This window comes from Streptomyces sp. NPDC014656, assembly GCF_043084305.1.
Taxonomy (GTDB): Bacteria; Actinomycetota; Actinomycetes; order Streptomycetales; family Streptomycetaceae; genus Streptomyces.
In genome coordinates, this window is the sequence record NZ_JBIBZN010000010.1 from 281,032 (window position 1) to 326,821 (window position 45,790).

The window sequence follows — 45,790 nt, forward strand, 5'->3', positions numbered from 1 at the left end:
CCCGCCATCTCGACGACGGTCGTGCCGTCCTCGCCGCGGACGGCGCGGACCCAGATCCGGCGCCGCTGGATGAAGAGCGAACCGGTGAGTCCGGCGATCGCGGCGACCGCGCCGGTGAGGGCGAGGCCGTTGCCCGGCTGCTGCGAGACCTGGAAGCTCGCCCACTCCTTGATGTCCTTCTCGAAGGTGATCGAGCCGGCGCCGTCGGGCAGGGTCATGGTCTCGCCGGGCAGCATCCGCTTGGCGACCCCGGTGCCCTCGTCGAGCTTGAACTGGGTCATCTTGGAGAGGTCCAGCTGGTACACGTTCTGCGGCAGGCCGGAGTTGACGCGCAGGTCGCCGTGGTAGCCGGAGAGGGCCATGGCGGGGAAGTCGAGCGCGGGGAACTGGGAGAACATGTCGCCCTGACCGGCTCCGGCGAAGGTCGGCACGAAGAACGCGTTGAAGCCCAGCTGCTCCGGCTTGCCGTTCTTGTCGCGGTAGCCGTCCATCACCTTGATCGCGCCGCGGGAGGTGAGGTTGTTGTCGAGGGGCAGCAGCGGGACCGCGCCGCGGAAGACGACCTCCCCCCGGCCGTCCTTGACGGTGACGACCGGCGCGTAGCCGTGGGCGATCAGGTAGACCTTGGAGTCGCCGATCTCCAGCGGCTCGTTGACCCGGATGACCGCCTTCTTGTCCGTGCCGTCGCCCTGGGTGTAGGTGACGGCGGCCTCGAAGGTGCGGGGGGTGCCGCGCTGCGGGCCGCTCTTCTCGTAGGTGCCGGTGAAGCTGTCCAGGGTGAAGCTGAACGGTTCGAGCTCGTCGACGCCGAACTGGGAGCCGGACTTGAAGTCGTCGTACTGGGTGAGCGTGTTGGAGAAGCCGTCGCCCTCGACGACGAGCTTGCCGCCCTCGGACTTGAAGAGCTGGCCCCAGGCGAAGGCCACCAGCATCACGATGAGCGCGAGGTGGAAGAGCAGGTTGCCGGCCTCGCGGAGGTAGCCCTTCTCGGCGGCGACCGAGCCTCCCGTCGTACGGGCCCGGAAGCGGCGGCCCTTGAGGACGGCGAGGGCCGCCTCGTGGACCTCCTCGGGGGCGGCCTCGGTGCGCCAGGTCGTGTACGCGGGCAGGCGGGTGAGCCGCTTGGGGGCGCCCGGCGGCAGGCCGCGGAGCTGGCCGACGAACTGCAAGGTGCGCGGGACGATGCAGCCGATGAGGGAGACGAAGAGCAGGATGTAGATCGCGGAGAACCACACCGAGCTGTAGACGTCGAAGAGCTGGAGCTTCTCGTAGAGCGGGGTGAGGGTCTCGTGCGCCTTCTTGAAGTCGGCGACCTTCATCTCGTCCGCGCTGGTCTGCGGGATGAGGGAGCCGGGGACGGCGCCGAGGGAGAGCAGGAAGAGCAGGATCAGCGCCACCCGCATGGAGGTGAGCTGGCGCCAGAACCAGCGGATCCAGCCGACGACCCCGAGGGTGGGGCCGCCGGTGGTCTCGGTGCCGGTGTCCTCCCGGGGCGCGGTGGAGAGGTCCGCGCCGGCGGCCTCGTCACCGGGCGCGGGATTCGCGTCGGCCGCGTCGGTCGTGTCCGTCGTGTCGGTCTTGCTCATGGATCAGATTCCCACCGTGAAACCGCTGGACCAGCCCTGCATCGTGGAGACCATGCTGTCCCAGACGCCTGTGAGCAGGAGGACACCGGTGACGATCATCATGCCGCCGCCGATCCGCATGACCCACACGTAGTGCTTCTTCACCCAGCCGAACGCTCCGAGGGCCTTGCGGAACGCGATGGCGGCGAGGACGAAGGGGACGCCGAGGCCGAGGCAGTAGGCGAGGGCCAGTATGGCCCCGCGTCCGGCGCTGGCCTGTTCGAGGGCGAGCGCGTTGACCGAGGCGAGGGTCGGGCCGATGCACGGGGTCCAGCCGATGCCGAAGAGCGCGCCGAGGACGGGCGCGCCGAGGAGTCCGGCGACGGGCTTCCGGTGGAAGCGGAACTCGCGCTGGGTGAACCACGGCATCAGCCCGGCGAAGAAGAGCCCCATGAGGATCATGAAGACGCCGAGGATCGTGCTCAGCGTCCCGCTGTACTCCTGGAGCGTGGCGCCGAAGTAGCCGAAGAGGGCGCCGCCGGAGACGAAGACGGCGGTGAAGCCGGCGACGAAGAGGACGGCGCCGGCGGTCATCCGGCCGCGGCGGCTGTCGGCGAGGTCGGTGCCGGAGACGCCGGTGACGTACGACAGGTAGCCGGGGACGAGCGGGAGCACGCAGGGCGAGAAGAAGGAGACCAGGCCGGCCAGGAGGGCGACGGGGACGGCGAGCAGCAGGGCTCCGCTGGTGACGGTCTCGTTCACCGGCTCACTTCTCCTTGAGAAGCGGGTCGATCATGGAGCGGAGCTTGGTCTCGTCGACGGCCATGAGCGCGCGGGCGGCGATCTTGCCCTCCTTGTCGAGGACGACGGTGGAGGGGATGCCCTTGGGGCTGAGGGTGCCCTTGGGGAAGCCGAAGAGGATCAGCTTGCCGTCCCGGTCGTAGAGGCTCGGGTAGGGCACCTCGTAGTCGGCCTCGAAGGCGAGCGCCTGCTGCTTGTTGGCGTCGCGGGTGTTGAGGCCGACGAAGGCCACGTCCTGGCCCTTGAGGTCGTTGGCGGCCTTCACGAAGTGGGGGGCCTCGGCGCGGCAGGGGCCGCACCAGGAGCCCCAGACGTTGAGGACGACGACCTTGCCCTTGAGGTCGGCGACGTCGAGCTTCTCGCCCTCCAGCGTCTCGCCGGCGATCGTGTTGATGCCGGCGCGCTCGCCCTTGGGGACGGTGGAGATGCCGCCCTTGCTGGTGACGAAGTTGGTGTTGCCTCCGCCGGAGGTGCCGTTGTCGTCGCCGCCGCAGGCGGAGAGCACGAGGGCGGCGGACAGCACGCCGACGGCGGCGAGGGCGCGTCGGGGGGCAGGACGGAGGCCACGGCTAAGGCTCATGTGAAAAGTTTCGCATGGGCGTTTGGGGGATCTTGGGCACCCCCCTACGTGCCCGTAACGCCCCTTGTCAAGATCGTCTAAGCGGCTTTGAGATAGCCGGCCCAGCCGCCGGCCGGCTTCTGGCCCACGTCGAGGCCGCGCAGGCGGGCGAGGATCGCCGGGTCCTGGACGTCCATCCAGTCCGTGAACTGGCGGAACGAGACGAGCCGGACGTCCTTCTTCCCGGCCATCGCCTTGATCGCCTCCTCGACGGCGTCCATGTAGATGCCGCCGTTCCACTGCTCGAAGTGGTTGCCGACGAAGAAGGGGGCGCGGTTGGTCTCGTACGCGCGCGTGAAGCCGCCGATCAGCGCGTCGGTGGCCTGCTTGCGCCAGCCGGGATAGCGGGAGGGCATGCCCTTGGTGCTGTTCTTGGACTGGTTCGCCAGCATGTTGTAGTCCATGGACAGCACTTCGAAGGAGTGTCCGGGGAAGGGCACGGCCTGGAGCGGGAAGTCCCAGATCCCCTTGCGCTTGACGGGCCAGGTCTGGCGGCCGCCGGGGGAGCTGGCGTCGTAGCGCCAGCCGAGGCGCTTGGCGGTGGGCAGCAGGTTGTCCTGGCCGAGGAGGCAGGGGGTGCGGCCGCCGACGAGTTCCTTGGAGTAGTCGAAGGGCAGCGGGTCGAGGTCGGTCCAGCCGCTGTTGGTCTTCCACTCGGTGACGAACTTCACGGCCTGGTCGATCTCGCTCTGCCACTGGGCCGGGGTCCAGTTGCCGACCGAGCCGGAGCCGCCGCAGAAGTGCCCGTTGAAGTGGGTGCCGATCTCGTGCCCGTCGAGCCAGGCCTGGCGGACGTTCTTGAGGGTGTCCTTGATGTGCGCGTCGGTGAGGTAGCCGATGTCGGAGGCGCCGACGCGGTTGTTCGGCGGCCGGTAGAGGTCCTTCTTGGACTCGGGCAGCAGGTAGATGCCGGAGAGGAAGAAGGTCATGGCCGCGTCGTGGTTGCGGGCCAGTTCGAGGAAGCGGGGGAAGAGGCCGTTGCCGACCTCGCCGGCGCCGTCCCAGGAGAAGACCACGAACTGCGGAGGGGTCTGGCCCGGTTCGAGCGGGACGGGGGTGTCGGGCTGGTGCGGCTGCTTGCCGGTGTCGGCGGTGGAACCGTCGCCGATGAGGCGGACGTCGTCCTTGGTCGGGGCCGGGGTGGTGGGGTCGGTGCCGCCCGAGGGGGCGCCCCCCTTGTCCGGTCCGGAACTGCCCGTGCCGCCCTTGCCGTTGTCGCTGCACCCGGCGACGCCCAGGGCCGCGGCGGCCCCGACACCCGCTCCGAGAAGGCTCCTTCGACTGAACCCGCGCATGACATCCCCATTCACACTGAGACGCAAAACATCATCCAAACCGACAATGAGTGAGATGCAGGGAGGAACACGGAGGTTCCGGCAAATCGCACAAAAATTTCAGGGCGGTCGGAGAGTGACCACTCTCCGACCGCCCTGACGATGTCCCGTCAAGCGGCCCCTGTCCAGTGGGCGCCCCGCCGGACGCCGCCCGGCGGGCCCGGGACCTACGCCCCGAAGGCCTTCTGCCTGCCCTTCACCGGCTTGGCGCCGGCCCGCAGGTGCACCGGCACCAGGTCGATCGCCGGCTCGCTGTAACCGACCGAGACGATCTTGTCGCCCTTGTACGTGAACGAGGTCAGCGAGGCCAGCGTGCACTGCCGCCGCCGCGGGTCGTGCCACAGCCGGCGCCGCTCCACGAAGGACCGCACGATCCAGATCGGCAGCTGGTGGCTGACCAGCACCGCCTCGTGCCCGCGCGCCGCGTCCTTCGCCGCGTCCAGCGCCCCCATCATCCGCACGACCTGCTCGATGTACGGCTCGCCCCAGGACGGCTGGAACGGGTTGGTGAGGTGCCTCCAGTTCGCCGGGCGGCGCAGCGCCCCGTCGCCGACGCCGAAGGTCTTGCCCTCGAAGACGTTCGCCGCCTCGATCAGCCGCCTGTCGGTGGCCAGGTCCAGGCCGTGCGACTTGGCGATCGGGGTGGCCGTCTCCTGCGCCCGCTCCAGCGGGGAGGCGACGACGTACGTGACGTCCCGCTCGGCAAGCGACTCGGCCACCCGGTCGGCCATCCTCCGGCCCAGCTCGGAGAGGTGGTAGCCGGCCCGGCGCCCGTACAGCACGCCGTCCGGGTTGTGCACCTCGCCGTGGCGCATGAGGTGGACGACCGTGATGTCCTGCGGGTTCTTCACGTCGTCGCTCATGCGGTGGCCTCCGCTGCGGCACGGGCGGCGGCGGGCAGCGCGGCGGCGATCCGCTCGATCGCGCGCTCGTCGTGGGAGGCCGAGACGAACCACGACTCGAAGGCCGAGGGCGGCAGGTAGACGCCGTCCGCGAGCATCGAGTGGAAGAAGGCGTTGAAGCGGAAGGCCTCCTGCTTCTTCGCCTCGTCGTAGTTCCGCACCTCGTCGGCGGTGAAGAAGACCGAGAACATGTTGGACGCGGTCTGCAGCCGGTGCGCCACGCCCTCCTTGGCGAGCGCGCCGGTGACCAGGCCCTGGATCTCCTTCGAGACCGCGTTCACCTTCTCGTACGCGGCGTCGTCGAGCAGCCGCAGCTGCGCGAGCCCGGCGGCGGTGGCGATCGGGTTCCCGGAGAGGGTGCCCGCCTGGTAGACGGGGCCGGCCGGGGCGAGGTGGGCCATGACGTCGGCGCGGCCGCCGAAGGCCGCGGCCGGGAAGCCGCCGCCCATGACCTTGCCGAAGGTCAGCAGGTCGGCCTTGACGCCGTCCACGCCGTACCAGCCGGCGCGGCTGGTGCGGAAGCCGGTCATGACCTCGTCGGAGATGTACAGCGCGCCGTTCTCCCGGCACAGGTCCGCGAGCCCCTGGTTGAAGCCCGGCAGCGGCGGGACGACGCCCATGTTGCCCGGCGAGGCCTCGGTGATCACGCAGGCGATCTCGCCCGGGTGCGCGGCGAAGGCGGCCCGCACGGCCTCCAGGTCGTTGTACGGCAGCACGACCGTGTCGCCCGCCTGCGCGCCGGTCACGCCGGGCGTGTCCGGCAGCCCGAGGGTGGCGACGCCGGAGCCGGCGGCGGCCAGCAGCGCGTCCACGTGCCCGTGGTAGCAGCCGGCGAACTTGACGACCTTCGCGCGCCCGGTGAAACCGCGGGCGAGCCGGATCGCGGACATGGTCGCCTCGGTGCCGGAGGAGACCAGGCGCACCTGCTCGACCGGCTCCACGCGGGCCACGATCTCCTCGGCGAGCGCGACCTCGCCCTCACCGGGCGTGCCGAAGGAGGTGCCGCGGGCCACCGCGGCCTGCACGGCGGCGGTCACCTCGGGGTGGGCGTGGCCGAGAATCATCGGCCCCCAGGAGCAGACGAGGTCGACGTACTCGCGACCGTCCGCATCCGTGAGGTACGGACCGGTGCCGGACACCATGAACCGGGGCGTACCGCCCACGGCCCGGAAGGCCCGCACCGGTGAGTTCACGCCGCCGGGCGTCACAAGGGAAGCGCGGTCGAAAAGCGTCTGTGAGACTGGGGCTTCGTATGAATACGACACAGTGATCCTGACCTGCGAGTACGACGTCTGGTACGGAGGGACGGTGTGGGCACCCTGTGCATCACGCCGGGGCGGCCTGCCTCCGCGTCTGCGAAACTGTGGCGGCAGGGACCTCATGGGGTTGGCTCACGCGATCCATGGTGTCAGAGGCCGCGGCGTTTCTTGCGGACAGGTGTTTCACCGCAGGAACGCGGGGGAGGTCACTGACACGATGATCGGGTTGCGCGGCGGGGTCGTGTTGCCGAGAAAAAGCAGTCGGGTGGAGATATGCATCGCGGTGGCGGACCGGGCGAGGGGACGGACGACCTGGGTCCTGAGCCTGTCCGGCGGGGGAGGCACCGGCGGCGGCGGGCCGAGGACCCGACCGCGCCGGACAATCGCGCGTCCCCGGAACAGCCCCCGGCCGACCCGCCCCTCGGGAGCCGCAGCTTGGCGGTGACGTACAAGTACTTCGGCGCGCCCGACGGCGCCACGGCGGCCCGCGTCCCGATCTCGATGCGCCCGGAGGAGCTGGGCGGCGACGAGCTGGGCATGGGTGGCATGTTCTCCAAGATCAAGCCGGAGACGATAGCGGCGATGGTCCTCACCGGCATCCAGGGCCTGCCCCTCCACAAGGTCCCCCCGCTGGAACTGGTCGTCCTGCACCCCGACTACGCCGTGGTGAAGCTCCCCACGACGGTGGTCGACCCGCTGCGCGCGATCGGCGAGGAGTCGGTCGGCGCCGCCGCCTTCATCTGGTCCACCGTCCCCGACCGCGGCGGTCCGCGCGACGCCTTCGACGTCTACCAGCTGCTCCACGAGTGGCAGGACTTCTCCGTCCGCCTCCACGAGGCCGGCCACCATCCGTACTGCCTGGTCTGGCCCTGACGGCTGGCTCTCTCCGCGTTTCCGACCGTCATAGCGCATGAAATTAGGACGAATCGGATGTAATGCACGGAGGTTGGTTCACAGAAGCGCCGTCCGCCGCCGCACCGAGGAGGACCCTGTCGTGACCGGAGTACGAACGTCCGCGCCCCGCATGCCCGGAGCCCGCGCCGCCACCGGCGAGCCCATGCAGATCTCCGAGGTCGCCGCCCGCACCGAACTCCCCCTGCGCACCATCCGGCAGTACGAGGACTGCGGCCTCGTCGTCCCCTCGGCCGCCTCGCCGGGCGGCTTCCCCCTCTACACGGACGCCGACGTGTCCCGGCTGATGGTGATCCGCCGCATGCAGCCGCTCGGCTTCGGCCTCGACGAGACCCGCGAACTCCTCACCTCGGTCGACCGCCTCGCCGCCGACCTCCCCGGCACGGACGGCGAACTCGAACCGGCCGAACGCGAGCTCCTCCTCGCCCGCGTCCGCCGCTACGAGGAGGCCGCCGCCGCCCGCGTCACCGACCTCCGCCTCCAGCTCGCCCGAGCCGAGGAGTTCGCCACCTCCCTCCGCTCCCGCCTCACGATCTGACCGCTCCTTTTCGGAGGGGCCGGGAGGCGGGGGTCGGAAGGCGGGGGTCGGGATCCGGGAGCCGGGATACCGGAGCCGGGAGGCGGGAGCCCTGAGCCGGGAGCCGGAAGTCGGGATCCGGGATCCCAGAGGCGGGAGGCGAGATCCGGGAGCCTGGAGCCGCGATCCGGTAGCCGGTAGCCGGTTCAGCCGCCCACAGCCCCGACCGGAGCCTCGGGCAGGCCCTCGGTCACGGCATCGGCCAGGGCGTGGAAGAAGCGGGCGTAGGCGGCCGGGCTCGGCGGAATCTCGGGGTTCCACGGCACCAGCCGCGCCCCGGCCGGCAGCCGCTCCGGGCCCTCGGGCCGGCTCGCGTGGGCCCGGCTGTCGTAGAGGACCACCGCCGGGGCGAGGTCGAGGGCCCGCTCCCAGCCGGTGGTCAGCCAGCTCGCGCCGGGCCCCGGCCCGGGGTCGAGCAGCCGCACCCCCAGCTCGGCCAGTCGCGCCAGCTCCGGCCACGCCTCCGGCCGCGCCAGGTACACCTGCTCGGTACCGCCCCCGGAGAGCGCCAGCACCTCGCACCCGGCCCCGGCCGCCGCGGCCGCCGCCCTCACCGCCTCCTCCGCCTCCCCCGGCACCTCCGCGCCAGGCCCGGCGCCCGGCGCCCCGAGCGCCGCCCCCAGCTCCCCGAAGCGGCCGATGATCGCCCGCAGACTCAGCTCGTCGCCGACGGACAGCGCCACCAGCGGCACCCCGAGCCCCCCGACCAGCTCCTCGTCCACGGCGTACGGGCTCTTCCCGTCGTACGTGACGTCCACCACCAGCTCCGGCCGCAGCTCCCGCAGCCGCTCCTCGTCCAGCGCCCGCCCCGGCCCGAGGTACGGCACCCCGGCCGCCGCGAGGCCGCCGTCCTTCGCCGGGTCCGGCTCCGTCCCGTCGTGCCCGGAGCCGTACACCGCGACCGGCGTCACCCCCAGATCGAGCAGGGCCGCCCCGGCCCGCGCGTAGGCGACCACCCGCGCCGGCCTCTCCGGCGCCCCCGCCTCCACCCCCCTGTCGTCCGTGAAACCCCATCCGTGCGCACCCGTTCCGGACATGTGGCTGCTCCCTCCCCGGCCGGAATCTGCCTCCGCCGCCACCTTCGAACGGTTCCCCGCCCGGCACAAGAGGGCCTCCCCGGGACGCCCCGCCCTCCCCCGCGCGCCGCGCCCGCCTCCGTACCCGCCTCCCGCGCGTCCGGGACTTTGGTCCCGGCCCCCCTGCCGAAAGTCCCCCAGGGTGGTGTTAACTGAACAGGTCGGGAGGAAGCAGTAGGAATCGTCTGCGCCGCCGTGCCCGTACGCCCCCTGCCGGTGCGTGCGCCGCGCGCCGGCCCTTTCGCCCTGGAGTGAACGCCATGTCCGTGCCCGGCCAGTTCTCCGACCCCCGCGTCCTCACCCTCTTCGCCGTGCTCGCGGTCGCGACGGGCGTGTGGCTGGCGACGGGCCTGCGCGCCCGCGCCCGCCGGATCCGCTCGCTGACGCCGATGGACCGCGTCTGGCACCCGCAGGAGTCGGTGCCGCTGACCCCCGCGGAGGAGCTGGCCTTCGGCCAGGTCGTCTCCCGTCTCTCCCTCACCTCCACCGGCCGCCTGCGCTGACCGCCCGGCCCCGCCGGACCCCCCGAACGCCTCAGGCCTCGGGCCAGGCCCGTGGATCGCGGCCCGTCACCGCCAGCAGCCGCTCGAACTCCGTCGCGCCGTCCGGCAGGTCGACGCCGTCCCCGAACACGCCCATCTTCCGGGCCATCGGCGCCATCCGCTCCACCTCGCCCGCCAGCCCGGCCACCACCTCCGGTGCGGGCTCGAACCCCCGCCCGGTCGCCCGGGCCAGGTCCCACGCGTGCACGGTGAGGTCGAGCAGCACCATCGCCCCGACCGTCCGGGCCGGCAGCCCCATCGCCCCCGAGGTCCCCTCCTCGGCCCCCGGCGCCGCCCACGCCTCGACCAGCCTCCGCGTCTCCACCGCGAAGCCCTCCCGCCAACCGGGGCCCGCGGTCCGGTCCGGGATCTCGGAGAAGTCGGCCGACCCCTTCGCCGCCAGCGCCTGGAAATTCACGACGACCGCGTACAGGTGGTTCAGCAGGGCGCGGACGTCGTACTCCGCGCAGGGCGTGGGCATGCCGAGCGCGGCGTCCTCCGTGCCCTCGACCAGGGGCACGGCCCGCTCGGCGGCGGCGCGGAGCAGCTCGCTGACGCGGGATTCACTGTTCTCGAAGTCAAGGTGCGTCTCGTCGACGCGAGCATCGGTGGTGCCGTCGGTGCCGGGGTGCGTGTCGTCGTACGTCATGGCTCCGACGCTAGGAGAACTCCCCGCACCCGTCTTGAAAAAACGCGCCACGACCCCGGCCCGGCCCCTATCCGGACCCGTAGGGGCGGCGCGGGCCACAGCTCCCCGGGCCGGCCGCGGGACCCCGGGCCGGCCACAGCTCCCCGCGCCTACGATCGGGGCCATGGCCGACCCCGCCCCGCGCCGGGACGCCCGGGGCATCGTCGCCCCCGGTGGACTGTTCTCCCGCGTCCGCTTCCGCCGGCACCTCCCGGCGCCGGAGCTGCGTCCGTACCTGGAGCACTACTGGCTGATCGACTGGGCGCTGCCGGAGCCGTATACGAGTCACGTCGTCCCGCACCCGTCGGTGAACGTCGTCTTCCAGCGGTACGGCCCGCTCGGCGGTCCCGCCCGCGCCGCCCGCCCCGAGGCCGAGGTCTCCGGCATCGGGCTGGGCCTCTTCACCCGGCGCCTGGAAGGCGAGGGCCGGGTGTGCGGGGTGCAGTTCCGGCCCGGCGGCTTCCGCCCCTTCGCCCCCGCGTGGCCGGTCTCGGCCTGGACGGGCCGCAGGGTCCCGCTGCACGAGGCGTTCCCGGACGTGGAGGAGCGTCCCGGCGCGGGGGCCACCGGCGGGCCGGTCCTGTCGGCCGTCCTCGCCCCGGACGACGACCACGCGCGCGTGGCGGCGCTCGACGCCTTCCTCCTCGACCGCGGCCCCGTCCCGGACCCCGCCGCCGAACAGGCGATGGGGCTGGTGGAGCTGGTCCGCTCCGACCGCGCGGTCCGGCGGGTGGCCCGGCTCGCGCGGCTGTCCGGACTCTCGGCCCGCTCCCTCCAGCGGCTCTTCGCCTCGCACGTCGGCGTCGGCCCGAAGTGGGTCATCCTCCGCTACCGCCTGCACGAGGCCCTGGAGCGGGCCGAGGCGCACGCCGCACCGGACTGGGCGGAGTTGGCCGCCGAGCTCGGCTACAGCGACCAGGCCCACCTCGTCCGGGCCTTCACCGCCACCGTCGGCCTCTCCCCGACCGCGTACGCCCGGGCGCTGTCGGTGCCGTGACGTACGGTGCGCGCATGAGCGAGCACTCCGGCGAGACCGTCGCGACGTCCGTCCGCCTCGAAGCCTGGTCCGAGGCGGACGCCGGGCTGCTGCGCGCGCTGAACGCGCCGGAGCTGATGGAGCACCTGGGCGGTCCGGAGTCCGAGGAACAACTGGCCCGCCGCCACCGGCGGTACGTGGACCTGAGCGCCGACACCACGGGGGCGGGCCGGATGTTCCGGGTCGTGCTGCTCCCGGACGAGCGGGCCGCGGGCAGCATCGGCTTCTGGACGAGCACGTGGCGCGGCGAGCCGGTGTACGAGACGGGCTGGGCGGTCCTGCCGGGCTTCCAGGGCCGCGGCGTCGCGACCCTGGCCACGCGCGCGGTGGCGGAGCGGGCCCGGGCCGCCGGCCTCCACCGCCACCTGCACGCCTTCCCGTCGGTCGCGAACGCCGCGTCGAACGCGGTGTGCCGCAAGGCGGGCTTCGAACTGCTCGGCGAGGAGGACTTCGAGTACCCGCCGGGCCGCCCGATGCGCTGCAACGACTGGCGGCTCGACCTGCGGGCTACCGCGGGTCGGTGAGCGGCCGGACGAAGTGGAAGGCCGCGATGTCGAAGCGCTCGCGGAGGTAGAAGCGGTGGGCGCCGGTGCGATGGGTGCCGGAGTCGAGGTTGAGCTCGTGGCAGCCGGCCGCGCGGGCGTGGCCCTCCAGGTGGGCGATGAGCGCGTGGCCGACGCCGGTGGAGCGGACGGCGGAGGCGGTCACCAGGTCGTCGACGTACAGCTTGCTGAGCGAGCTGGTGTTGAAGACGAGCCGCCAGCCGGCCACACCGGTGCAGCGCCCGTCGTCGCCGTAGGCGGCCGTGAAACGCAGGCCCTGCGCGTGGCCGCGCGCGTACACGTCCCGGAAGAGGGCGGGGGTGAGGTGCGGGCGCAGTTCGACGAGGACCGGCAGGAGATCGCTCTCCAGACGGGGGTCGCCGGGCTCGAGGTCGATGATCTTCATGCGTGGACGGTAGCCCAGCCCCGCGCGTACGCCGCGGGCGGTCGGCGCGCACCGCGCCGGGGCGGGGAAATGCCTGGCCCGCCGTCGGGGGCCGGTGCGATCCTGTCCCCGTGAACGGACCGGAGATCCAGATCAGTTTCGCCCCCGGCCTCGCCGTCTTCGTCGCCGCCGGGCGCCGCTCGGGGCGCACGGCCGTGGCCACCGACGGCGTCTCCTCGCTGGGCCACGTCGTCGAGTCCCTCGGCGTGCCGCTCACCGAGGCCGGCCGGCTCCTGGTCGACGGCCGGCCGGTGGCTCCCGCGCACGTGCCGTCCGCCGGCGAGACCGTCGAGGTGGAGGACGTCGCCCGTCCGCAGCCCGTGCCCGGGGCGCCCCTCCGGTTCCTGCTCGACGTCCACCTGGGCACCCTGGCCCGGCGGCTGCGGCTGCTGGGGGTCGACGCCGCGTACGAGAACGAGGACATCGGCGACCCGGCGCTCGCCGCGCTCTCCGCCCGGGAGCGGCGGGTCATGCTCTCCCGCGACCGCGGGCTGCTCCGCCGCCGCGAGCTGTGGGCCGGAGCGTACGTGTACAGCGACCGGCCCGACGACCAGCTCCGCGACGTCCTGGAGCGCTTCGCGCCGCGGCTCGCGCCCTGGACCCGCTGCACCGCCTGCAACGGCCTCCTCACGGACACCGGCAAGGAGGAGGTGCGCGCGAGGCTGGAGCGGGGCACGGAGAAGACGTACGACGTCTTCGCGCGGTGCGAGGAGTGCGAGCGGGTCTACTGGCGGGGCGCGCACCACGCCCGCCTGGAGGCGATCGTCGACGAGGCGGTACGCGAGTTCGGCGCCGCCGCCCCGTAGCGGCTCCGTCCGTCCGGGGCGCCCCGTGGCCGCCCCGCCCGGTCAGGGCGCCGGAGCGGCTTCCCCGATCAGGGCGTCTCGGCGGTGAGGTACCGCTGCACGGTCGGCGCCAGCCAGGCCACCACCTCGTCCCGGCTCATCTCGACGGCCGGCGGCAGGCGGAGCACGTAGCGGGCGAGCGCCATGCCGAGGATCTGGGAGGCGACGAGCGCGGCCCGTGCGGGGGCCTCTTCGGGCTTCGGGCAGACGCCGAGGGTGACGGGGCCGAGCTGCGCCCCGAAGATCGCCTGCATGCGGGCGGCCCCGGCCTCGTTGGTGACGCCGACCCTGAGCAGTCCGGTGAGCACGTCGTCGCGCTCCCAGCGGTCGAGGAAGTGGTTCACGAGCACGGCGCCGATGTGCCGCGAGGGCAGTGCGCCCAGGGCGGGCAGGGCCAGGTCGATCTCGGAGGCGGCGGCGAACAGCCCCTCCTTGTTGCCGTAGTAGCGCATGACCATCGAGGGGTCGATCCCGGCGTCGCGGGCGATGGCCCGGATCGTGGCGCGCTCGTACCCGTCGGCGGCGAAGCGCTCGCGGGCGGCTTCCAGGATCGCGGCCCGGGTGGTGTCGGAGCGGCGTGCGGTCGTCATGCCCACAACTGTATGCCAACGGGTGTTGACACGTCACGGAGGGCGACCCTATCGTTGCCAACAAGCGTAGGCCAACAAGCGTTGACCGATCGGAGGCAGCCATGCGCACCACCGACTCCCACCAGGGCGACAGCACCACCGCCGCCACCCTCGACACCGACGTCGCCGTCATCGGCGCCGGACCCACCGGGCTCCTGCTCGCCGGCGACCTCGCCGCCGCCGGCCTCGACGTCACCCTCGTCGAGCGCCGCCCCGCCGGCCGCTCCAACCTCACCCGCGCCTTCGGCGTGCACGCCCGCACCCTGGAACTGCTCGACACCCGCGGCCTGGCCGACGCCCTGGAGGCCACCGGCACCCCCCTCACCCGGATGCGGCTCTTCGGCCGCCTCTCCCTCGACCTCGGCCGCCTCCCCTCCCGCTTCGGCCACCTCCTCATCACCCCGCAGTACGAGGTGGAGCGCATCCTCGAACAGCGCGCGGCCGCCGCCGGAGTCACCTTCCGCCACGACACGTCCCTGCACGCCCTCCACCAGGACGCCCACGGCGTCACCGCCGAGCTCACCGGCCCCGGCGGCGCTCCCCTCACCCTCCGTGCCCGCCACCTCGTCGGCACCGACGGCCACCGCAGCACCGTCCGCACCGCCCTCGGACTCCCCTTCCCCGGCACCAGCGTCATCCGCTCGATCGTCCTCGCCGACGTCCGGCTCGCCGACGAGCCCGCCGAGTCCCTCACCGTCAACGGCTCCGGCGACACCTTCGCCTTCCTCGCCCCCTTCGGCGACGGCTGGTACCGCGTCATGGGCTGGGACCGCACCCGCCAGGTCCCCGACAGCGAGCCCGTCGACCTCGACGAGGTCCGCGAGCTCGCCCGCCGCGCCCTGGGCACCGACCACGGCATGCACGACGCCCGCTGGATCTCCCGCTTCCACAGCGACGAACGCCAGGTCCCCGCCTATCGCGTCGGCCGCGTCTTCCTCGCCGGCGACGCCGCCCACGTCCACTCCCCCGCCGGCGGCCAGGGCATGAACACCGGGCTCCAGGACGCCGCCAACCTCTCCTGGAAGCTCGCCGCCGTCCACCGCGGCGAGGCCCCCGACCCCGAGGCCCTCCTCGACAGCTACCAGACCGAGCGCCACCCCGTCGGCGCCATGGTCCTGCGCAGCAGCGGCGCCCTCGTCCGCCTCGCCATGGCCCACACCCCCGCCACCCGCGCCCTGCGCGCCGTCGCCGCCACCGCACTCGGGACGCTGCGCCCCGCCTCGGCCAAGGCCCTCGGCATGATCAGCGGCCTCGGCATCGCCTACGCCCCCGCCCCCGGCGGCGGCCGCGCGTCCGGGCGGCGCGCCCCCGACGCACCGCTCCGCGAGGGCCGGCTCCACGAACTGCTCCGGGCGGGCGAGTTCGTCCTCATCGCCCCCGAGGGCGCCGCCCCGACCCTGCCGCCCTTCGCCCCGACCACCGCGGCCCGCGTCGTCCGGGCCACCTGGACGGACCCCGCCCGCCGCACCACGGCCCTCGTCCGCCCCGACGGGTACGTGCTCTGGAGCGCCCGATGACCCGCCCGGCCCCCTCAGAAGACGTAAGGATCCCCCGTGGCGAGCACCAGCACCCGGTGCCGGTCGTTGACGGAGTTCCGGTCGACCCCACCGGCCCGCCAGGCCGTGCTCACGTCGACCGTCAGCTCCTGCGGCCGGCCCACGGCCCTCAGGTCCAGGGCCAGCTCACCCGCCCCCCCGCCGTCGGGCAGCGCGCCCGTCCGACAGGACACCACCCGGGAACTGCTCCACAGGCAGCCCGGCGGCAGCTCCTGGCCGCCCGCCATGGGAGTGGAGAAGTCCAGCCGGACGGTGGCGTCCACGAGGTCGGAGGGGCCGTGGTTCTCCGTCACCAGCCACACCCCGACCCGCCCGTCCCACAGGGACACGTGGCCGTGGTGGGCCAGGTCCGCCTCGGCCCCCACCACCTCGCCGACCACGTGACCGGCCATCTGACCGAGCACGTGACCGGCCGCACCCCCGGTCGCGCCCCCCGCCGCCTCCCCGGTCACGTCCCCGGCCGGGTCACCGACCGCCCCGGCGGTCGTCCCGGCACCCAGCACCACGAGCGCCGCGAGCACGGGCCCGAGCACACCCTTCGACATCGCAGACATCACACGCATAAGCCAAAAATACCCATAGATCATCTCATATTCTGACAATCCGTCAGCCCGCGTGTCCCCCGTGCCACCCTGCTGCCATGCAGATCACCCGGTCCGTCGCCCTCTTCGTCGTCGCCGCCCTCTTCGAGATCGGCGGGGCCTGGCTCGTCTGGCAGGGCGTGCGCGAGCACCGCGGCTGGATCTGGATCGGCGGCGGCGTCCTCGCCCTCGGCCTCTACGGCTTCGTCGCCACCCTCCAGCCCGACGCCGAGTTCGGCCGCATCCTCGCCGCCTACGGGGGCGTCTTCGTCGCCGGCTCCCTCGCCTGGGGCATGGTCGCCGACGGCTACCGTCCCGACCGCTGGGACGTCATCGGCGCCCTCGTCTGCCTCGCCGGCATGGCCGTGATCATGTACGCCCCGCGCGGCCGCTGACCGGCGCCTATCCTGGCCACCACACCGACCGACCACCTGTGCGAGGAGCCTCCGCCATGTCCGCCCCCATCGCCGTCATCACCGGAGCGAGCAGCGGCATCGGCGCCGCCACGGCCCGGCAGCTGGCCGCCGCCGGCTACCGCGTGGTCCTCACCGCCCGGCGCAAGGACCGCATCGAGGCCCTCGCCGCCGAGATCACCGAGGCGGGTCACCAGGCCACCGCGTACGCCCTCGACGTGACCGACCGCGCCGCCGTCGACGAGTTCGCCACCGCCTTCCGCACCCTCGCCGTCCTCGTCAACAACGCCGGCGGCGCCCTCGGACTCGACCCCGTCGCCACCGGCGACCCCGAGGACTGGCGCCGCATGTACGACGTCAACGTCCTCGGCACCCTCCACATGACCCAGGCCCTCCTGCCCGCGCTCACCGCGAGCGGCGACGGCACCGTCGTCGTCCTCTCCTCCACCGCGGGCCACGCCACCTACGAGGGCGGCGCCGGCTACGTCGCCGCCAAGAACGGCGCCCGCGTCCTCGCCGAGACCCTCCGCCTGGAGATCGTCGGCACCCCGGTCCGCGTCATCGAGATCGCCCCCGGCCTGGTCAAGACCGAGGAGTTCGCCACCACCCGCTTCCGCGGCGACACCGCCCGCGCCGCCAAGGTCTACGACGGCGTGGCCGCCCCCCTCACCGCCGACGACGTCGCCGACACCATCACCTGGGCCTGCACCCGCCCCCCGCACGTCAACATCGACCTCCTGGTCGTCCGCCCCCGAGCCCAGGCCTCCAACACCAAGCTCCACCGCGAGCCGTAGACGCACCGAGGGGGCCGGCGCACCGCACCGGCCCCCTCCACGGGGCGACCCCGCTCCGGGCCCTTCAGCCCTTCAGCTCCTCGGCCCTTCAGCCCGTCAGCCCCTCAGCCCTTCACACAGACGACCTGCTTGAGCTTGGCGACGACCTCCACGAGGTCCGTCTGCTGCTCGATCACCTTCTCGATCGGCTTGTACGCGCCCGGGATCTCGTCCACGACACCGGAGTCCTTGCGGCACTCCACGCCCCGCGTCTGCTCCTCCAGGTCCCGCGTCGAGAAGCGCCTCTTCGCCGCGCTCCGGCTCATCTTCCGGCCCGCGCCGTGCGAGGCGGAGTTGAACGAGGCCGCGTTCCCGAGGCCCTTCACGATGTACGAGCCGGTGCCCATCGAGCCCGGGATGATGCCGAACTCCCCCGAGCCGGCCCGGATCGCGCCCTTACGGGTCACGAGCAGGTCCATCCCGTCGTACCGCTCCTCCGCCACGTAGTTGTGGTGACAGGAGATCACCGGATCGAAGGTCACCTTCGCCTTCCGGAACTCCCCGCGGACGACCTCCTGAAAGAGCGCCATCATGATCGCGCGGTTGTACTTCGCGTACTCCTGCGCCCAGAAGAGGTCGTGCCGGTAGGCGGTCATCTGCGGGGTCTCGGCGACGAAGACCGCGAGGTCCCGGTCGACCAGTCCCTGGTTGTGCGGCAGCTTCTGGGCCACGCCGATGTGGTGCTCGGCGAGCTCCTTGCCGATGTTCCGGGATCCCGAGTGCAGCATCAGCCACACCGAACCCGAGGTGTCGACGCAGACCTCCACGAAGTGGTTTCCCGACCCGAGCGTCCCCATCTGCAGCGCCGCCCGCTCCCGGCGGAACTTCACCGCGTCCGCCACCCCGTCGAAGCGCGACCAGAAGTCGTCCCACCCGGACGTCGGGAACTGGTAGAGCCGCTTCGGCTCGACCTCCTCGCGGTGCATGCCCCGGCCGACCGGGATCGCCTGCTCGATCTTGGAGCGGAGGCGGGAGAGATCGGCGGGAAGGTCGTTCGCCGTGAGGGAGGTCTTCACCGCGGACATGCCGCAGCCGATGTCGACGCCGACCGCCGCCGGGCAGACCGCGTCCTTCATGGCGATCACGGAACCGACCGTCGCGCCCTTGCCGTAATGCACGTCCGGCATGACCGCGAGGCCCTTGATCCACGGCAGCGTCGCCACGTTCCGCAGCTGCTGCATCGCGCCGCCCTCCACCGTGGAAGGATCGGCCCACATCCGGATGGGCACCTGCGCACCCGGCACCTCTACGTACGACATACTTCCTCGATTCCCCCGAAAAGCCTGATAACGCAAAAACCGGAGCCAAAGCCCGTACAGGTGACGGCGGACCGGCATCAACGGCTGCGTGTGCGATAGACATTGTGTCCATCCGCCTTCAGGAGGCGGCAAACGGTTTTCGGGAAAGACTTCGGGAGAAGGGAGCCTGGGACGGTGCAGCGAAAGAGGTATTCACCCGGCCGCGTCCCCGGTACCCTCCTCGGCCTCGGCGCCGGTCTCGCCGTCGTGGCCGGCGCGCTGACCGGCTGCTCCGCGGCCGGTACCGCCGAGGACGTCACCGTCGACGCGAAGGCGGGCGCCGCGGCCGCGTCCGTCGCACCGCCCGGCCGCTACCGCACCCTCTTCGAGGCGTGCGGCGCCGTCCCCCAGGCCACCCTGCGCGAGCTGCTCCCCGGGACCGCCGCCCTGGCCGACGCCGAACGGGCCGCGGCGCTCCGCGGCACGGCCGCCGTCACGTACGACACCGACCGCCGCGTCGGCTGCACCTGGACCGCGGACACCGAGAACGGCGCGCACCGCCTGGTGCTCGACGTGGAGCGGGTGGTCTCGTACGACCCGACGGTGAGCGACGCCGCGCGGGCGCAGGAGGTCTACACCCGCAAGCAGCTCGCGGCCGGGATCGCCGTACCGGTGACCCCGGCCCCCACCCCCAGCGCCCCCACGCCCACCGCCCCGACGACCGCCCCCACGGCCTCCGGCGCCGCGGCCCCGGGCGCCACGCAGGCCTCGGCGACGGTCACCACCGCCACGCCCACCGGCGCCCCGTCCTCGCCCGCCACGTCCAGCTCCACGCCCCCCGGCGCGGGCGCCCCGTCCGCGGGCACACCCTCCGCGGGCACCCCGTCCGCGCCGGCGACGACCGGACTCGAACCCCGGCTGCTGGGCGGCCTCGGCGACATCGCGTTCGTCGGCGACACGCTCGGGACGACCGGCGGGAGCGACCACCAGCGGGTCGTGAGCGTGGTGTTCCGCACATCGAACGTCGTCGTGACCGTCGAGTACCGGCAGCGCACGACGAGTACGGCGGCGGCCCCGGACAGCAAGGAACTGCAGGACAGGGCGCAGAACCTGGCCCGGCTGCTGGCCGAGCGGCTGGAGGAGTAGCCCGGCGCCAGGCGCCCCGCGCGGCCCCCCGGGCGGCGGGGGGACCACGTAACGTGTCGGCGTACCCAGGGCCGCCAGGGCCGCCGACCGGCGCCGGCCGTACGACAAGCGACTGAAGGAACCATGCAGCGATCAGCTCCGCGACTCACCCGCATTCTCGCCGCCGCAGCCCTCCCGGTGATGCTCGTCGTCGCCGGCTGCTCCTCGGACTCGGGCAGCGGCAGCGGCGGTGGCAACGGAGCCGGTGAGGCCGGCGGGGCGCAGGGCAAGGCGACCGCGACCGCGTCGGCGACCCCGTCCCCGACGCCGACGGTCGAGCCGGCGAAGTTCGCGAAGCTGCCGACGGCGTGCAAGGCGATCGCGGCGAAGACCTCCGCCTCGCTGGTGCCGAAGGCGAAGAACGAGAACGGCACGGCGGCGGCCTCCACGGACCTCTCCCACCGCGGCGGCTGCTCCTGGAACGGCCTGGAGGACAAGGGCGTCAAGGGCTCGCAGTACCGCTGGCTCGACGTGTCGTTCTACCGGTACGACTCCGAGGTCTCCCTCGGCAGCGGCCAGGCGCGGGCGCAGGAGAACTTCGCCAAGGAGCTCGGGAAGATCCAGGCCACCACGGGTGCGAAGAAGATGAGCACCGTGTCGTCCGCGGGCATCGGCGACGAGGCGAAGACGGTGACGTACACCGTCCGGAAGACCGGCGAGGACTTCCTCTACGCCTCGGTCGTGGCGCGCACGGGCAATGTGCTGGTGCTGCTGTCGTACAACGGCGCCGGGTACGCGGGCGCGCCGGCGCCGGAGGCGAAGAAGATCGTCGAGGGTGCGACGAAGGCGGCGAAGGAAGCGGTCGCCTCGGTGGCCGCCGCGAACAAGTAGTCGTACCCGCCGATCGGTCCGGCCAACCCCCGGCGGCCGCACGGGTAGCGACACAAATCAACACAGACAGGCATGCCCGAGCGGAGCCCGTCCCTCCCCAGGGGGCCGGGCTTCGCTCATGTGTGCCACTCTGGGGCCCGCGAGACGTCGAATCACGGGAGGGGATCGCGGGTGGCCGCGATGGAGCTGACACGCACACACCGCATACTCATCGGGCTCGTCATCGGCGGCGCGGTGATCATCGCGGGGATCGGTTTCGCGGGTTCGTACGCGGCCGTGCGCGAGCTTGCCGTGCACAAGGGCTTCGGTACGTTCTCGTACTTCTTCCCGATCGGCATCGACGCGGGCATCTGTGTGCTGCTCGCACTGGACCTGCTGCTGACGTGGCTTCGGATCCCGTTCCCACTGCTGCGGCAGACGGCGTGGATCCTGACGGCCGCGACGATCGCGTTCAACGGCGCGGCCGCGTGGCCGGACCCGCTGGGCGTGGGCATGCACGCGGTCATCCCGGTGCTGTTCGTGGTGGCGGTCGAGGCGGCGCGGCACGCGGTGGGCCGGATCGCGGACATCACCGCGGACAAGCACATGGAGGGGGTGCGGCTGACCCGCTGGCTGCTGTCGCCGGTGCCGACGTTCCGGCTGTGGCGGCGGATGAAGCTGTGGGAGCTGCGCTCGTACGACCAGGTGATCAAGCTGGAGCAGGAGCGGCTGATCTACCAGGCCCGGCTCCAGGCCCGTTTCGGGCGCGGCTGGCGGCGCAAGGCCCCGGTGGAGGCGCTGATGCCGCTCCGCCTGGCCCGGTACGGGGTCCCCCTCGCGGAGACGGCCCCGGCGGGCCTGGCGGCGGCGGGCATCGACCCGGTCCTCCTCCCCCCGAACCCGAACCCGAACCCGGCCCCGATCCCGGCGCAGGCCCCCCAGCCCATGGCGATGGTCCAGGCTCCGGCGCAGGTCCTCCAGGAGCTCCCGGCGGCCCAGCCCGCTCCGGTGCAGCAGCCGCAGCAGGGCCCCGCCCAGCAGCCCCACCCGCAGGCCCAGCAGCCCCACCCCCAGGCGCAGCAGGCCCAGCAGGCGCAGCAGGCGCAGGAGCCCGTCCACCCGAACCACGAGAGCCCGTGGTTCGACACCCCGCAGGTCACCCCGGAGGGGTACGGGGGCTCGTACACCGCGCAGGCGGCGGACCAGGCCGCGGAGCAGGCCCTGGAGCAGGTGGCGGAGAACGCTCCCGAGGGCGTCTCCGGGGAGGTCCCGGCACCGGAGCCCGAGGCGGCGCGTCCGGAGCTGTTCGGGGTGCTCCAGCAGCCCGACCCGCTCCAGCCGCCCGACCCGCAGATGGAGGAGTTCCGGGAGATCGCCTACAAGGTGACGTACGGCTTCGTGCAGGAGAACGAGCGCTTCCCGACCCCCTTCGAGCTGGACCAGATGGTGGCGGAGGCGTACGGCTTCCAGCAGCTCCCGGCGCCGCAGTCCGACCTGCTCCAGCTGGTCACCCCGGAGGTTCAGGAGCGCGTCCGCGAGGAGATGCAGGAGTACGACCCCTCCTGACCCGCCCGCACCACGCGCACACGCGGAAGGGCCGCTCCCCGTCACGGGGAGCGGCCCTTCCGCGTACGTCAGCTCACGCGCCGAGCAGCTTGCGCACCCGGTCCGCGCCGACGGCGAGGAGCAGGGTGGGCAGGCGGGGGCCCGTCTCACGGCTCACGAGGAGCTTGTAGAGGAGGGCGAAGAAGGAGCGCTGGGCGACCTTCAGCTCGGGGGTGGGCTTCGCCTCGGGGGTGAGGCCCGCCATGACCTTCGGGACGCCGTAGACCAGGGTGGTCAGGCCGTCGAGGGACCAGTGGCTGTCCAGGCCCTCCAGGAGGAGGCGCAGGGACTCGCGGCCCTCGTCGTCCAGGGTGCCGAGGAGCTCGGTGTCGGGCTCCTCGCGGACGATGGTGCGCTGGTCGGCCGGGACCTGGGTGGTGATCCAGTTCTCGGCGCGGTCGAGGCGCGGCCGGACCTCGTCCAGCGAGGTGACCGGGGACTCCGGGTCCAGGTCGGTCAGGATCCGGAGGGTCTGCTCGTCGTGACCGGCGGTGATGTCGGCGACGGAGGCCAGCGTGCGGTACGGCAGCGGGCGCGGCGTGCGCGGCAGCTCGCCGGCCGCGGTGCGGGCGGCGCGCGCGTGGGCGGCGGCGTCGGCGGGCAGCACCGTGCCGTCGGCGACCTTCGCCTCCAGCTTGTCCCACTCGTCGTACAGCCGCTGGATCTCCTGGTCGAAGGCGATCTTGAAGGACTGGTTGGGCCTGCGGCGGGCGTAGAGCCAGCGGAGCAGCTGCGGCTCCATGATCTCCAGGGCGTCGGCCGCGGTGGGCACGCCGCCCTTGGAGGAGGACATCTTGGCCATGCCGCTGATGCCGACGAAGGCGTACATGGGGCCGATGGGCTGGACGCCGTCGAAGAGGGTGACGATCTGGCCGCCGACCTGGAAGGAGGAGCCGGGCGAGGAGTGGTCGACGCCGGAGGGCTCGAAGATGACGCCCTCGTAGGCCCAGCGCATGGGCCAGTCGACCTTCCACACCAGCTTGCCGCGGTTGAACTCGCTGAGCTTGACGGTCTCGGCGAAGCCGCAGGCGGAGCAGGTGTAGCTCAGCTCGGTGGTCTCGTCGTCGTAGGAGGTGACGGTGGTGAGGTCCTTCTCGCACTGCCCGCAGTAGGGCTTGTACGGGAAGTACCCGGCGCCGCCTCCGGAGCCGTCGTCCTCACCGGCCGCGCCGGAGCCCTCGGCGGCCTCCAGCTCGGCCTCGTCGACGGGCTTCTGGGACTGCTTCTTGGGGGCCTTCTTCGTCCGGTACTGGTCGAGGATGGCGTCGATGTCGCCGCGGCGGCGCATGGCGTGCAGGATCTGCTCGCGGTAGACGCCGGAGGTGTACTGCTCGGTCTGGCTGATCGGGTCGTACTCGACGCCCAGCTCGGCCAGGGCCTCGACCATGGCGGCCTTGAAGTGCTCGGCCCAGTTGGCGTGGGGCGAGCCGGCGGGGGCGGGGACGGAGGTCAGGGGCTTGCCGATGTGCTCGGCCCAGGACTCGTCGATGCCCTCGATGCCGTTGGGCACCTTGCGGTAGCGGTCGTAGTCGTCCCACGAGATGAGGTGGCGGACGGTGTAGCCGCGGCGGCGGATCTCGTCGGCGACCAGGTGCGGGGTCATGACCTCGCGGAGGTTGCCGAGGTGGATCGGGCCGGAGGGGGAGAGGCCGGAGGCGACGACGACCGGTTTGCCAGGCGCACGTCGCTCCGACTCGGTGATGACCTCGTCCGCGAAACGGGAGACCCAGTCGGTCTCGGTGCTGCTCTGAGCCACGGTCGGTACGTCCTTCTTTCCAGATCCTTGCGGGAAATCCCTCGGAGCCTTCAAAGCCTTCAAAGCCCTACGTCAGCCATTGTCCCAGACGGAACCGGGCACTCCGAGGTTGTCCACAGGCGGGATTCTCCTCGGGCGCCCTCGGTCACGGCTTGTCCACAGGCGGGGAAAACACGTTGCCCACCCATGGGACACTTGACAAGCGAAATAGACCACCGGAACACCCGGACACGACACAACAGGAACGGAAGCTCATGGCCTCGGTCCCTTCCCTCGCTTCGACCGTCCAGCAGCGCCTCGCGGAAGGTCTCTCGGCAGCCCTGCCGGAGGCCGGTTCCGCCGACCCGCTGCTCCGACGAAGCGACCGGGCCGACTTCCAGGCCAACGGCATCCTGGCGCTGGCCAAGCAGCTCAAGGGCAACCCGCGTGAGCTGGCGACGAAGGTCGTCGACGCCATCCCGGCGAACGACGTGCTGAAGGAGATCGAGGTCTCGGGCCCCGGCTTCCTCAACATCACGGTGTCGGACGCGGCGATCGTGCGGACGCTGGCGGCCCGCGCCGCCGACGCGCGCCTCGGCGTTCCGCCGAACGAGTCGGCGGGCACCACGGTCATCGACTACGCGCAGCCGAACGTGGCGAAGGAGATGCACGTCGGCCACCTCCGCTCCGCCGTGATCGGCGCGGCGATGGTGGAGATCCTGGAGTTCACGGGCGAGACCGTGGTCCGCCGGCACCACATCGGCGACTGGGGCACCCAGTTCGGCATGCTCATCCAGTACCTGATCGAGCACCCGCACGAGCTGGACCACAAGGCCGAGGACGCGGAGGTCTCCGGCGAGGAGGCCATGTCGAACCTGAACCGGCTGTACAAGGCGTCCCGCGCGCTGTTCGACGCGGACGAGGAGTTCAAGACCCGGGCACGCGCCCGCGTGGTGGACCTCCAGGCCGGTGACGAGGAGACCCTCGCCCTGTGGCAGCGGTTCGTGGACGAGTCGAAGATCTACTTCTACTCGGTCTTCGACAAGCTCGACATGGACATCCGGGACCCCGACGTCGTCGGCGAGTCCGGCTACAACGACATGCTCCAGGAGACGTGCCGGATCCTGGAGGAGTCGGGCGTCGCGGTCCGCTCCGAGGGCGCGCTGTGCGTCTTCTTCGACGACGTCAAGGGCCCGGACGGCAACCCGGTCCCGCTGATCGTCCAGAAGTCCGACGGCGGTTTCGGCTACGCGGCGACGGACCTGTCCGCCATCCGCGACCGGGTCCAGAACCTGAAGGCGACCTCGCTGCTGTACGTGGTGGACGCCCGCCAGTCCCTGCACTTCAAGATGGTCTTCGAGACGGCCCGCCGGGCCGGCTGGCTGAACGACGAGGTGAAGGCCGTCCAGCTGGCCTTCGGCACGGTCCTCGGCAAGGACGGCAAGCCCTTCAAGACCCGTGAGGGCGAGACGGTCCGGCTGGTGGACCTGCTGGACGAGGCGATCGACCGCGCCTCGGCCGTCGTCCGCGAGAAGGCCCGGGACCTCACCGAGGAGGAGATCGCCGAGCGGGGCGCCCAGGTGGGCATCGGCGCGGTGAAGTACGCGGACCTGTCGACCTCGGCGGCCCGTGACTACAAGTTCGACCTGGACCAGATGGTCTCGCTCAACGGCGACACCTCGGTGTACCTCCAGTACGCGTACGCGCGCATCAAGTCGATCTTCGGCAAGGCCGGCGACCGCACGCCGCTCGCCCACCCGGAGCTCGAACTGGCCCCGGCGGAGCGCGCACTCGGACTGCACCTGGACCAGTTCGGCGAGGCCGTCACCGAGGCCGCCGCCGAGTACGCCCCGCACAAGCTGGCCGCGTACCTGTACCAGCTGGCCTCGCTGTACACGACGTTCTACGACCAGTGCCCGGTGATCAAGCCCGCGCCGGCGCAGGAAGTCGCGGAGAACCGCCTCTTCCTCTGCGACCTGACGGCCCGCACGCTCCAGCAGGGCATGGCGCTGCTGGGCATCCGGACGCCCGAGCGCCTCTGACGGCGCCGGGGCGGGTGGGTCACTGCTGAGCGACCCACTCGCCCTCGTCGGGCCAGTAGCCGTAGACCGTGCGGCCCTCGATGGCGTGCGTGCGGAACGGCTCCCCGCCGTCGTCGATGCGCAGGGTCCCCTTCCTGTCACCGGTGCTCCACTCCAGCTCCAAGTACCAGGCGACGGCGTTCTCCTCGGTGTGGACGTCGAGGTTGAGGACCTCCGCGTCCCCGGTGGCGACCTGGTACGGGAAGTCCTTCGCCGGTACGACCCGGTCCCCGTCCTGTCCGGCCACCGCCTTCACGTACGGCCGGGGCGCGTCGAGGTCGACGTCGAAGGTCTGCGGGGTGATCCCGCTGCCGCAGCCGTCGCCCATCGAGTACGCGTCCCGCGCCGGCGGCCGGTCGCGCTCGACGACCCGGACGCGCAGCCGCGAGAGCACGACCGGTTCCCGGGTGCGGCCGGTGACGGTGATCTGGAGCTGCATGTGGCCGCCGTCGATCCCGCCGAGCGCACGGGCCCACGGGCGGGTGTCCTGCGGCGGGGGCGGGGGCGGCACGTGCTGCGGCTTCTGGTCGAGGACGTAGTACTGCCCGCAGGGCTGGGCCCAGTTGTACGAGCTGATGCCGGCGTTCAGCGGGGCGGGCGCCGCGGTCGCGCCGGAGCTTCCGCGCGGCGGCTCCTTCTCCCCGTCCCGCGCCACGACGTAGGCACCGGGCACGGCGAGCGCGACGACGGCCACGGCCGCGAGGGCGCCCTTGAACCGCGTCCGGGAGGGCGCGGCGCCCCCGCCGGCCCCGGGCGTCACCACGACGACGGTCTCGCCGGCCTCCACCTGCGCCACGGGCTCGACCGGCCCCACGGCCTCGACCGGCCCCACGGGCTCGACGACCGGAGCGGCGACGGGCCCGACGACCGCCTCTCCGCCCCGCCCCCGGGACTCGTCGGCGACGATCCAGGCGCGGTGGAGCTCGACCAGTTCCTCCCGCGTGGCCCCGCACAGCCGCCCGAGCCGTTCCACCGGGGCGAAGTCGGTCGGGACGGCGTCGCCGTTGCAGTACCGGTGGAGGGTGGAGGTGCTGACGTGGAGCCGCTTGGCGAGCGCCCCGTAACTCAGTCCCGAGCGCTCCTTCAGCCCCCGCAGCAGCCCGGCGAGCCGGTCCCCCGTGTCCATCCGTCGCTCCCCCATCGCTGGCCGGCGTCCCAGGAACGCGTTCCGGGCGACGTGCGTCTCCCCAGGTCACAGGGGGTGGAAGCGTTCCAGCGTTCCTCATTGTCCCGCGTCGGTCGACAGGGCGTCACACCGGCTCGCAGCATGGAGCCATGCCGAACAGCCGCGTCACCGACGCCCTGGCACTGACGGTGCTGATCATCTGCACCGCGATCGTGATCGCTCTGCTCGACGGCCACTGACCGGCCGCCGGCCGGCCACTGACCGGCCGCTGCCGACCACCGACCGACCACCACCGGACCACCCACGGGGGAACCACCATGCGCACGTCCGTCCGCCGCCTCGCCCTGCCCGCCGCCGCACTGGCCGCGGCCCTCGCCCTCACGGCCTGCCAGTCGTCCGACCCGGAACCGGCGGCGAAGGCCCCGGAGAAGCAGACCACCACCGCGCCGGCCACGACGCCGGCGTCCGCCGAGCCGACGACGACCGCCCCCCGGCAGCCCGCGCCCACCACCGCCCCGCCCACGGCCACGACTCCCGCGTCCGCCACCCCCGCCCCCGCCCGCACCACGGCGGCCCGGCCGTCCTCCGAGGCGCCCGCCGCCCGGCCCACCGACGACGGGCCGGTGCACCGCACCTGCGCCGCTGGGGACGTGAAGGTCGTGGCGAGCAAGGTCAGCCGCCCGATCAACCACCTGGCGCTGACCGTCACGAACATCGGCGGCCGCGCCTGCGACGCCCTGGGCGCGCCCCTCGTCGGCTTCGACCACAGCCAGGCGCCCATCAGGATCGTGGAGGAGAGCAAGCCGCAGGCCGTGGTGACGCTGATGCCCGGCGAGTCGGCCTACGCGTCCCTGATCCTGACGGGGGAGCCGGGCGGGGACACGCACGGCATGACCGTCCGCACGATCAAGGTGAACCTGACCACGGACAGCATGGTGACGGTGACGGCGCCGGAGGGCACGTACGTGGACGACGGCGCCGCCGTCTCGTACTGGCAGCGGGAGCTGGCGGACGCCCTCCAGTACTAGACCGGGCCCGCTCCGCCCGGGACCGCCGCTACCGGTTGATCGGGTGCGACGTCCGCCCGGACGCCTCGTCGATCTGCGCGTGCGCCTTCTGCAGCAGCTGCGAGGCCAGGTCCATCAGGGCGCGCGCCCCGGCGATCTCCTCGCCGACCCGCAGCTGTTCCGGATCGGAGGGGTGACGGTGGGCGGTGCCGTGGGCCCGGAACTCGGAGCCGTCCGAGAGCCGCACCATGGCCGCCGCCCGCGTCCGGTCGCCCTCCTCCTTGAACTCCATGTCGACGTGCCATCCGACGAGCGTGTTCATCATGAGGACCACCTCCGGGAGGTACCTGTCGGGTACCTCTCCAGGGTGCGCCGCCGGGCGGTCAGCGGCGAGCCGACCCGAGGGTGCGCGCGGCCTCGGTGGCCCAGTAGGTGAGGATCATGCGCGCGCCGGCGCGGCGGATGCCGGTGAGGGTCTCCATGATCGCCTTGTCGCGGTCGATCCAGCCCTTCTCGGCGGCGGCCTCGACCATCGCGTACTCACCGCTGATCTGGTAGGCGGCGACCGGCACGTCCACGGCCTCGGCGACCTTCGCGAGCACGTCGAGGTACGGGCCGGCCGGCTTCACCATCACCATGTCCGCGCCCTCCTCCAGGTCCAGCGCCAGCTCGCGCATCGACTCGCGGAGGTTGGCCGGGTCCTGCTGGTAGGTCTTGCGGTCGCCCTTGAGCGACGAGCCGACGGCCTCGCGGAAGGGACCGTAGAAGGCGGAGGAGTACTTCGCGGTGTACGCGAGGATCGCCACGTCCTCCTTGCCGATCGTGTCCAGCGCGTCGCGGACCACGCCGACCTGGCCGTCCATCATCCCGGAGGGCCCGACGACGTGGACGCCGGCGTCGGCCTGGACCTGCGCCATCTCGGCGTACCGCTCCAGGGTGGCGTCGTTGTCGACCCGCCCCTGGTCGTCGAGGACGCCGCAGTGACCGTGGTCGGTGAACTCGTCGAGACACAGGTCGGACATGACGATGAGGTCGTCGCCGACCTCGGCCCGCACATCGCGGATCGCGAGCTGGAGGATGCCGTCCGGGTCGGTCCCGGCCGTGCCGAGCCCGTCCTTCTTCGCGTCCTCCGGCACGCCGAAGAGCATGATCCCGGAGACCCCGGCCTCCACCGCCTCCACCGCGGCGCGGCGCAGCGTGTCCCGCGTGTGCTGGACCACGCCGGGCATCGCGCCGATCGGCACGGGCTCGCTGACGCCCTCGCGGACGAAGGCGGGCAGGATCAGGTCGGCCGGGTCGAGCCGGGTCTCGGCGACCATCCGCCGCATGGCGGGCGTCGTCCGCAGCCGCCGCGGCCGCGCCCCCGGAAAGCTTCCATACGAGTTCATACGTGCGAGGCTACGCCCGCCCCGCGCCCCCACTTACCGACACCCTGTTGCCGCCGCGTGACGCGACGGCGCGGGCCCCCGGGTGGGGGCCCGCGCCGTCGGGAAGCGGACGGGGTGCCGCGTTACGTCGTCCGGCGCCGCCGCGCGCCCGGCCGCCGCTCGCTCGGCCGCGTCACGGGATCGCCCGCCTCCAGCGCCGCCTCGCGCCGCCGCAGGCCGAACTCCGCCAGCGCCTCGGCCAGCTTGTGGACGGACGGCTCGGGCGACAGGACGTCGACCCGCAGGCCGTGCTCCTCCGCCGTCTTGGCCGTCGCCGGCCCGATGCAGGCGATGACGGTCACGTTGTGCGGCTTGCCGGCGATGCCGACCAGGTTCCGCACGGTCGACGAGGAGGTGAAGAGCACCGCGTCGAAGCCGCCGCCCTTGATCGCCTCGCGGGTGTCCGCCGGCGGCGGCGACGCGCGCACGGTCCGGTAGGCGGTGACGTCGTCGACCTCCCAGCCCAGCTCGATGAGCCCGGCGACGAGCGTCTCGGTCGCGATGTCGGCCCGCGGCAGGAAGACGCGGTCGATCGGGTCGAAGACCGGGTCGTACGGCGGCCAGTCCTCCAGGAGCCCGGCGGCGGACTGCTCGCCGCTCGGCACCAGGTCGGGCTTCACACCGAAGTCGACCAGCGCGGCGGCGGTCTGCTCGCCCACCGCCGCGACCTTGATCCCGGCGAAGGCGCGGGCGTCGAGCCCGTACTCCTCGAACTTCTCGCGCACGGCCTTGACCGCGTTGACCGAGGTGAAGGCGATCCACTCGTAGCGTCCGGTGACGAGCCCCTTCACGGCCCGCTCCATCTGCTGCGGGGTCCGGGGCGGCTCGACCGCGATGGTCGGCACCTCGTGCGGCACGGCGCCGTACGAGCGCAGCTGGTCGGAGAGCGACGCGGCCTGCTCCTTGGTGCGCGGCACGAGCACCCGCCAGCCGAAGAGCGGCTTGGACTCGAACCACGAGAGCTGGTCGCGCTGCGCGGGGGCGCTGCGCTCGCCGACCACGGCTATCACCGGCCGGTGGCCCTCGGGAGAGGGGAGCACCTTGCCCTGCTTGAAGACCTGGGCGATCGTGCCGAGGGTCGCGTTCCACGTCCGCTGGCGCGTGGTGGTGCCCGCGATGGTGACGGTGAGCGGGGTGTCCGGCTTGCGGCCCGCGGCCACCAGTTCACCGGCGGCCGCGGCCACCGAGTCGAGCGAGGTGGACACGACGACGGTGCCGTCGGATGCGCCGACCTCGGCCCAGCAGCGGTCGTCGGCGGTCCGCGCGTCGACGAAGCGGACGTCGGTGCCCTGCTCGTCGCGGAGCGGCACGCCGGCGTACGCGGGAACGCCGACCACGTTCGCGACGCCGGGGACGACCTCGAAGGGGATGCCCTCGGCGGCGCAGGCGAGCATCTCGGCGCCCGCGTTTCCGTCGAGGCCGGGGTCGCCGGTCACCGCACGGACGACCCGCCTGCCGCCGCGCGCGGCCTCCATGACAAGATTGGCCGCATCCCTCAGCACGGGGACACCGGCGGCTGTTGACGCCTCGTCAACAACCGTCAGCTCAGGCGTGCTCACCCCCGCGCGCGCATGCCCGCGGACGACCTCGAGGACCTCCGGCTCGGCGATCAGGACGTCCGCTCCCGCCAGGGCCTCGACGGCCCGGAGGGTCAGGAGTCCGGGGTCGCCCGGGCCTGCGCCGAGGAAGGTGACGTGGCCGTGGCCCGCGAAGACGGGGGACACAGGACTGGTGGTCGGGCTGGTGGGGCTCAAGGTCGCTCCCCCATAAGACCGGCCGCACCCTTGGCGAGCATCTCGGCCGCGAGTTCGCGTCCGAGCGCCGCCGCCTCGTCGTGCGAGGTGGGTACGGGACCGGTGGTGGACAGCTGCACCAGCGTCGAGCCGTCGGTGGTGCCGACGACGCCACGCAGGCGCATTTCGGTGACAGCCTGCCCGTGACCGGGACCGTCGGCCAGGATGTCGGCGAGCGCGCCCACGGGTGCGCTGCAGCCGGCCTCGAGGGCGGCGAGCAGGGATCGCTCAGCGGTCACGGCGGCCCGCGTCCGCGGGTCGTCGAGAGCGGAGAGCGCGGCGACGAGGTCGGAGTTCGACGCCGGGCATTCGACGGCCAGGGCACCCTGGCCGGGGGCGGGCAGGACGGAGTCGACCGGCAGGTGCTCGGCCGACAGGCCGTCGAGGAGTTCCTCGGTGCCGCCGATGCGGTTGAGTCCGGCCGCGGCGAGGACGACGGCGTCGAGCTCGCCCTTGCGGACGTAGCCGACGCGGGTGTCGACGTTGCCGCGGATCGGGACGCAGGTCAGGTCGAGGCCGTGGCTGCGGGCGTACGCGTACAGCTGGGCCATGCGGCGCGGCGAGCCGGTGCCGACGCGGGCGCCCCGCGGGAGCCGGTCGAGCGAGAGGCCGCCGCCGGCGATGAGGACGTCGCGCGGGTCCTCGCGCTTCGGGATCGCGGCCAGCACCAGCTCGGGGTGCTGGGCGGTCGGCAGGTCCTTCAGGGAGTGGACGGCGAAGTCGACCTCGCCGGCGAGCAGCGCGTCGCGCAGGGCGGCGACGAAGACGCCGGTGCCGCCGATCTGCGCGAGGTGCTCACGGGAGGTGTCCCCGTACGTGGTGATCTCCACGAGCTCGACGGGCCGGCCGGTCAGCTGCCGGACCGCGTCGGCCACGTGCCCGGACTGGGCCATGGCGAGCTTGCTGCGCCTGGTCCCGAGCCTCAGTGCCCTCTCGGTCATACTCGCCCTCGGTTCTTGACGTCGGCGTCATTCAGGTCGGCCCGGGAGACGGAAGCCACCGTCTGCGGGTCGAGGTCGAAGAGTGTCCGCAGCGCGTCGGCGTACCCGGCGCCGCCGGGCTCGCTGGCCAGCTGCTTGACCCGCACGGTCGGCGCGTGCAGGAGCTTGTCGACGACGCGGCGCACGGTCTGCGTGATCTCGGCGCGCTGCTTGTCGTCGAGGCCGGGGAGGCGGCCTTCCAGGCGGGCGACCTCGCTGGCCACCACGTCGGCGGCCATGGTGCGCAGGGCGACCACGGTCGGGGTGATGTGGGCGGCGCGCTGGGCGGCGCCGAAGGCGGCGACCTCGTCGGAGACGAGGCCGCGGACCTGGTCGACGTCGGCGGCCATGGGGGCGTCGGCGGAGGCGTCGGCCAGCGACTCGATGTCGACGAGCCGGACGCCGGGGATCCGGTGGGCGGCGGCGTCGATGTCGCGGGGCATCGCGAGGTCGAGCAGGTACAGGGGCTCGTCGCGGCCCTCGGCGGCGGCCCCGACGGCCTCGCCGGTGAGGACGAGCCCGGTGGCCCCGGTGCAGGAGACGACGACGTCCGCCCGGCCGAGTTCGTCGCCGACGGCAACCATCTCGGCCGCGCGCGCGGCCACGCCCGTGCCGCCGGGCTCGGTGAGGATCTCGGCGAGCCGCTCGGCGCGGGCGAGGGTGCGGTTGGCGATGACGATCTCGGCGACCCCGGCGCGGGCGAGGGTCGCGGCGGCCAGCGAGGACATGGAGCCGGCGCCGATGACGAGCGCGCGCTTGCCCCGCGCCCAGCTCTCGACGGCGGTGTCCTGGGCGAGCTGCTCCAGGCCGAAGGTGACGAGCGACTGCCCGGCCCGGTCGATGCCGGTCTCGCTGTGGGCGCGCTTGCCGACCCGCAGGGCCTGCTGGAAGAGGTCGTTGAGGAGCCGGCCGGCGGTGTGCAGGTCCTGGCCGAGGGCGAGGGCGTCCTTGATCTGGCCGAGGATCTGGCCCTCGCCGACGACCATGGAGTCCAGGCCGCAGGCCACCGAGAAGAGGTGGTGGACGGCCCGGTCCTCGTAGTGCACGTAGAGGTAGGGGGTGAGCTCGTCGAGGCCGACGCCGCTGTGCTGGGCGAGCAGCGTGGACAGCTCGGCGACGCCCGCGTGGAACTTGTCCACGTCGGCGTAGAGCTCGATGCGGTTGCAGGTGGCGAGGACGGTGGCCTCGGCGGCCGGTTCGGCGGCGAGGCTGTCCTGGAGGAGCTTGGCCTGGGTGTCCGCCGGCAGCGAGGCCCGCTCCAGGATGGAGACGGGGGCGCTGCGGTGGCTCAGCCCGACGACGAGGAGGCTCATGCCGGCATCACGGCGGGGACGTCCCCGTCGGGTCCCTTGCGGCCGCTCTCGGCGGTGGTGCGGGTGGCCACGGGCGGCGCCACCGGGGCGGCGGCCTGCGGGGCGGCGTCCTCGCCCGACTCCTCGCCGGCCTTGCGCTGCTCGTGGAAGGCGAGGATCTGCAGCTCGATGGAGAGGTCCACCTTGCGCACGTCGACGCCGTCGGGCACGGAGAGCACGGTCGGGGCGAAGTTGAGGATGGAGGTGACGCCGGCGGCGACGAGCCGGTCGCAGACGGCCTGGGCGACGCCGGCCGGGGTCGCGATGACGCCGATGGAGACGCCGTCCTCGGCGATGATCTTCTCCAGGTCGTCGCTGTGCTGGACGGGGATCCCGGCGACCGGCTTGCCGGTCATGGCGGGGTCGGCGTCGATCAGCGCGGCGACGCGGAAGCCCCGGGAGGCGAAGCCGCCGTAGCCGGCGAGGGCGGCACCGAGGTTGCCGATGCCGACGATCACGACGGGCCAGTCCTGGGTCAGGCCGAGTTCGCGGGAGATCTGGTAGACGAGGTACTCGACGTCGTAGCCGACACCGCGGGTGCCGTACGAGCCGAGGTAGCTGAAGTCCTTGCGCAGCTTGGCGGAGTTGACGCCGGCCGCGGCCGCGAGCTCCTCCGAGGAGACCGTGGGTACGGAGCGCTCCGACAGCGCGGTCAGGGCGCGCAGATACAGCGGAAGGCGGGCGACGGTGGCCTCGGGAATTCCTCGGCTACGGGTCGCCGGTCGGTGAGTTCGGCCAGTTGCCACGGTGCTCCTGCGGGATGAGCGGGGCTGCAGGCGGCCATATGTCCCAAGACCGCCCCGTCGAATGCAGGCTATGTCTTTGTGAACGCGTGCACAAAGATGGTGTCCGTTTTGTCCGGCCAAAGTGACCGGGGTCACGCAACCGGTTCTCGCCGCAGTGGAACCGTCGCACGGCGCGACGCGTTGAGATGCCGAAGGGGGCAAAGCCGCACACACTCCTCACGACGTGGCCCCCGAATGCCAACAAAACGTCCACGATGGTAACCGGCTTTCGGTCACGCACCCAGTTCGCGCCGGAGCCGCTCCGCGTCCACCCGCCAGAAGGTGTGCTGCTCACCGTCGACCAGGACGACGGGGATCTGCTCCCAGTACTCCTTGTACAGCGCCTCGTCCTGGAGGATGTCCCGCTCCTCCCAGCGCGCCCCGGTCTCGGCGCACACGGCCTCGATCACCGCCCGGGCGTCGTCGCAGAGGTGACACCCCGGCTTCCCGATCAGCGTCACGGTCCGCGCGGCCGGGTCCTTCGCCGCGTCCTTCTTCTTCGCACGTCCGAACATGCCGCCCATTGTCCCGCCCGGTCACGGCGGGGACCCGCACTGTTCACGCGGCGGCATCCCCACAAGTCGGGAAGTACCGAACAGACTGGCTATGCTCCAGACATGGCCGCTCTGGGATGGCTCACCCCCCGTAGGCGCTCCGCCACCGCGCGCAGCGTCCTGGCAGGCGAGGCCGCCGCCGAGGCGGCCCGCAAGACCTCTCTCCAGCTGGAACGGGAGAGAGAGGAGGAGGCCGCCGCCCTCGAAGCCGCGGCGGCCGCCGAAAGCGCCCCCGAGGAGCCCGAGTTCCCCGTCGTCGGCGACGTGCGGGCGGCCGCCTTCTTCGACCTCGACAACACCGTGATGCAGGGCGCCGCGATCTTCCACTTCGGCCGCGGCCTGTACAAGCGGAAGTTCTTCCAGCGCCGCGAACTCACCCGCTTCGCCTGGGCGCAGATCTGGTTCCGGCTGGCCGGCGTCGAGGACCCGGCCCACATGCAGGAGGCCCGCGACAGCGCGCTCTCCATCGTCAAGGGCCACCGCGTCTCCGAACTGATGTCGATCGGCGAGGAGATCTACGACGAGTACATGGCCGACCGGATCTGGCCGGGCACCCGCGCCCTGGCCCAGGCCCACCTCGACGCGGGCCAGAAGGTCTGGCTGGTGACCGCCGCGCCGGTCGAGACCGCCACGATCATCGCCCGCCGCCTCGGCCTCACCGGCGCCCTCGGCACGGTCGCCGAGTCGGTCGACGGCGTCTACACCGGCCGGCTGGTCGGCGAGCTGCTGCACGGCCCCGCCAAGGCCGAGGCGGTACGGGCGCTGGCCGCCGCCGAGGGCCTGGACCTCGCCCGCTGCGCCGCGTACAGCGACTCGCACAACGACATCCCGATGCTCTCGCTCGTCGGCCACCCGTACGCGATCAACCCGGACACCAAGCTGCGCCGGCACGCCCGGGACCGCGAGTGGCGGCTGCGCGACTACCGGACCGGCCGCAAGGCCGCCAAGATCGGCATCCCGGCCGCCGCGGGCCTCGGCGCCGTCGCCGGCGGCACCGCCGCCGCGGTCGCGCTGCACCGCCGCCGACGCTGACCCCGCCGACGCGGGCCCCTGAGCGGCGGAAGCCCGCTCCCGTATCCGAACTCCCCGGCGTTCCCGGCTCGCCACGCCCGTGGCGATACGTTTCGGCTGCGATCACCTACGACAACGGCGGACCAGAGGGGCTCACCCGTCCGTGGTCGAACAGCCCCGCACACCTCGACTCCCGGGCATTCCCGCGCCCTTACCCAGGAGCGGCCCCGATCACTCCCCTCTACCGCACATGAGCACAACGCAACGCCGACGCAATCACACTCGGAAGTCACTCGATCAATAACCGGTCACGAAGTGCGACTTGATCCGCCTGCAAGCGGTAACAGAAGCGACGTAATCGATGATTTGAGCAACTGGGTGTAGCGCTGCCTGTACGAAGCGTTATTCTCCTCAGACGCACAGCGGAACCCTCACGTCGCTACCACGAGTGAACGGATCCGCACTGCACGTGATGGAAGCTCTGCCTCTGGGAGTCCCGTGTACCCACACGTCGGGGTTGACGCCTCGGGCCTGGCTACGCTGCGCGCAACGGTCCTCGACCACTTGCGTGGCTTCGTCCCCACCGCGTACGTCGGTCCTGCGCCCGCCTTCGCCTTCGCCGCACCGGCACCGGCCGGCCCTTGCTATGCCCTGGCCGACGGCGGTGCCGCCGTCGGCAGAAGGGGCGCGCGCGGCACCGGCAACTCGGCCGCCGCCCGACGCCCCACCGCCGACAGCGACAGCGCCCGCATGATGGACCTGGTCGAGCGCGCCCAGGCGGGCGAGGCCGAGGCCTTCGGCCGGCTGTACGACCAGTACAGCGACACCGTCTACCGCTACATCTACTACCGCGTCGGCGGGAAGGCGACGGCGGAGGACCTCACCAGCGAGACCTTCCTGCGCGCCCTGCGCCGCATCTCCACCTTCACCTGGCAGGGACGCGACTTCGGCGCCTGGCTCGTCACCATCGCCCGCAACCTGGTCGCCGACCACTTCAAGTCCAGCCGCTTCCGGCTGGAGGTCACCACCGGCGAGATGCTCGACGCCAACGAGGTCGAGCGCAGCCCGGAGGACTCCGTCCTGGAGTCCCTCTCCAACGCCGCACTGCTCGACGCCGTCCGCCGCCTCAATCCCCAGCAGCAGGAGTGCGTCACCCTCCGCTTCCTCCAGGGCCTCTCGGTCGCCGAGACCGCGCGGGTCATGGGGAAGAACGAGGGCGCCATCAAGACCCTCCAGTACCGGGCCGTCCGCACCCTGGCCCGCCTCCTGCCCGAGGACGCCCGCTAGAGGACGCCCGCGCTCAGCGCGGGCCGCCGACCGCCGCCGCCCCCTCCCCCGTCCCCTCCCCCCGTGAAGTCACTTGTCCCCCTCACCCATACCTCTCCCCCCACGCCACCACTGCCCGTCCCACATCACAGTCGGTGACGCATCGATGACGCACTGGTCCGATCATCCTTCGCGCGTAACCCAAGTGCCGCGCCGCTCGTTGTGCGAAATGCAGGCTCCCTGTGGTCACGCCCTGCTCGCAGATCCTCACTCGTTCGTGTGGATCCGCTCAAGCAGGGCAACCTTCCGGACCCCCCGGGGAGTCGACCGTCATGACGAGAGGAGGTGCCGCCAGTGATCGCGAACGTGCACCGGCGGGCGAACGCCTTCGCCCAGGCCCTGGAGGACCGGACGCCCGACGGCGAGGCGGCCGACCGGCCCGACGCCCCGGCCGACACGGGCGACCAGGGACGGCTGTTGGCCTTGGCGAGCGGACTCGGCGATCTGCCGAAACCGGAGCTCGACCCCGAGGTCAAGGTCGTGCAGCGAGCGCAGCTCGTCGCCGCCATGGAGGCGATGTTCGCCCAGGGGACGGCCGCCGCGGGCCCTGCCGTCCCGGAACAGCGGAGCACGCGGGGCGCCCACCGGGCCTCCCCGCTGCGGAAGCTCCGCCCACGATCCCGCTGGACCAAGGGGCTCGCCGCCGGCGGCCTCACGGTCGGCGTGGCCGCCGGAGCCTTCGGCGGGGTCGCCGCCGCCAGCTCCGACGCCCTCCCCGGTGACTCCCTCTACGGGCTCAAGCGGGGCATGGAAGACCTCAAGCTGGGCATGGCCGACGACGACGCCGACCGCGGGGGCATCTACCTCGACCAGGCGTCCACCCGGCTCAGCGAGGCCCGCCGGCTCATGGAGCGCGCCCGCTCCGGCGACCTCGACCACGAGTCCCTCAGCGAGATCCGCCGCGCCCTCGGCGGCATGAAGCACGACGCCGAGGAAGGCCACCGGCTGCTCCGCCAGGCCTACGACAGGGACGGCGAGATCGCCCCCATGGCCCGGCTGAACTCCTTCGCCCAGGCCCACCGCGACACCTGGAACGGCCTGCGCGACCGCCTCCCCGTCCAGCTCACGGACGTCGGCGAAGAGGTCAGCGGCGTCTTCGACGCCATAGACCAGGAGGTCGAGCCGCTCCAGTCGATGCTGCCCCGCACCCTGGAGAAGGGCGCGGTCGCCCCCGGCGGCTCCAGCAGCAGCCCCACCGCCCGGCAGAACCAGCAGGGCACGGACACCCAGCAGCCCCCGGCCACCCAGGGCACCCCCACCCAGGACGGCCACTCCGCCACCCCCCGCCCCTCGGGCACCACCCAGAGCGGCGGCACGGGCGACACCACCGGCACCGGCACCACCCCGAGCCCGGGCGCCGAAAGCGGCACCGCCTCCCCCGAGGAAGACGGACTCCTCGGCGGCAACACCGGCGGCCTCCTGCCGTCCCCCACGGGCACACCCCCCGCCCCCGAGGACAGCCAGGTGACCCCCACGCCTCCGGACGTCACCATCCCGCCACTCCTGCCGGGCCTCCTTCCAGGCCTCGGCATCGACAGCGAGGACGCTCGCTGACAAGGAGAAGGGGCGCCCCCACGGACGGGGGGCGCCCCTTCGTCCATCCACCAGGACGCGGAACACCGGCAGAACTCAGAAGAACACCGACCGCCGCTGCACCAGCAGCTTGTAGAGCGTGTGCTGGATCTGCTCCCGCACCTGATCCGTCAGGTTGAACATCAGCATCGGGTCCTCCGCCGCCTCCGGCGGATAGGAATCCGTCGGGATCGGCTCGCCGAACTGGATCGTCCACTTCGTCGGAAGCGGCAGCATCCCCAGCGGCCCCAGCCACGGGAAGGTCGGCGTGACCGGCACGTACGGCAGCCCGAGCAGCCGCGCCAGCGTCTTCGCGTTCCCGATCATCGGGTAGATCTCCTCGGCGCCCACGATCGAGCAGGGCACGATCGGCACCCCCGCCCGCAGCGCCGTCGAGACGAAACCGCCCCGGCCGAACCGCTGGAGCTTGTACCGCTCCGAGAACGGCTTCCCGATCCCCTTGAAGCCCTCCGGCATCACGCCGACGACCTCCCCCGACCGCAGCAGCCGCTCCGCGTCCTCCGCGCACGCCAGGGTGTGCCCCGCCTTCCGGGCCAGCTCGTTGACCACCGGCAGCACGAAGACCAGGTCCGCCGCGAGCAGCCGCAGATGCCGGCCCGCCGGATGGTGGTCGTGCACCGCGACCTGCATCATCAGCCCGTCCAGCGGCAGCGTCCCGGAATGGTTCGCAACGATCAGCGCCCCGCCCTTCTCCGGGATGTTCTCGACGCCCTTCACCTCGACCCGGAAGTACTTCTCGTACAGCGGGCGCAGCAGCGACATCAGCACCTGGTCGGTCAGCTCGGCGTCGTACCCGAACTCGTCCACCTCGTACTCGCCCGTGACCCGGCGCCGCAGGAACGCCAGGCCGCCCGCGAGCCGCCGCTCCCAGCCCGCCCGCCCGGCCCCCGCACCCGCCCCTTCCGCCCCCTCCGGCTCCGGTACCGGCTCCGCCCCGGCCTCCGGGTCCGGGCCGACGGGCACCTCCCGCGCCCCCGGCAGCGCCCGTACCGCCGCCGGCCCCTTCTCGGGACCGGACGGCTCCTCGGGCCGGCCCGGCCGCCGCCGGACCCGCGAACGGTCGTCGTCGAAAGGAATCACCTTGGCGTCCGCCATCGCTGTCGCTGCTCCTCAGGCACCGTCGTGAGAGTCGGGAGAAGGGTTCGGCGCCGCGCCCGGGGCGATCCGGCCGGCCAGCCGGTCCACCGCCCCCGCCAGTCTCTCCGGCGGCAGGAGGCCCGGCCCCCGGCTCGCCGCGAAGTCCGCGAACGCCTCCGCCGTCGAGTACCGCGGCCGAAAGCCCAGGGCCTCCCGCATCTGCGCGGTCGAGACGACCCGCCCGTGCGTGAGGAGCCGGATCTGCTCGGGCGCGAAGTCCGTCAGCCCCACCGTCCGCAGCGCCGAACCCACCCACGTCACCGCCGGCAGCAGCACCGGCACCGTCGGCCGCCCGAGCCTGCGCGCGCACTGCGAGAGCAGCAGTACCCCGTCGCCCGCCACGTTGAAGGTCCCGCTGTTCAGCGACGCCCGGCGCGGCTCCTGCGCCACGAGGCGCAGCACGTCGATCACGTCGTCCTCGTGGACGAACTGCAGCCGCGGGTCGTAGCCCAGGACCGTCGGCATCACCGGCAGCGACAGGTACTCGGTCAGCGGGGACTCCACCCGCGGCCCGAGGATGTTCGCGAACCGCAGCACGCACACCGCCACGTCCGGCCGCCGCCGGGCGAAGCCCCGTACGTACCCCTCGACCTCGACCGCGTCCTTCGCGAAACCACCGCTCGGCAGCGACTTCGCCGGGGTCGTCTCGGTGAAGACCGCCGGATCGCGGGGCGCGGAGCCGTACACGTTCGTGCTGGACTTCACCACCAGCCGGCCGACCCTCGGCGACTTCTGGCAGGCCCCGAGGAGCTGCATGGTGCCGATGACGTTGGTCTCCTTGACCGACGTCCGGCCGCCGGCGCCCAGCGCCGTCCCCGTCACGTCGAGGTGCACCACCGTGTCCACCTCGTGCTCCGCGAGCACCTTGGCGATGGCCGGCCGGCGGATGTCCGCCCGGACGAACTCGGCCGCCCCCAGCGGATGCCCGGGCTCGACCGCGTCCACGGCCACCACCCGCTCCACTTCCGGGTCCCGCTGGATCCGCCGCACGAAGCGGCCCCCCAGATGCCGGGCCGCACCGGTGACGAGCACGACCTTGCCCAAGATCAGCGCCTTCCGTCCGAACTTCCCTGGCGTCTATCCGTAGCCGCCACCGTAGCGCCTGTGGATTTCGGCGCAATGAAAACGTGGCCCCTCACCGATGCCGGTGAAGGGCCACGTCTTTTCACGCACGGGAAACCGCTCGCGCGGCCGCCGCCTACTTCTTGTTGCGACGCTGAACGCGCGTGCGCTTGAGCAGCTTGCGGTGCTTCTTCTTGGCCATCCGCTTGCGCCGCTTCTTGATAACAGAGCCCACGACTACCCTCGCTCACTTCTTCTCACTGGTGCGGGGCGTCTGGGCCCACACGACCTACGAGGGGTTAGCCTACCGCCCCTGGCACCGCACGAGTAATCCGAGGGCCGGACGCGGCTCACCGGCCGTTCGGCCGGAGGTCGACCGCGCGCCCGCTACGCGGTCCCCACCCCCACGTACGACTCCCTCAGGTACGCGTGAACCGCCTGTTCCGGGACCCGGAAGGACCTGCCCACCCGGATCGCCGGCAGATGACCGCTGTGCACCAAGCGGTACACGGTCATCTTCGACACGCGCATCACCGCGGCGACTTCCGCCACGGTCAGGAACTTGACCTCGTTGAGAGGCCGATCGCCAGCAGCCATGACCCACCTGTACCTTCCGCCGCGACGCGCACCGGCTTCCCCTCCGGTGACTCTTCGTCGTCGAACGCTCACGGATCAGACTAGGGGCGGGTGGTACGAGTGGGGAAGAGGAGCCCCTATCGCCCGTTTACCGTGACAGACACGCTCGATTGAGTACATAGCGCGTGAGGGGACGGTAGTACGCCGAGCGCACCCCGTCATCCAGCGGGACGGCCACCGACACCTGCCCCTCGGCCTCTCCCACGAAGAGCGCCGGATCGTTCGTGTCGGCCAGCCCGATCGCCTCGATACCCAGCTGACCAGCGCCGCAGACCCACCCGTGGTCCCCGACGACCAGCTCCGGCAGCGGCCCGCCGGCCCGCGCCGCGCTCTCCAGCGCGGCCCGCACCGGCAGCGCCGAGTGGGAGTGCGCCCCCTGCTCGCGCCCGCCCTCCGGCGGCCCCGCCTCCCGTACGAAGGCGACGCCGCGTACGTAGTCGAGGACGTGGGTGCGTAGACCGAACCGGGTCGTTATGTCGACACATCTCCCCTGCGCCGGGGTGAGTACGTCACATCCCGCCGCCGACAGAGCGTCTGCGAGAGCGGCGTAGAAACCGAGCAGCCGGTGCGGATGCCCCGTCCCGAACAGCACCGGGGCCCGCCGCGCCGCCACCGCCGCGAGCCGCCCCCCGAAGTCGTCGAGGCCCCGCAGCGTCCGCTCCGGATCGATCACGTCCGGCCCCGAGCGATGCGCCGGGTCCCCCGACACCCCGCACTTCTCCGCCATCAGCCGCAGCAGCGCGGACTCGTCCCAGCCCCCGGCCGGCATCAGCCCCAGGGTCACCCGGGGGTCGCGCGCGGCGAAGAGCCGATAACTCCGCAGACTCTCCTCCCGCGACGTCGCCACGGTTCCCGCCAACCCCGCCGCCAACAGATGCGCCCGCAGCGCCCCGGTACTCAACACCCTCCCGATGCTGCCGGATCGCTCCTGCCGGAACGTCAAAATCCGTCGCGCACCGCACAGTTGGCGTAACAGAGCGGGGGTTCAGGCCAGCAGACCGCGCAGCGGGAAGGCCGCCTTCCGGGTCGCGAGCACCGCCTGGTCCAGCCGGTCCGCGGGGTCGTATCCCGCCGACCACTCACGGAAGTCGACGGGCCACCGCCCGTCCGTCATCCGCCCGGGCCCCAGCTGCCTCGTCCGCGCGTACACCTCGTCCCGCCACGAGGACGGGATCACGGTCCCGGGCGCCACGGGCGCGTGCGCCGCGATCCCCACGAGGTGGGTCCACGACCGCGGTACGACGTCGACGACCGCGTACCCACCGCCGCCGAGCGCCACCCACCGCCCGTCCGCGTACGCGTGCGCCAGCTCGTGGCACGCCTCCTGCACCGCCCGCTGGGCGTCCAGCGAGACGGCCAGGTGGGCCAGCGGATCGTCGAAGTGGGTGTCCGCCCCGTGCTGGGTCACGAGCACCTGCGGCCGGAAGTCGGCGAGGAGCTCCGGCACCACCGCGTGGAAGGCCCGCAGCCAGCCGGCGTCCCCGGTCCCGGCCGGCAGCGCCACGTTCACCGCGCCGCCCTCGCCGGGCCCGGGCGCCCCGGTCTCCTCGGGCCAGCCGGTCTGCGGGAACAGCGTCCGCGGGTGCTCGTGCAGGGAGACCGTCAGGACCCGCGGGTCCTCCCAGAAGGCCGCCTGCACCCCGTCGCCGTGGTGGACGTCGACGTCCACGTACGCGACCCGCTCCACGCCCAGCTCCAGGAGCCGGGCGATGGCGAGCGAGGCGTCGTTGTAGACGCAGAACCCGGCGGCCCCGCCGGGCATCGCGTGGTGCAGTCCGCCGGAGAAGTTCACGGCGTGCCCGGCCTCGCCCCGCCACACGGCCTCCGCCGCCGCCACCGACTGCCCGGCGATCAGCGCGGACGCCTCGTGCATGCCCGCGAAGGCCGGGTCGTCGACCGTCCCGAGCCCGTACGCCTGGTCCGCGTGGCGGGGATCCGCCGAGGCGGCCTTCACCGCGGCCACGTAGTCCTCGCGGTGCACGAGCCGCAGCGTCGACTCCCCGGCCGGCTTGGCGGCCACCACGTCGACCGCCCGGTCGAGCCCGAAGGCCCGGACCAGCCCCATGGTCAGTGCGAGCCGCACCGGGTCCATCGGGTGCTGGGGCCCGAAGTCGTACCCCGTGACAGCTTCATCCCACATCAACAGTGCGCGGCCGCTCATGCCCGCCACCGTATCGGGCCTCTCGCGCGCCGAACGACGTGGCGTACACCACCGTCACCAGGACGAGCACCATCGGCACCACCATGGCCCCGCGGTAGCTCCACGCGTCCCCGAGGGCCCCCACGAGCGGCGAGCCGACGAGGAAGCCGACGTAGTTGAAGACGTTGAGCCGCGCGACGGCGGCGTCGCTGTTCTCCGGGAAGAGCCGCCCGGCCGCCGCGAAGGTCTGCGGCACGATCACGCTCAGCCCGAGCCCCAGCACGGTGAAGGCCGCGATCCCCACCCACGCCGACTGCGCCGCTGCCACCAGCGCGAACCCGCACGCCGCGAGCACCGCCCCGGCCCGCACGACCGCCGACGCCCCGAAGTGCCGCACCCCGAGGTCGCCCACGGCCCGCCCGAGCAGCGTCGTCACCATGTAGGCGTTGTACGGGACGGTCGCCGCCTCCTCCGAGCTGCCGAGCACGTCCTGGAGGTACTTCGCCGACCAGTTGGAGACCGTCGAGTCCCCGATGTACGCGAAGGTCATCACCAGGCACAGCGGCAGCAGCAGCCGGAAGGACAGCGCCCCGCCGCCCTTCTCCGCCGCGGCCCCGTCCGGGGCGGCCTTGCCGTCCACGTACCACCGGCTGCCGAGGAAGGCCGCCGGCGCCAGCACCACGACCACCGGCAGGTACGACCAGAACAGCGACAGGTGCCAGTGCGCCCCCGCCCAGGCCAGCGAGGCCCCGGCGATCCCGCCGAGGCTGTACGCGGCGTGGAAGCCGAGCATGATGCTCCGGCCGTACGCCCGCTGGAGGCTCACCCCCAGCATGTTCATGGACGCGTCGAGCGCGCCGACGGAGAGCCCGAACGCGCCGAGCGCCACGGCGGCCGTCCACAGCGCGTCGCCGGCGCCCACGGCCAGCAGGGCCAGCAGGACGACGGGCTGAGACCACCGCAGCACCCGGGAGGGCGCCACCCGGGCCACGACCTTCTCCGTCGCCACGCTCGCCACCCCGGCGAGGATCGGCACGGCGGCCAGGAAGAGGGGCAGCAGCCCGTCGGATATCCCGTACCGGTCCTGGATCCCGGGGATGCGGGTCACGAGGAGGGCGAAGGCCACGCCCTGGACGAAGAAGCTGAAGGCCAGGGAAGACCGCCCCCGCCGCAGCCGTGCATCGGTCATGGCGGCTCAGCGTAGGGCCGTCACCTACCGATGGGTAGATGGATCACAGACCCAAAATCCCGGGCAGCTCCTCCATCCGCGAGAAGAAGCCCTTGGCCCCGGCCAGCCGGTCTTCCGGCGTCATCGCGGTGAACCCGTACACGTCCATCCCGGCCGCCACGGCCGCCTGTACGCCGAGCCGGCTGTCCTCGACGACGACGCACCGCCCGGGCGCCACCCCCATCCGCGCGGCGGCGTGGAGGAAGAGGTCCGGCGCGGGCTTGCCCCGCCCCACGTCCTCGGCGCTGTAGACGACCTCCTCGGGGAACCAGGCGTCGAGCCCGGTCTTCCGGTGCCCGACCCGGATCCGCTCGTGGCTCCCGGACGAGGCCACGCAGTACGGCACCCGGTCGGCCGCCAGTCGCTTGAGCACCTCCACCACCCCGTCCACCGGCTCCAGTTCCTCCTGGAAGGCGGCGAAGACCCGCGCGTGGAAGGCGGTGTCGAAGTCCTCGGGCAGCCGCTGTCCGGTCCGTTCGAGGACCAGGTCGTGCACCCGGTGCAGGGCGGCCCCCATGTAGTCGCGGAGGGAGTCCTCGTACGTGGTGGGGTGCCCGAGTTCGGTGAGGTAGCCGGCGAGCAGCCGGTTGGAGAGCGGCTCGCTGTCGACGAGCACGCCGTCGTTGTCGAAGATGACGAGGTCATAGCGCATGCGATCAGCCTAGAACGCAAAAATGCCTCAACCCCCGGACGGTGTCCGGGGGTTGAGGCTAAAAATTGTTCGGCGGCGTCCTACTCTCCCACAGGGTCCCCCCTGCAGTACCATCGGCGCTGAAAGGCTTAGCTTCCGGGTTCGGAATGTAACCGGGCGTTTCCCTAACGCT

At 72.7% G+C, this 45,790-nt stretch carries 46 protein-coding genes and 1 rRNA gene (1 of these 47 cut by a window edge); 17 read left to right on the forward strand and 30 right to left on the reverse strand.

The window, feature by feature from the left end:
* The 6 genes from ACF1ED_RS23420 to hemL form a co-directional block, all read right to left on the reverse strand.
* Nucleotides 1-1,586: the 5' portion of a cytochrome c biogenesis protein ResB gene (locus ACF1ED_RS23420; protein ID WP_391763425.1), read on the reverse strand. Its footprint begins 133 nt before the window's first position; the window shows 1,586 of its 1,719 coding nt (coding positions 1-1,586); its start codon is at nucleotides 1,584-1,586; its stop codon lies beyond the left edge, outside the window.
* A 3-nt stretch (nucleotides 1,587-1,589) separates the two neighbouring features.
* Nucleotides 1,590-2,327 (reverse strand): cytochrome c biogenesis CcdA family protein, encoded by a 738-nt coding sequence (locus ACF1ED_RS23425; RefSeq protein WP_391763427.1) that lies wholly within the window; start codon nucleotides 2,325-2,327, stop codon nucleotides 1,590-1,592.
* A gap of 4 nt (nucleotides 2,328-2,331) precedes the next feature.
* On the reverse strand, nucleotides 2,332-2,946 hold the full coding sequence (locus ACF1ED_RS23430; protein WP_391763429.1) for a TlpA family protein disulfide reductase: 615 nt from the start codon (nucleotides 2,944-2,946) through the stop codon (nucleotides 2,332-2,334).
* Nucleotides 2,947-3,023: 77 nt separating this feature from the next.
* Nucleotides 3,024-4,280 carry a hypothetical protein gene (locus ACF1ED_RS23435; protein ID WP_391763431.1) on the reverse strand — a complete coding sequence of 419 codons (1,257 nt, stop codon included), beginning with the start codon at nucleotides 4,278-4,280 and terminating at the stop codon, nucleotides 3,024-3,026.
* Nucleotides 4,281-4,486: 206 nt separating this feature from the next.
* Nucleotides 4,487-5,182, reverse strand: a complete 696-nt coding sequence (locus ACF1ED_RS23440) for a histidine phosphatase family protein (RefSeq protein WP_391763433.1) — start codon at nucleotides 5,180-5,182, stop codon at nucleotides 4,487-4,489.
* Entirely contained in the window at nucleotides 5,179-6,486 is a 1,308-nt protein-coding gene (gene hemL, locus ACF1ED_RS23445; RefSeq protein WP_391763435.1) for a glutamate-1-semialdehyde 2,1-aminomutase, read from the reverse strand. Before hemL ends, ACF1ED_RS23440 begins: the two co-directional genes overlap by 4 nt.
* Nucleotides 6,487-6,753: 267 nt before the next feature.
* On the opposite strand from hemL, the gene ACF1ED_RS23450 reads away from it, so the two are divergent.
* The gene (locus tag ACF1ED_RS23450) at nucleotides 6,754-7,353 is read left to right on the forward strand and encodes a hypothetical protein (RefSeq protein ID WP_391763437.1); all 600 of its coding nucleotides are present in this window, start codon (nucleotides 6,754-6,756) and stop codon (nucleotides 7,351-7,353) included.
* Nucleotides 7,354-7,504: 151 nt separating this feature from the next.
* Nucleotides 7,505-7,930, forward strand: a complete 426-nt coding sequence (locus tag ACF1ED_RS23455) for a MerR family transcriptional regulator (RefSeq protein WP_391763532.1) — start codon at nucleotides 7,505-7,507, stop codon at nucleotides 7,928-7,930.
* Between the two features lie 185 nt (nucleotides 7,931-8,115).
* Here the strand turns inward: ACF1ED_RS23455 and ACF1ED_RS23460 are convergent, their stop codons facing one another.
* Nucleotides 8,116-9,006 carry an ABC transporter substrate-binding protein gene (locus ACF1ED_RS23460; RefSeq protein WP_391763439.1) on the reverse strand — a complete coding sequence of 297 codons (891 nt, stop codon included), beginning with the start codon at nucleotides 9,004-9,006 and terminating at the stop codon, nucleotides 8,116-8,118.
* Nucleotides 9,007-9,305: 299 nt separating this feature from the next.
* Between ACF1ED_RS23460 and ACF1ED_RS23465 the strand changes: the two genes are divergently transcribed.
* A complete protein-coding gene (locus ACF1ED_RS23465; protein WP_383817142.1) occupies nucleotides 9,306-9,548 on the forward strand; it encodes a hypothetical protein in 243 nt (80 codons plus the stop codon).
* A gap of 31 nt (nucleotides 9,549-9,579) precedes the next feature.
* Here the strand turns inward: ACF1ED_RS23465 and ACF1ED_RS23470 are convergent, their stop codons facing one another.
* Complete coding sequence (locus ACF1ED_RS23470) at nucleotides 9,580-10,236, reverse strand: TIGR03086 family metal-binding protein (RefSeq protein WP_391763441.1); 657 nt, start codon at nucleotides 10,234-10,236, stop codon at nucleotides 9,580-9,582.
* A gap of 163 nt (nucleotides 10,237-10,399) precedes the next feature.
* On the opposite strand from ACF1ED_RS23470, the gene ACF1ED_RS23475 reads away from it, so the two are divergent.
* Nucleotides 10,400-11,272: a DUF6597 domain-containing transcriptional factor gene (locus tag ACF1ED_RS23475; RefSeq protein WP_391763443.1), complete on the forward strand. Its 873-nt coding sequence runs from the start codon at nucleotides 10,400-10,402 to the stop codon at nucleotides 11,270-11,272.
* Nucleotides 11,273-11,286: 14 nt separating this feature from the next.
* Nucleotides 11,287-11,835, forward strand: a complete 549-nt coding sequence (locus ACF1ED_RS23480; RefSeq protein ID WP_391763445.1) for a GNAT family N-acetyltransferase — start codon at nucleotides 11,287-11,289, stop codon at nucleotides 11,833-11,835.
* On the opposite strand, the gene ACF1ED_RS23485 is transcribed toward ACF1ED_RS23480, so the two are convergent.
* On the reverse strand, nucleotides 11,819-12,259 hold the full coding sequence (locus tag ACF1ED_RS23485) for a GNAT family N-acetyltransferase (protein WP_391763447.1): 441 nt from the start codon (nucleotides 12,257-12,259) through the stop codon (nucleotides 11,819-11,821). The genes ACF1ED_RS23480 and ACF1ED_RS23485 overlap by 17 nt on opposite strands.
* Before the next feature lie 110 nt (nucleotides 12,260-12,369).
* On the opposite strand from ACF1ED_RS23485, the gene ACF1ED_RS23490 reads away from it, so the two are divergent.
* The gene (locus ACF1ED_RS23490; protein ID WP_391763449.1) at nucleotides 12,370-13,104 is read left to right on the forward strand and encodes a Mut7-C RNAse domain-containing protein; all 735 of its coding nucleotides are present in this window, start codon (nucleotides 12,370-12,372) and stop codon (nucleotides 13,102-13,104) included.
* Between the two features lie 68 nt (nucleotides 13,105-13,172).
* Here ACF1ED_RS23490 and ACF1ED_RS23495 read toward each other — a convergent pair whose 3' ends face one another.
* A complete protein-coding gene (locus tag ACF1ED_RS23495; RefSeq protein ID WP_391763451.1) occupies nucleotides 13,173-13,733 on the reverse strand; it encodes a TetR family transcriptional regulator in 561 nt (186 codons plus the stop codon).
* A gap of 101 nt (nucleotides 13,734-13,834) precedes the next feature.
* Between ACF1ED_RS23495 and ACF1ED_RS23500 the strand changes: the two genes are divergently transcribed.
* Complete coding sequence (locus ACF1ED_RS23500; protein ID WP_391763453.1) at nucleotides 13,835-15,289, forward strand: FAD-dependent oxidoreductase; 1,455 nt, start codon at nucleotides 13,835-13,837, stop codon at nucleotides 15,287-15,289.
* A gap of 14 nt (nucleotides 15,290-15,303) precedes the next feature.
* On the opposite strand, the gene ACF1ED_RS23505 is transcribed toward ACF1ED_RS23500, so the two are convergent.
* On the reverse strand, nucleotides 15,304-15,891 hold the full coding sequence (locus tag ACF1ED_RS23505; protein ID WP_391763455.1) for a hypothetical protein: 588 nt from the start codon (nucleotides 15,889-15,891) through the stop codon (nucleotides 15,304-15,306).
* Nucleotides 15,892-15,968: 77 nt separating this feature from the next.
* Between ACF1ED_RS23505 and ACF1ED_RS23510 the strand changes: the two genes are divergently transcribed.
* Nucleotides 15,969-16,304 (forward strand): YnfA family protein, encoded by a 336-nt coding sequence (locus ACF1ED_RS23510; RefSeq protein WP_391763457.1) that lies wholly within the window; start codon nucleotides 15,969-15,971, stop codon nucleotides 16,302-16,304.
* A 56-nt stretch (nucleotides 16,305-16,360) separates the two neighbouring features.
* The gene (locus ACF1ED_RS23515; protein WP_391763459.1) at nucleotides 16,361-17,116 is read left to right on the forward strand and encodes an SDR family NAD(P)-dependent oxidoreductase; all 756 of its coding nucleotides are present in this window, start codon (nucleotides 16,361-16,363) and stop codon (nucleotides 17,114-17,116) included.
* Nucleotides 17,117-17,220: 104 nt separating this feature from the next.
* On the opposite strand, the gene ACF1ED_RS23520 is transcribed toward ACF1ED_RS23515, so the two are convergent.
* Nucleotides 17,221-18,414 (reverse strand): RtcB family protein, encoded by a 1,194-nt coding sequence (locus ACF1ED_RS23520; protein WP_391763461.1) that lies wholly within the window; start codon nucleotides 18,412-18,414, stop codon nucleotides 17,221-17,223.
* Nucleotides 18,415-18,588: 174 nt separating this feature from the next.
* On the opposite strand from ACF1ED_RS23520, the gene ACF1ED_RS23525 reads away from it, so the two are divergent.
* The 3 genes from ACF1ED_RS23525 to ACF1ED_RS23535 all read left to right on the forward strand — a co-directional run bounded on the left by ACF1ED_RS23525 (nucleotide 18,589) and on the right by ACF1ED_RS23535 (nucleotide 21,954).
* Nucleotides 18,589-19,539, forward strand: coding sequence for a DUF3558 domain-containing protein (locus tag ACF1ED_RS23525; protein ID WP_391763463.1), 951 nt, complete (start codon nucleotides 18,589-18,591; stop codon nucleotides 19,537-19,539).
* Nucleotides 19,540-19,662: 123 nt separating this feature from the next.
* Nucleotides 19,663-20,409 (forward strand): DUF3558 domain-containing protein, encoded by a 747-nt coding sequence (locus ACF1ED_RS23530; protein ID WP_391763465.1) that lies wholly within the window; start codon nucleotides 19,663-19,665, stop codon nucleotides 20,407-20,409.
* A gap of 180 nt (nucleotides 20,410-20,589) precedes the next feature.
* Nucleotides 20,590-21,954, forward strand: coding sequence for a DUF2637 domain-containing protein (locus tag ACF1ED_RS23535; RefSeq protein ID WP_391763467.1), 1,365 nt, complete (start codon nucleotides 20,590-20,592; stop codon nucleotides 21,952-21,954).
* 73 nt (nucleotides 21,955-22,027) lie between these two features.
* Here ACF1ED_RS23535 and lysS read toward each other — a convergent pair whose 3' ends face one another.
* Nucleotides 22,028-23,749, reverse strand: coding sequence for a lysine--tRNA ligase (gene lysS, locus ACF1ED_RS23540; protein ID WP_391763469.1), 1,722 nt, complete (start codon nucleotides 23,747-23,749; stop codon nucleotides 22,028-22,030).
* Nucleotides 23,750-24,003: 254 nt separating this feature from the next.
* Here lysS and argS point away from each other — a divergent pair, with 254 nt between their 5' ends.
* Nucleotides 24,004-25,770, forward strand: a complete 1,767-nt coding sequence (gene argS, locus ACF1ED_RS23545; protein WP_391763471.1) for an arginine--tRNA ligase — start codon at nucleotides 24,004-24,006, stop codon at nucleotides 25,768-25,770.
* Nucleotides 25,771-25,789: 19 nt separating this feature from the next.
* Here the strand turns inward: argS and ACF1ED_RS23550 are convergent, their stop codons facing one another.
* Nucleotides 25,790-26,935: a helix-turn-helix domain-containing protein gene (locus ACF1ED_RS23550; RefSeq protein WP_391763473.1), complete on the reverse strand. Its 1,146-nt coding sequence runs from the start codon at nucleotides 26,933-26,935 to the stop codon at nucleotides 25,790-25,792.
* A 317-nt stretch (nucleotides 26,936-27,252) separates the two neighbouring features.
* On the opposite strand from ACF1ED_RS23550, the gene ACF1ED_RS23555 reads away from it, so the two are divergent.
* Nucleotides 27,253-27,963: a DUF4232 domain-containing protein gene (locus tag ACF1ED_RS23555; RefSeq protein WP_391763475.1), complete on the forward strand. Its 711-nt coding sequence runs from the start codon at nucleotides 27,253-27,255 to the stop codon at nucleotides 27,961-27,963.
* A 28-nt stretch (nucleotides 27,964-27,991) separates the two neighbouring features.
* Here the strand turns inward: ACF1ED_RS23555 and ACF1ED_RS23560 are convergent, their stop codons facing one another.
* From ACF1ED_RS23560 to ACF1ED_RS23590, 7 genes are all read right to left on the reverse strand, one after another.
* The gene (locus tag ACF1ED_RS23560; RefSeq protein ID WP_391763534.1) at nucleotides 27,992-28,264 is read right to left on the reverse strand and encodes a DUF1876 domain-containing protein; all 273 of its coding nucleotides are present in this window, start codon (nucleotides 28,262-28,264) and stop codon (nucleotides 27,992-27,994) included.
* Nucleotides 28,265-28,325: 61 nt separating this feature from the next.
* Nucleotides 28,326-29,330, reverse strand: a complete 1,005-nt coding sequence (hemB, locus tag ACF1ED_RS23565; RefSeq protein WP_391763477.1) for a porphobilinogen synthase — start codon at nucleotides 29,328-29,330, stop codon at nucleotides 28,326-28,328.
* Between the two features lie 122 nt (nucleotides 29,331-29,452).
* The gene (locus ACF1ED_RS23570) at nucleotides 29,453-31,123 is read right to left on the reverse strand and encodes a uroporphyrinogen-III synthase (RefSeq protein WP_351101275.1); all 1,671 of its coding nucleotides are present in this window, start codon (nucleotides 31,121-31,123) and stop codon (nucleotides 29,453-29,455) included.
* Nucleotides 31,120-32,103, reverse strand: coding sequence for a hydroxymethylbilane synthase (gene hemC, locus ACF1ED_RS23575; RefSeq protein WP_391763479.1), 984 nt, complete (start codon nucleotides 32,101-32,103; stop codon nucleotides 31,120-31,122). The genes ACF1ED_RS23570 and hemC overlap by 4 nt, the downstream gene beginning before the upstream one ends.
* A complete protein-coding gene (locus ACF1ED_RS23580) occupies nucleotides 32,100-33,455 on the reverse strand; it encodes a glutamyl-tRNA reductase (RefSeq protein ID WP_391763481.1) in 1,356 nt (451 codons plus the stop codon). The genes hemC and ACF1ED_RS23580 overlap by 4 nt, the downstream gene beginning before the upstream one ends.
* Nucleotides 33,452-34,240, reverse strand: a complete 789-nt coding sequence (locus tag ACF1ED_RS23585) for a redox-sensing transcriptional repressor Rex (protein ID WP_391763483.1) — start codon at nucleotides 34,238-34,240, stop codon at nucleotides 33,452-33,454. The genes ACF1ED_RS23580 and ACF1ED_RS23585 overlap by 4 nt, the downstream gene beginning before the upstream one ends.
* A 272-nt stretch (nucleotides 34,241-34,512) precedes the next feature.
* A complete protein-coding gene (locus ACF1ED_RS23590) occupies nucleotides 34,513-34,803 on the reverse strand; it encodes a glutaredoxin family protein (protein ID WP_391763485.1) in 291 nt (96 codons plus the stop codon).
* A gap of 93 nt (nucleotides 34,804-34,896) precedes the next feature.
* Between ACF1ED_RS23590 and ACF1ED_RS23595 the strand changes: the two genes are divergently transcribed.
* The 3 genes from ACF1ED_RS23595 (at nucleotide 34,897) to ACF1ED_RS23605 (ending at nucleotide 38,724) form a co-directional block, all read left to right on the forward strand.
* Nucleotides 34,897-35,865 (forward strand): HAD family hydrolase, encoded by a 969-nt coding sequence (locus ACF1ED_RS23595; RefSeq protein ID WP_391763487.1) that lies wholly within the window; start codon nucleotides 34,897-34,899, stop codon nucleotides 35,863-35,865.
* A 477-nt stretch (nucleotides 35,866-36,342) separates the two neighbouring features.
* On the forward strand, nucleotides 36,343-37,131 hold the full coding sequence (locus tag ACF1ED_RS23600) for an ECF subfamily RNA polymerase sigma factor, BldN family (RefSeq protein ID WP_391763489.1): 789 nt from the start codon (nucleotides 36,343-36,345) through the stop codon (nucleotides 37,129-37,131).
* 333 nt (nucleotides 37,132-37,464) lie between these two features.
* Nucleotides 37,465-38,724 (forward strand): DUF5667 domain-containing protein, encoded by a 1,260-nt coding sequence (locus ACF1ED_RS23605; RefSeq protein ID WP_391763491.1) that lies wholly within the window; start codon nucleotides 37,465-37,467, stop codon nucleotides 38,722-38,724.
* Between the two features lie 75 nt (nucleotides 38,725-38,799).
* Here the strand turns inward: ACF1ED_RS23605 and ACF1ED_RS23610 are convergent, their stop codons facing one another.
* The 9 genes from ACF1ED_RS23610 to rrf all read right to left on the reverse strand — a co-directional run.
* The gene (locus ACF1ED_RS23610) at nucleotides 38,800-39,858 is read right to left on the reverse strand and encodes a lysophospholipid acyltransferase family protein (protein ID WP_391763493.1); all 1,059 of its coding nucleotides are present in this window, start codon (nucleotides 39,856-39,858) and stop codon (nucleotides 38,800-38,802) included.
* A gap of 15 nt (nucleotides 39,859-39,873) precedes the next feature.
* Nucleotides 39,874-40,944: an NAD-dependent epimerase/dehydratase family protein gene (locus ACF1ED_RS23615; protein ID WP_391763495.1), complete on the reverse strand. Its 1,071-nt coding sequence runs from the start codon at nucleotides 40,942-40,944 to the stop codon at nucleotides 39,874-39,876.
* Nucleotides 40,945-41,098: 154 nt separating this feature from the next.
* Nucleotides 41,099-41,197, reverse strand: coding sequence for a 30S ribosomal protein bS22 (locus ACF1ED_RS23620; protein WP_003948845.1), 99 nt, complete (start codon nucleotides 41,195-41,197; stop codon nucleotides 41,099-41,101).
* Nucleotides 41,198-41,349: 152 nt separating this feature from the next.
* Nucleotides 41,350-41,559 (reverse strand): helix-turn-helix domain-containing protein, encoded by a 210-nt coding sequence (locus ACF1ED_RS23625; protein WP_030495139.1) that lies wholly within the window; start codon nucleotides 41,557-41,559, stop codon nucleotides 41,350-41,352.
* Between the two features lie 127 nt (nucleotides 41,560-41,686).
* Nucleotides 41,687-42,502, reverse strand: coding sequence for a phosphatase (locus ACF1ED_RS23630; protein WP_391763498.1), 816 nt, complete (start codon nucleotides 42,500-42,502; stop codon nucleotides 41,687-41,689).
* A gap of 81 nt (nucleotides 42,503-42,583) precedes the next feature.
* Nucleotides 42,584-43,759 carry an acetoin utilization protein AcuC gene (locus ACF1ED_RS23635; protein WP_391763500.1) on the reverse strand — a complete coding sequence of 392 codons (1,176 nt, stop codon included), beginning with the start codon at nucleotides 43,757-43,759 and terminating at the stop codon, nucleotides 42,584-42,586.
* Nucleotides 43,728-44,927: an MFS transporter gene (locus ACF1ED_RS23640; RefSeq protein ID WP_391763502.1), complete on the reverse strand. Its 1,200-nt coding sequence runs from the start codon at nucleotides 44,925-44,927 to the stop codon at nucleotides 43,728-43,730. The genes ACF1ED_RS23635 and ACF1ED_RS23640 overlap by 32 nt, the downstream gene beginning before the upstream one ends.
* A 43-nt stretch (nucleotides 44,928-44,970) precedes the next feature.
* A complete protein-coding gene (locus ACF1ED_RS23645) occupies nucleotides 44,971-45,618 on the reverse strand; it encodes an HAD family hydrolase (RefSeq protein ID WP_391763504.1) in 648 nt (215 codons plus the stop codon).
* A 67-nt stretch (nucleotides 45,619-45,685) separates the two neighbouring features.
* Nucleotides 45,686-45,790, reverse strand: a 5S ribosomal RNA gene (gene rrf / locus ACF1ED_RS23650); the annotation flags it as partial.

Bases quoted from the DNA above. Each gene is read 5' to 3' on its own strand.
- ACF1ED_RS23470 (WP_391763441.1), bottom strand. From the start codon at position 10,236: ATGACGTACGACGACACGCACCCCGGCACCGACGGCACCACCGATGCT.
- ACF1ED_RS23440 (WP_391763433.1), bottom strand. From the start codon at position 5,182: ATGAGCGACGACGTGAAGAACCCGCAGGACATCACGGTCGTCCACCTC.
- argS (WP_391763471.1), top strand. From the start codon at position 24,004: ATGGCCTCGGTCCCTTCCCTCGCTTCGACCGTCCAGCAGCGCCTCGCG.
- ACF1ED_RS23430 (WP_391763429.1), bottom strand. From the start codon at position 2,946: ATGAGCCTTAGCCGTGGCCTCCGTCCTGCCCCCCGACGCGCCCTCGCC.
- ACF1ED_RS23510 (WP_391763457.1), top strand. From the start codon at position 15,969: ATGCAGATCACCCGGTCCGTCGCCCTCTTCGTCGTCGCCGCCCTCTTC.
- ACF1ED_RS23560 (WP_391763534.1), bottom strand. From the start codon at position 28,264: ATGAACACGCTCGTCGGATGGCACGTCGACATGGAGTTCAAGGAGGAG.
- ACF1ED_RS23450 (WP_391763437.1), top strand. From the start codon at position 6,754: ATGCATCGCGGTGGCGGACCGGGCGAGGGGACGGACGACCTGGGTCCT.
- ACF1ED_RS23480 (WP_391763445.1), top strand. From the start codon at position 11,287: ATGAGCGAGCACTCCGGCGAGACCGTCGCGACGTCCGTCCGCCTCGAA.
- ACF1ED_RS23530 (WP_391763465.1), top strand. From the start codon at position 19,663: ATGCAGCGATCAGCTCCGCGACTCACCCGCATTCTCGCCGCCGCAGCC.
- ACF1ED_RS23590 (WP_391763485.1), bottom strand. From the start codon at position 34,803: ATGGGCGGCATGTTCGGACGTGCGAAGAAGAAGGACGCGGCGAAGGAC.
- ACF1ED_RS23515 (WP_391763459.1), top strand. From the start codon at position 16,361: ATGTCCGCCCCCATCGCCGTCATCACCGGAGCGAGCAGCGGCATCGGC.
- ACF1ED_RS23435 (WP_391763431.1), bottom strand. From the start codon at position 4,280: ATGCGCGGGTTCAGTCGAAGGAGCCTTCTCGGAGCGGGTGTCGGGGCC.
- ACF1ED_RS23495 (WP_391763451.1), bottom strand. From the start codon at position 13,733: ATGACGACCGCACGCCGCTCCGACACCACCCGGGCCGCGATCCTGGAA.
- ACF1ED_RS23485 (WP_391763447.1), bottom strand. From the start codon at position 12,259: ATGAAGATCATCGACCTCGAGCCCGGCGACCCCCGTCTGGAGAGCGAT.
- ACF1ED_RS23640 (WP_391763502.1), bottom strand. From the start codon at position 44,927: ATGACCGATGCACGGCTGCGGCGGGGGCGGTCTTCCCTGGCCTTCAGC.
- ACF1ED_RS23635 (WP_391763500.1), bottom strand. From the start codon at position 43,759: ATGAGCGGCCGCGCACTGTTGATGTGGGATGAAGCTGTCACGGGGTAC.
- ACF1ED_RS23535 (WP_391763467.1), top strand. From the start codon at position 20,590: ATGGAGCTGACACGCACACACCGCATACTCATCGGGCTCGTCATCGGC.
- ACF1ED_RS23455 (WP_391763532.1), top strand. From the start codon at position 7,505: ATGCCCGGAGCCCGCGCCGCCACCGGCGAGCCCATGCAGATCTCCGAG.
- hemB (WP_391763477.1), bottom strand. From the start codon at position 29,330: ATGAACTCGTATGGAAGCTTTCCGGGGGCGCGGCCGCGGCGGCTGCGG.
- hemC (WP_391763479.1), bottom strand. From the start codon at position 32,103: ATGACCGAGAGGGCACTGAGGCTCGGGACCAGGCGCAGCAAGCTCGCC.
- ACF1ED_RS23460 (WP_391763439.1), bottom strand. From the start codon at position 9,006: ATGTCCGGAACGGGTGCGCACGGATGGGGTTTCACGGACGACAGGGGG.
- ACF1ED_RS23555 (WP_391763475.1), top strand. From the start codon at position 27,253: ATGCGCACGTCCGTCCGCCGCCTCGCCCTGCCCGCCGCCGCACTGGCC.
- ACF1ED_RS23595 (WP_391763487.1), top strand. From the start codon at position 34,897: ATGGCCGCTCTGGGATGGCTCACCCCCCGTAGGCGCTCCGCCACCGCG.
- ACF1ED_RS23475 (WP_391763443.1), top strand. From the start codon at position 10,400: ATGGCCGACCCCGCCCCGCGCCGGGACGCCCGGGGCATCGTCGCCCCC.
- ACF1ED_RS23550 (WP_391763473.1), bottom strand. From the start codon at position 26,935: ATGGACACGGGGGACCGGCTCGCCGGGCTGCTGCGGGGGCTGAAGGAG.
- ACF1ED_RS23500 (WP_391763453.1), top strand. From the start codon at position 13,835: ATGCGCACCACCGACTCCCACCAGGGCGACAGCACCACCGCCGCCACC.
- ACF1ED_RS23625 (WP_030495139.1), bottom strand. From the start codon at position 41,559: ATGGCTGCTGGCGATCGGCCTCTCAACGAGGTCAAGTTCCTGACCGTG.
- ACF1ED_RS23645 (WP_391763504.1), bottom strand. From the start codon at position 45,618: ATGCGCTATGACCTCGTCATCTTCGACAACGACGGCGTGCTCGTCGAC.
- ACF1ED_RS23610 (WP_391763493.1), bottom strand. From the start codon at position 39,858: ATGGCGGACGCCAAGGTGATTCCTTTCGACGACGACCGTTCGCGGGTC.
- ACF1ED_RS23520 (WP_391763461.1), bottom strand. From the start codon at position 18,414: ATGTCGTACGTAGAGGTGCCGGGTGCGCAGGTGCCCATCCGGATGTGG.
- ACF1ED_RS23580 (WP_391763481.1), bottom strand. From the start codon at position 33,455: ATGAGCCTCCTCGTCGTCGGGCTGAGCCACCGCAGCGCCCCCGTCTCC.
- ACF1ED_RS23465 (WP_383817142.1), top strand. From the start codon at position 9,306: ATGTCCGTGCCCGGCCAGTTCTCCGACCCCCGCGTCCTCACCCTCTTC.
- ACF1ED_RS23505 (WP_391763455.1), bottom strand. From the start codon at position 15,891: ATGCGTGTGATGTCTGCGATGTCGAAGGGTGTGCTCGGGCCCGTGCTC.